Origin of the sequence: Streptomyces sp. NPDC059080 (genome assembly GCF_042739975.1) — a bacterium.
Classification (GTDB): domain Bacteria; phylum Actinomycetota; class Actinomycetes; order Streptomycetales; family Streptomycetaceae; genus Streptomyces; species Streptomyces benahoarensis.
Genome location: NZ_JBHYGX010000001.1, coordinates 180,490 through 232,089 on the forward strand (window position 1 = coordinate 180,490; position 51,600 = coordinate 232,089).

Sequence of the window (51,600 nt, forward strand, 5' to 3'; positions counted from 1 at the left end):
GTCCGGCGACGACGCGCCCCGCCACGGGGTGTCGTTGCCGGGCGGGCGCCCGCCACATAGCCTCCCGGGGACCGCCGGTCCGCCGCAGCCCCGGGAGGCGCACGCCGTGAGCATCGACGAGAGCCGCGAGAGCCGCGAGAGCCGCGAGAGCCGCGAGAGCCGCGAGAGCCGCGAGAGCCGCGAGGAGCGCGAGGCCCGCGAGGAGCGCCTCGCCCCGCCCGGTGCCGGGGGACCGCCGGAAGGGCTTGCCGGCCAGGCCGCCGCGCTGGCCCGCGGTGAGACCACCTCCGCCGCTCTCGTCCGCCGCTGCCTGGACCGCATCACCGCCTCCGCGCCCACCGTCAACGCCTTCCGCCGCCTGCGCGCCGAGGCCGCCGAGGCGGAAGCCGCGGACGCCGACCGCAGGCTCGCGGCCGGGGAACGGCTGCCGCTGCTCGGCGTACCGGTGGCGGTCAAGGACGACATGGATGTCGCGGGCGAGCCCACCGCGTTCGGCTGCGCCGGGGAGTTCCCCGTCAAGGCGCACGACGCCGAGGTGGTGCGGCGGCTGCGGGCGGCCGGTGCGATCGTCGTCGGCAAGACGAACGCCTGCGAGTTGGGCCAGTGGCCGTTCACCGAGGGCCCCGCCTTCGGGGACACCCGCAACCCCTGGCATCTCGACCACACCCCGGGCGGCTCCTCCGGCGGTTCGGCCGCCGCCGTCGCCGGGGGCCTGGTCCCCGCCGCGCTCGGCACCGACGGCGCGGGCTCGGTCCGTATCCCCGCCGCCTGGACGCATCTGGTCGGCGTCAAACCGCAGCGCGGCACCCTCTCCACCTGGCCGGACGCCGAATCGTTCCAGGGCATCACCGGTATCGGCCCGCTGGCCCGTACCGTCGAGGACGCGGCGCTGCTGCTGGACGCGGCGAGCGGCAGTCACCCCGGCGACCTGCACCGCCCGCCGCCGCTCGCCGCCCGCGAGGCCGTCCGCCGCGACCCCGGCCGCCTGCGCATCGCGCTGTCCTGGAAGCCGCCGTTCACCGCCATCGCCACCCCGCTCCACCCGGACGTACGGGGAGCGGTGACCGCGGTGGCCCGCACCCTCGCCGGGCTCGGCCACTTCGTGGAGGAGGCCGACCCGGACTACGGGCTGATCGGCCTCGCGTTCGTGCCGCGTGCCACCGCCGGGGTGCGGGAATGGGCGGCGCGGGTGCCCGACCCGGCGTTGCTGGACCGGCGCACCCGCGGCGCGGCCCGCATGGGGCGGCTGCTGGGCGGCCCGGTACTGCGCCGGGCGCGCGCCGTCGAACCCCGCCAACAGCGGCGCATCGGCGCGCTGTTCGGCCGCTACGACGTGCTGCTGACGCCGACCACCGCCACCCCGCCGCTGCGGATCGGCGCCCTCGCCGGGCTCGACGGCCGCCGTACGGATCAGGCCATGATCGCGGCCTGCCCGTACGCCTGGCCGTGGAACGTCCTGGGCTGGCCGGCGGTCAACGTCCCCGCCGGGTTCACCGACGCCGGGCTGCCGCTCGGCGCGCAACTGCTCGGGCCCGCCCGCGGGGACGCCCGGCTGCTCTCCCTGACCGCGCAGCTCCAGGACGCGCTGCGCTGGCACGAGCGCCGCCCGGCCGCGGACGCGGCGGGCGGCGCCGGAGGACGGCCGGGAGGCGTCAGCCCAGCAGGGCGATGATCTCGTCCGTGGTGCCGGTCTCCCCGAGCCGCGGGAAGATCTTCTCCACGCTGTTGCGGTGCGCCGCCTCGTCCAGGTCGGTCACCGCGTCGGTGGCGACGGTGACGTGGTAGCCGTGCTCGTGCGCGGCGCGGGCGGTGGACTCCACACCGATGCTGGTGGCGATCCCGGTGAGGACCACCTGCGTCACACCCCGGCGGCGCAGCTCCAGATCGAGGTTGGTGCCGTGGAAGGCGCCCCACTGCTGCTTGCTGACGAGGATGTCGCCGGGCTGCCGGTCCAGCTCGGGCATCAGCTCCGTCCAGCCGGCGGGCGGCGTGCCGCCCGGCCGGGAGGCCGAGGTGCGGCCCGGCGCGCCGCCGGTGACGTTCACCAGCACCACGGGCAGCTCCCGCGCGCGGAACGCCGCGGCCAGCCGCGCGGAGCGGGCGATGATCTCGTCCGACGGGTGGACGGAGGGCAGCCCGGTGATGCCCTTCTGCAGGTCGATCACGACGAGGGCGGAGGTGGGGTCGAGCGCGGTCACGGACATGGGGGGCTCCAGGGAAGGGAGGGGGATGTGGTGACGTCACCAGGTGGACGCCACGGGGAGTTGACGATGTCGCCGGAAGGGGCCGTCGGCCGGCGCCGCCTCATGGCCCGGCCAGCCGTCGCAGCAGCGCCGTCGCCTCGGCGAGAGTCCGGCGCTCCTCGGCGGTCAGCCGTTCGGTGAGCGCCTCGGTCAGCCAGTCCCGCTTGGCCTGCCGCGCCTCGCCGATCAGGCGTCGGCCCTCGTCGGTGAGGGAGAGGACGACCTGCCGCCCGTCGGTCGGGTGCGGGCTGCGCGCCACGACGCCCTGCTCCTCCAGCGCCGCGAGCGTCAGCCGCATCGACTGCGGGCGGACCAGCTCCGCGCGGGCCAGCGCCGCGGTGGTCGCCGGGCCGTCCCGGTGGAGGCGGGCGAGGACCGCCCGCTGGGTCGGGGTCACCCCGTCGAGCGGCGCCGCGGCCCGCAGATGACGCATGAGCAGACCCACCGTCGCCGCGAGATCGGAGGCGAGCGGTCCGGGCTCCGGGCTCTGCGCGTCGTCCATGCCGCCAACGTAGGAGTTCGACAGGCAAACTTGCAAGTTTCCCTGTCGATGATCTGCTGGGCCGTGCGGCGCGGTCGCGTCCGTGGCGGGCGCTCCGGGCGACGCACCGGAGAGGGGCTTGCCCCGGTGCGCGGCGGGGCCTACGGTCGCCTCCACGCGCGCAGGGCCCGCCCGAGACCGCGTGGCCCGCAGCCTGACGCGCCGACAAAGGAGCTGTTCATGGCCGATGTTGTGCGAGCCGCACTGGTCCAGGCGACCTGGACGGGCGACACCGAATCGATGATCGCGAAGCATGAGGCCCACGCCCGCGAGGCGGCCGGGCAGGGCGCGAAGATCATCGGCTTCCAGGAGGTCTTCAACGCCCCGTACTTCTGCCAGGTGCAGGAGCCCGAGCACTACCGCTGGGCCGAACCGGTCCCCGACGGCCCGACCATCACCCGGATGCGGGCGCTCGCCCGGGAGACCGGCATGGTCGTCGTCGCCCCCGTCTTCGAGGTCGAGCAGCCCGGCGTGTACTACAACACCGCGGCCGTCATCGACGCCGACGGCACCGTGCTCGGCATCTACCGCAAGCACCACATCCCGCAGGTCAAGGGGTTCTGGGAGAAGTACTACTTCAAGCCGGGCAACGCCGGGTGGCCGGTCTTCGACACCGCCGTCGGCAAGGTCGGCGTCTACATCTGCTACGACCGCCACTTCCCCGAGGGCTGGCGCCAGCTCGGCCTCGGCGGCGCGCAGCTCGTCTACAACCCGTCCGCCACCTCCCGCGGCCTCTCCGCCTACCTCTGGCAGCTGGAGCAGCCCGCCGCCGCCGTCGCCAACGAGTACTTCGTCGCCGCCATCAACCGCGTCGGCACCGAGGAGTACGGCGACAACGACTTCTACGGCACCAGCTACTTCGTCGACCCCCGCGGACAGTTCGTCGGCGAGGTCGCCGACGACGGCGAGGAGGAACTCCTCGTCCGCGACCTCGACTTCGGGCTGATCGACGAGGTCCGGCAGCAGTGGGCGTTCTACCGGGACCGCCGCCCCGACGCGTACGAGGGGCTGGTGCGCCCGTGACGGCCGACGGCGCCCCCGGGGCGCTGCTCGCCCGCCACCGCGCGGTGCTGCCCTCCTGGCTCGACCTCTACTACGAGCGGCCGCTCGAACTCACCCACGGCGTGGGCCGCCACGTCTGGGACGCCGAGGGCAACCGCTACCTCGATTTCTTCGGCGGCATCCTCACCACCATGACGGCGCACGCCCTGCCGGAGGTCACCGCCGCCGTCACCGCGCAGGCCGGGCGGATCCTGCACACCTCGACGCTCTACCTCTCCCGCCCCATGGTGGAGCTGGCGGAGCGCATCGCCGCGCTCTCCGGGATCCCCGACGCCCGGGTCTTCTTCACCACCTCGGGCACCGAGGCCAACGACACGGCGCTGCTGCTCGCCACCGCGTACCGCCGCTCCAACCAGATCCTGGCGATGCGCAACAGCTACCACGGCCGCTCCTTCTCCACCGTCGCCATCACCGGCAACCGCAGCTGGTCCCCGACGAGCCTGTCGCCGCTCCAGACGCTCTACGTCCACGGGGGCGTCCGCAGCCGCGGTCCGTACGCCGGGCTCGGCGACGCCGCATACATCGCGGCGTGCGTCGCCGATCTGGAGGACGTGCTGGCGCAGACCGCCGGGGGCGTCGCCGCGCTGATCGCCGAACCGGTCCAGGGGGTCGGCGGCTTCACCTCCCCGCCCGACGGGCTCTACGCCGCGTTCCGCGAGGTCCTGGACCGGCATGGCATCCTCTGGATCAGCGACGAGGTGCAGACCGGCTGGGGCCGCACCGGCGACCACTTCTGGGGCTGGCAGGCGCACGCCGGGAACGGCCCGCCCGACCTGCTGACCTTCGCCAAGGGCATCGGCAACGGCATGTCCCTGGGCGGTGTCGTCGCCCGCGCCGAGGTGATGGACGCGATGAGCGCCCACTCCATCTCGACGTTCGGCGGCAGCCCCGTCACCGTCGCCGCCGGTCTCGCCAACCTCACCTACCTCCTCGACCACGACCTCCAGGGCAACGCCCGGCGCGTCGGCGGGCTGCTCCTCGAACGGCTGCGGGCCGTCGCCGCCGGGAGCGACCTGGTCCGCGAGGTGCGCGGGCGGGGCCTGATGACCGGTGTGGAACTCGTCCGGCCCGGCACCGACGAGCCGTCGGCCGCGGCCGCCTCGCTGGTGGTGGAGGCGGCCCGGGAGCGCGGACTGCTCGTCGGCAAGGGCGGACAGGGCGGCGCGTGCCTGCGCATCGCCCCGCCGATGACGCTGAACGTCGCCGAGGCGGAGGAGGGGGCGGAGCTGCTGGCCGGTGCGCTGACCGACGCGCGCGAACGCCTCACCGCCGCCTGATACGACGTCAGGGCGCCACGTCGCCGTACGCGCGGCCCACCGCGGCGTCGTTGAGGTACGCGGTGGCCGCGCCGGTGACACCGTCGGACGGTAGACGCCCCACTTGTCGGTGACCCAGTCGGCCCGCAGCGTGGCCGCCCGGTACTGCGCGGCGCCGCCCGCCAGCTTCTGGGCGGCACCGTTGTGCCACAGCTTCACCCAGCCCTTCGCCGGATCGGCACCGCCCCGCGGCACCGCCCCGCGGCACCGGCCCACGGCACCGCCCCGCGGCACCGGCCCACGGCCAGGTAGACGTACGGCCCCACAGCCGGGCAGGCGCGCCCCGTGACCCGGCGCCCGGTCACCGTCCGGCCGCGCCCCGGACCGCCGCCGCCACCTCGTGGAAGAACCGCGCATGCGCCCGGCGGCTGCACGGCGCCTCCGGATTCCAGCCGACCAGCCGGGCCGACGCCGCCACCGCCCGCCAGTGCGCGCCGCCGCGCAGCGCCTCCGGCGGCGCGGCATTGGCCCGTACGTCGTTCAGCACGATGTCGGGGCGGAGCGCCGCGACATCGGCCCAGGTGGCCGTCGCCCAGTTCGCCCTGGGCCCGGCGGCCGGGTCCAGCAGCTCCACGCCGTGCTCCCGCAGCGTCCGCAGATCCGGCCAGGCCCCCGGCCGCGCCAGATACGCCTGCTCCGGGCCGGCCGCCGACAGAGCCAGCACCCGGGGCCGCGGCCCGTCGCCGGCCGCCGCCCGCAGCGCGTCCTCCGCACCGTCCAGCGCGACCGCGGCGCTCGCCGGTTCCCCCGCGCCCAGTGACCCGGCGAGCGCCGCGAACCGCTCCCGCACCACGGCCAGCCCCCGGCCGGGCCCCAGGCCCAGCGCCACCAGCGGGACGTGCGCCTCCAGCTCCCGCGCCGTCTTGGCGTCCAGGCCGTACACCGCCTCGCCGTCGTAGGTGACGGTCACCACCAGATCCGGCGCCGCCCCCAGCACGGTGTCCGGATGCAGCGCCGGCCCCGCACCGAGATACGGGATGCCCTCCCGGGGCAGCTCCCCGCTCTTCGTCCGGTCCGGCACCGTCCCGTCGTGCCGCGACCCGAAGAGCCCCACGGGACGTACGCCGTGATCCCAGAGCGTCGCCCCGGCCTGGAGGTAGGTGATGATCCGCGACGGCCGTTCGCCGGCCACCGCCAGACGTCCGCGGTCGTCGGAGAACTCCCACGGCGTGCTCCACTGCATGGCGTGCCGCCTCTCTGCCCGGTGCCGGTCCGCTCCCGCCGCCCGTGCCGTGGCGTCCGCTCCCGGCGGCCCGGCTCCCGCCCCCACGGACGGTGAGGGGCGCTCCCCGGCGGCGTCGGTTACCTGCCCACTCCGCGCCTCTCGCACCCCTCTTGGTCCATACCTCCCCGGGCGCACCGTGCGCCGCACCGTTCAACCGGCCGGATGACCGGCGGCGCCACGCGGCCGCACCGCGCGGGCGGCGGACACGGTATTGCCCCCACGGCTGCCATGCTTCTACGGTCTCCTTCCCGCCCGGGAACCGGCGCCGCACGGGCCCGCCCGCCGCGCGCGGGACACCCCGTGCGGAAGGAGCGGACGGCGGCCCGGCGGGGGTCACCGTCCGCGGCACGGGCGGCCGTCCGCGCCGGGCCGCCCGCCGCACGGCACGCACCCGTGGCGCAGTGAGGGAGACCGGACGTGACACGCACTCTCATTACCGGCGGCCTGGTGATCACCGCTTCCGACGAACTCCACGCCGATGTGCTCGTCGAGGGCGGCCGGGTGGTGGCCCTCGCCAGCCACGGCAGCCACGACTGGCAGGCCGGGCACGTCATCGACGCCGCGCAGAAATACGTCATCCCCGGTGGCGTCGACGCCCATACGCACATGGAGATGCCCTTCGGCGGCACCCAGGCGTCCGACACCTTCGAAACCGGCACCCTCGCCGCCGCCTGGGGCGGCACCACCACCCTCGTCGACTTCGCCATCCAGCCCAAGGGCGGCTCGCTCCAGGAGGGGCTCGACACCTGGCACGCCAAGGCGGACGGCGTCTGCGCGATCGACTACGCCTTCCACATGATCATGTCCGATGTGAACGCCTCCTCCCTCCGGGAGATGGACCGCCTCGTCGAATCCGGCGTCAGCTCCTTCAAACTCTTCACCGCCTACCCCGGGGTGTTCCTCTCCGACGACGGACAGATCCTCCGCGCCATGCAGCGCGCCGCCGACAACGGCGCACTGGTGATGACCCACGCGGAGAACGGACTCGCCATCGACGTCCTCGTCGAACAGGCCCTGGCCCGCGGCGAACGGGACCCGCGCCACCACGGCGAGGTCCGCAAGGCGCTCCTGGAGGCCGAGGCGACCCACCGCGTCATCCGGCTCGCCCAGGTGGCGGGCGCACCCGTCTACGTCGTGCACGTCTCGGCGCGGGAAGCCGTCGCGGAGCTGATGCGCGCCCGCGACGAGGGGCTGCCGGTCTTCGGCGAGACCTGTCCGCAGTACCTCTTCCTGTCGACCGACAACCTCGCCGAACCGGACTTCGAGGGCGCCAAGTACGTGTGCTCCACCCCGCTGCGCCCGGCCGAACACCAGGAAACCCTCTGGCGCGCCCTGCGCACCAACGACCTTCAGGTGGTCTCCACCGACCACTGCCCGTTCTGCTTCAAGGGCCAGAAGGAGCTGGGCCGCGGCGACTTCTCGAAGATCCCCAACGGCATGCCCGGCGTCGAGAACCGCATGGACCTGCTCCACCAGGCCGTCGTCGACGGACACATCGACCGCCGCCGCTGGATCGAGATCGCCTGCACCGCCCCGGCCCGGATGTTCGGCCTCCACCCCAAGAAGGGCACCATCGCCCCCGGCTCCGACGCGGACCTCGTCATCTACGACCCGCACGCCGAGCAGACCCTGTCGGCCCGCACCCACCACATGAACGTCGACTACTCCCCGTACGAGGGGCGGCGCGTGACCGGCCGGGTCGAGACGGTGCTCTCCCGCGGCGTCCCGGTGATCGAGAACCGCCGCCACACGGGCCGCGCCGGACACGGCGACTATGTGCCCCGGGGCCTCGGGCACTACGCGGGCTGACCGCCGCTTGCGGTTGCCGTTGCGTCAACTTCTACGGTCGTGACCAGGGCCGGAGAGACCGGCCCGGCGAGGAGGGATACCGCCATGACCTGGTCGATCGCCGAGGTCGCCCGGATGAGCGGGGTGACGTCCCGGACGCTGCGGCACTACGACGGAATCGGCCTGCTGCACCCGTCCGGAACCGGGAGCAACGGCCACCGCCGCTACGGCGAACCGGAACTCCTGCGGCTCCAGCAGATCCTGCTGATGCGGGAGCTGGGCCTCTCGCTGCGCGAGATCCGGGCGGTGCTGGACAGCCGGGCCGACCGGGTCGCCGTGCTCCGCGAGCACCACGCCCGGCTGCTGGCGGAGCGGGACCGGCTGACGACGCTGGCCGGGACGGTCGGCCGCACCCTCGCCGCACTGGAGGAAGGCAGGGAACACCCCGATATGAACGGGATCAACAGGCCGGAGAACCTCTTCGACGGCTTCGAGCACGACAGGGAGACGGACACCGAGGTCCGCGAGCGCTGGCCGGAGGCGTGGGAGCAGGCCCGGCACGCCACCGCGGCGATGACCGACGAGGACACCGAGCGGTGGCAGCGGGAGGCGACGGCGCAGATGATCCGCATGGCGGAGTTCATGGTGGCCGGCACCCCCGTCACCGCCCCCGAGGTCCAGGCCGAGACCGACGCCCACTACCGCGGCGTCTGCCGCTTCTGGACCCCGAACGCGGACGCGTACCGGGGGCTGGCGGCGACCTACGTCGATGACCCGCGGTTCCGGGGCAACTTCGACCGGATCGCGGAGGGGCTGGCCGGGTATCTGCGGGAGGCGATGGAGGTGTACGCCGAGGCGCGGTTGAGCTGAGGCCGGGGCGGCGCCGGCGGGGGCGATGCCGGCGGGGTGTTGCCGTCCTGGCCCGGGGCGGCGGCGGGTCCGGCGCACGGCCCGTCGGGCTCCGGGCGGCCCCGGCGGCTCGGACTCCGGCCCGGCCCACCGCCGCGCACGGGCGTCGGCGTCAGCCCCGCCGGGCCTCCGCGGGCCAGAGCACATGGACGGGCAGGCCCGAAGCGCGCGCCTCGGCGACCGTGGCGGCCGTGCCGCCGCCCTTCGCGGGCGGCTGCCCGTCCCAGACGGCGACCAGGGCATCCGCCCGCTTCAGCAGCGCGGAATACGGCGCCTTGGTAGGTCTCCTCACTGCCCGAGTAGTCCGACGGGTCGATGTCCGCGTTCCAGAGGGTTTCATCGATGCCGGTCATGGAGCCATGGTGGCCGAACTCCCGTCCTGGAGGGGAGAGTTCCGCACGGGAAGCCCGCACGTCGGGAGGGCGCTCAGGGCCCGGGCCGTATCTCCGGACCGGGCGCCGGGGCGCCCGCCGCCGCGTCCGTGGCCCCTCCCGCCCCGGGGTCCGCAGCGGGTGGCGTCGTGCGGGGTTCGGTACGCCCCGGTGTGGAAGGATTCCGGCACCGTCCGCGTCGGGCGGCTCCGGCGGATCCGTTCCGGCCGGTGCCGTCGTGGCACGGCCGCCGGGCCCCGCCCGGCCGGTGCTCCCGGGGCCGCCCGTACACCGAACAGAAGGAGCGCAGCGTGGACTTCGGAGTCGTTCTGCAGACCGATCCGCCCGCATCGTCCGTGGTGGGGCTGATGCGCCGGGCCGAGCGGAGGGGGTTCCGCTACGGCTGGACCTTCGACTCCGCCGTCCTGTGGCAGGAGCCGTTCGTCATCCACAGCCGCATCCTGGAACACACCGAACGGCTCATCGTGGGCCCCATGGTCACCAACCCCTCGACCCGCACCCCGGAGGTCACCGCCTCCACCTTCGCCACCCTCAACGACATGTACGGCAACCGCACCGTCTGCGGCATCGGCCGGGGCGACTCCGCGATGCGGGTCGCCGGGCGGCCGCCCAACACCCTGGCCCGGCTGGGCGAGGCGATCGGCGTGATCCGGGACCTCGCCGAGGGCCGCGAGGCCGACATCGGCGGTCACCGGCTGCGCATCCCCTGGGTCCGCGACGGCCGGCTGCCCGTCTGGATGGGCGCGTACGGTCCGAAGGCGCTGGCCATGGCCGGGCGGCTGGCCGACGGCTTCATCCTCCAGCTCGCCGATCCCTACCTCACCGAATGGATGGTCAAGGCGGTGCGCGACGCGGCGGCGGACGCGGGCCGCGACCCGGCCGAGGTGACGGTCTGTGTGGCCGCGCCCGCCTACGTCGGCGACGATCTCGCGCACGCCCGGGAGCAGTGCCGCTGGTTCGGCGGGATGGTCGGCAACCACGTCGCCGACCTCGTCGAACGGTACGGTGCGCACTCCGGTGCCGTCCCGGAGGAGCTGACCGCGTACATCGAGAAGCGCGCCGGATACGACTACTCCCACCACGGCCGGACCGGCAACCCCGACACCGCGTTCGTGCCGGACGCCGTCGTCGACCGGTTCTGCCTGCTCGGACCGGCCGAGGCGCACATCGAGAAGCTGCGAAGGCTGCGGGATCTGGGCGTCGACCAGTTCGCGCTGTACGCCATGCACGACGCCAAGGAAGCCGTCATCGACGCGTACGGCGAGCGGATCATTCCGGCGCTGAACGGCTGAGAGCCGAGAGGGGACGCCCGGGCCGGGAGCGCGCGCCCCGCTGAGCCGCCCCGCGCGCCCGCCGAGCCGCCCCGGGCGCCCCGCCCAAGGCGTCCGGGCGCGCGCCACCAGGGGAGCGGCCCGCCCGCCGCGCCCGGCTCACCCCGGAGCCACGCCCCACGGTGCACCCGGACACACCACGGGCCCGGCCATGACGGCCGGGCCCGTGGCACGTGGAACCTCCGCCGCGTCAGACGCCCGGCGGCACCCGGGACGGGCGGCCGCGACCGGCGGTGAGACGGTAGCCGGCGATGCCCGCCAGGGCCGCCGCGATGCCGCCCGCCGCCGTCCAGATCCAGCGGTCGGACCACCAGCCGGAGGCCCAGCCGCCGTCCGGTTCGGCCGCCGTGGCCGCAGGGGCCGCAGAGGCCGTCGACGGGCTCGCCGAGGCACCGGCCGCCTCGCCGTCGGCGTCGCCGCCGTCGCGCTCCTCGGAGCCGGTGGCGGCGGTCGCGCCGGGGACGAGCGGCGCGGCCAGCGCCCCGTCCACGGCATGGGCGCCACCCGCGTCCTTGACGTCGGCACTCACCTCGGCCTGCACCGGCAGCCCCAGGTCCTCCTGCGGCTGCTCGGTGGTGGTCAGCCGCAGGTAGTAGCGGCCCGGCAGCGGATCGTCGGCCCACGGCTCCGCCCACGCGCGGACGGTCCGCAGGGTGCAGGCGAGCTCCACCGACGTGGCGTCGGCCGCCACCGTCCGCGCCTGCATGCCGTAGCGGCACGCCTGACGGCGCCGCAGCCCGTCGTACACGTCCAGCCGCCAGGTGGCCTCACCGTGCCGCGCCGTCTCGGGCAGCTTCACCTTCGCCCGTACCGTCGCGTCCTGCCCCTGGTCGAGGGGGACGGCCCAGTACAGGTAGTCGCCCGTGGAGGCGTCGGCGGTGGCGCGCTGGCCGGGCAGCATCAGGGTGGCCGTACGGAACGACGTGCCCGCCTCGGTCGGCGCGGGCACCTCACCGTCGGACTCCGGGCTCGGGGAGCCGCTGGAGGCCGTGGGCGTCGGGTCGTCGGCGAGGGCCGGTGCCGCCGCGGTGAGCAGGCTGCCGGTGGCGAGCAGTGCCGCCGCCAGGGTGCGCAGGGTCCGCATCAGTTGGTCCTCCAGACGGAGATGCGCCAGCGGGAGATCCAGCCCCACACGAGGCCGCCCACCAGACCGGCCAGGGCGAGGGTGACCAGCAGCCACCAGCCGCGGCCCAGCCCGAAGGCGGCCGGGTCGGCGGCGTCGTGCGGCGCGTCCACCAGGTCGACGGCCAGTTCGACGGGCAGCCCCGGCTCCCGCTTCACCGACGCCGGTGCGGAGAAGGAGTTGCTGACCTGGAGGCAGACCGTCTCGGCGGGCGGCACGTCGCTGCCGTCCGGCGCGTCCTCGTCCGGCTTCGGGTAGCGCAGCCCGGTGGAGAGGACGTCGGTGCGCCCGTCACCGGCCTCGGAACCGCGGACGATCTCCCGGCCGTGGACGGTCACCGCCCGCAGCAGCACGCCGTAGTCGTTGTCGACGGCCCGGTCGGCGGCGACGCTCACCGAGGCCCGCAGCTCCTGGCCGGGCCGGACCGCGACGCGGTACCAGCGGTGCTCGGCGAAGCGCTCCCGGTCGCTGTAGAGGCCGGGCTTCAGCTCGGGCGCCTTCGCGCACTGCGCGGCGCCCTCGGTCGCCACCGGCGTCACCACCGGATCGGCCGCCCGGTCCACCAACTGGTGCACCCGCTTGCGGAGCTGATCGGTGTGGTGGACGGAGGTGTACGTGCCGCCGGTGGCCTCCGCGATGCAGCTGAGCTGCTTACGGGTCTTGGCATCCGGCAGCAGGCCGAGCGTGTCGACGGTGAGGCGGATGCCCTTGGCGGCGATGTCGCGGGCCACCTCGCAGGGGTCGAGCGGCTGGCAGGTGTCCTCGCCGTCGGTGATGAGGACGATCCGGGCCGAATCGCCGCCCTTGAGGTCGTCGGCGGCGGCGAGCAACGACGGGCCGATCGGCGTCCAGCCCGTGGGGGACAGCGTGGCGACCGCCGTCTTCGCGTCGTTCCGGTCGAGCGGGCCGACCGGGTAGAGCAGCTTGGTGTCCTTGCAGCCGACCGTGCGGTCCTCGCCCGGATAGTTCGCGCCGAGGGTGCGGATGCCCAGCTCGACATCGCCGGGCACCGCGTCCAGCACCTCGTTGAACGCGGTCTTCGCCGCCGCCATCCGGGTCTGGCCGTCGAGGTCGCGGGCGCGCATGGAGCCGCTGACGTCGAGGACCAGCTCGACTTTCGGGGTGGGCTTCGCGTCCGGCTCACCGGCCGCGGCGGGTGTGGGGAGCAGGCCGACGGCCACCGTGGCGAGCAGGCCGCACACCCCGGCCGCCAGCCGCTTTCTTATGATCATCGACGGATCGTATGGAGGATTCGCCGCCAGAACAAAACGGCCCGTCAGATACCGGACGCGGGCCGCCGGACGCGCCCACGGCCTTCCGGCCGGGCGGCCCGGGCCCGCCCCGCTCCCGTTACGGCACCCGCGCCGTCCACTCCTCGTGGGCGAACTTCGTCCGCACCAGCTCCTCGGCGCGCGCCAGCTCCGCGTCGGTGACCGCGCCGCGGGTCAGGCCGTATCGGTCGCGGAACGAGCCGATCATCCGCGCGATGACCTCCTCGCGCGGCAGACCCGTCTGCCGCCGCAGCGGATCGACCCGCTTCTTGGCGCTCTTCGTCCCCTTGTCCGACAGCTTCTCCTTGCCGATGCGCAGCACATCGAGCATCTTCGCCGCGTCGATGTCGTACGACATGGTGACGTGGTGCAGCACGGCGCCGGGCCCGCCGTCCGGGCCGACCATCCGCTTCTGCGCGGCGCCCGCGACCTTGCCGACCTCCGTGGCGATGTCGTTGAGCGGCTGGTACCACGCCCGGATGCCCATGTCGCCGAGGGCACCGAGGACCCAGTCGTCGAGATAGGCGTAGCTGTCCGCGAACGACAGCCCGGAGACCAGCGCCTCCGGGACGGCCAGCGAGTACGTGATGGTGCTCTGCGGCTCGGCGAACATGGCGCCGCCGCCGGAGATCCGGCGTACCACCGTGACGCCGTGCCGGGCGGTGCCCTCGGCGTCGACCTCGTTGCGCAGCGACTGGAAGCTGCCGATGATCACGGCGGGCGCGTCCCACTCCCAGACCCGCAGCGTCGGCGCCCGGCGGCCCGCCGCGACCTCCGCCGTGATGACCTCGTCGAGCGCCATGTGCAGGGCGGGCGGCTGCGGTTGGTCGTGGATGAGCTGCCAGTCGTAGTCGCTCCACTCGGTGGCCTGCGCCAGCGCTCGCCGCACGGCGATGGCGACGCCCTCCGCCGTCAGCCCGAACATCACCGTGTCCTTCGGCAGCGCCGCCGTGATCCGGGCGGCGAGCCCCGCCGCGTCGGTGGTGGCGGGGGCGCCCTCCAGCGCGTTGTCGATCGCGCCGATCGCCTCGTCCGGCTCCAGGAAGAAGTCCCCGGCCACCCGGACGTGCCGCAGCACGCCGCCTTCCACCTCCAGATCGACCACGACGAGCTTGCCGCCGGGAACCTTGTACTCGCCGTGCACCGTGCCGCCTCCACCCCGTCGGCCGCACCGGCCGAGATCTGTCCTGTTCGTCCCACCGTAACCGAGGCCGGTGACAGCCGGGCCCCGCCCGCGCCCGCGGCCCGGCGGCGCCGTCCGGCACCACGTCGCGGGCCCGCCGCGGCAACTCCCCGCCCCGGAGAGGATCTTGGCGGCCCTGGCCAGAGCCGTCCCGATGCTCCTACGATGCAGGCAACGGGGAGGGGGACCGACGTGGTACAGCGTGTGGGACGGGTGGAGTTCGGCGTCGCCTGGGTGATCAGAAACCTGGACGTGCTCATCGCCGTGGGGCTCGGGCTGACCATCGGCCTGATGGACGTCTTCAACGACGTCATCAGCCCCGGCGTGTCGTCCGGCGCGACGCTGCTGGTGCTCGGCACCCTCGCGGTCGGCTCGATGACGGAGCGGTCGCGCCGTAAGTCCGACATCCAGGAGGCGTCCAAGGACACCCGCCGCGCCCTGGAGGACCTCGCGATGGTCCGCTCCCTGTCGGGCGACGAGGTCGGCGACGCCCTGGAGCAGGCCCGCGGGCAGACCAACCGCTGGTACTTCAAGGGCGGCACCGGCACCTATCTGCGCGCTGTCACGCTGCCCCGCTGCGTCGAGGCCGCCACCCGTCAGCGCGCCCAGCTCAGCGTCAAGATCGACATCATCAACCCGGCGGACGAGCGGACCTGCGCCGCCTACGCCCGCTTCCGCCAGACCTTCGCCCGCCGCCGCAACGACGACGCGGCGCACGCCTGGACCGCCGACCGCACCCGCAAGGAGGCGTACGCCACGGTCCTGGCCGCCTGCTGGTTCCGCCAGCGGCTCGACACCCTGGAGATCAGCGTCCACCTCTCCTCGGGTGTCCCCACCCTCCGCTTCGACCTCTCCGAGTCCTGCCTGATCATCACCCAGGACGACCCGAACCGCGTCAACCTCCTCGTCGCCCGCGACCGGCCGCTCTACGACTACTACGTCACCGAACTGCACCAGAGCCGCGAACAGGCCGTCCGCCTCGACCTGCGCGGCATCGCCCCGCTCAGCGACGAGCCCACCGTCGACGAGGTCCGCGCGGTCTTCGACGACGTCGCGCTGCCGCTGCCCTCGGTGTTCGGCGACACCGACGTCGCGGAGATCATCGAGAAGGCCCTGCATGCCGAGGACCCCTACCGGAGGTGAGACGCCTCGGGCGCGGCTCATGGACTACGACACGCTCGACCGACTGCTCCGCCCCGGCACGGCGCGGGGCGCGCCCCGCGCCGGGATCACCGGTGCCCTGGAGGACATCGCCCGCGGCAGACGGGAGGTGCACGCGGTCCACCACCCGCTCGGCTTCCTCTGCCTGCCGCTGGTCCGCGACGGCGCCCGCGGCGTCTGCGTCCACCTCTTCGGCACCGGCACCCGCGCCGACCCCACCGCCGCACCCATGCACGCCCACAGCTGGGAGCTGCGCAGTTACGTCCTCTACGGCCGGGTCGGCAACCTCCCGGTCACGGTGACGGACGCCGCGCACGCCCCCACGCACCGCATCTTCGAGGTCATCAGCGCCCCCTCCGGCATCGACGAACTGCGCCCCACCTCCCGCCTGGTGCGCTGCGAGCCGGGCCCCGCCGCCTCCAGCGGCAGCGGTGAGACGTACAGCCTGCCGGCCGGTGAGTTCCACGCCACCGTCACGCGCGACGAGCCCGCCGCCACCCTGGTGCTCGGCCGGTCGCTGCCCGGCCACACCGACCTCTCCCTGGGCCCCCTGCACGGCCGCGGCCACCGTACGGTGCGCCGGTTGTGCGGCGCGGAACACACCGAACGGACCGTCCGCACAGCACTCAGGAGGATCCATGCCGAGCAGCGCGACTGACCGGGACGCCGCACCGTACGCGTACGAGACGCGGGTGGCCGTCGCCGCCGCCGAGGAGGCCGGTGCGCTGCTGCGCGGGCGCTTCGGCGCGGCGCGGACGGTGGGCGTGAAGGACGCCGAGGGCGATGTCGTCACCGACCTCGACCTGGCCGCCGAGAAAATCATCCTCGCCCGCCTCCAGACCCATTTCCCGCACGACCGGATCCTGTCCGAGGAGGCGGGCCTTCTCGACGCCGTCGGGCGCCGCACCTGGCTGGTGGACCCGCTCGACGGCAGCAACAACGTCGCGATCGGCCTGACCGCGTACGCCGTCGGCATCGGGCTGTGCGTGGACGGCGCGCCGGTCGTCGGGGTGGTGCACGAACCGGTCACCGGCTGCACCTGGCAGGCGGTCCGCGGCCGGGGCACGACCTGCGGGCCGGACCGGCTGCCGGGACCGTCCGGCGCGGTGCCGCGCAGCGGGCCGGTGGTGGCCTGGACCCAGGGCCATGCGGTGGGCCGGGCCGATCCGGTGGCCGCCGGGCTGCGGGGCCAACTGGAGCGCCGTGCCCGGCGGGTGCTCCAGTTGTGGGCGCCGCTGCTGGGCTGGAGCATGCTGGCGCGCGGTGCGATCGACGGGTTCGTCGGCTACCGCGCGGAGGGCATCGACTTCCCCGCGGGCGCGCTGCTGGCCGCCGAGACGGGCGTGGAGTTCCGCACCCTGAGCGGCGGCCCCTTCACGGTGGGCTCCACGGGCCCGGACACCGACCGCAGCTTCGTCGCCGCCCGCGCGGACACCCTGACGTATCTGCTCGATGTGGTCGCGGAGGCGCGGGCGGCCTGACGGGAGCGACGGGCGGGAGCCGGGCCGACGGGCGGGAGCCGGGCGGCGGGAGGCCCGGCCCCGCCGGTCCGTTCCGCGGTCACCGGCCCTGGTGACCGGCCGTTTCAGCCCACCGCCAGCGCCGCCGTGGCCGCCAGCGTCGCCGTCACGGCCAGGACGAAGCCCGTGCCCATGAAGCGCCGCAGCGGGATGACGGTGCCCCGGCCGCGGCACCGTTCGAACCACAGCAGCGTCGCCAGCGACGCCCACGGGGTGACCAGCGGACCGACGTTGGTGCCGATCAGCAGCGCCAGCAGCTGGTGGTGGTTGCCGACCGGTACCGCCGCCTCGCCCGCCATGTAGACCGGCAGGTTGTTGAGGACGTTGGACAGGCCCGCGCCGACGCCCGCCGAGCGGAGCATGCCGAGGAGGCCGCCGTCCGGCCCGATCGCGGCCGTCAGCAGCGTGTGCAGCCCGTGCGCGTTCACCGTCTCGACGACCAGGAACATGCCCGGTACCAGCACCAGCAGCCGCCACGGCACCAGCGACCAGCGCAGCTCGGCGGGGCGCCGCAGCGCGAACGCCACGACGACGATCAGCATCGTCGTCAGCGACGCCGACCACAGCGGTACGTCCGCGACGAGGATCGCCACCAGGAACCCGGCACACGCCAGCGCGCACACCCGGAACAGCACCGGATCGGCCGGGGCCTGCTTCTCGGGCGGGACGTACGCGTCCGAGCCCCGCCGCCCGCGCCGCCAGTGGAAGCCCCACAGGCACACCGTCGTCACGGCGATCGCGGCCAGTTGGGGCAGGCCCATCGTCGCGGCCATCTCGGTGGGGGAGAGCCCGACCCGGTCCGAGGCCAGCAGATTGGTCAGGTTCGACACCGGCAGCAGCAGGCTCGCGGTGTTCGCCAGCCAGACCGTCGTCATCGCCAGCGGCACCGGCGCGATGCCGACCCGTCCGGCCAGCGCCAGCATCACCGGCGTCAGCAGCACCGCCGTGGTGTCGAGGTTCAGCGCGATGGTGGTGACCGACGCGAAGAGCACACAGAGCCCGAACAGCCGCGGATAGCTCCCCTTCCCGGTCCGCGCCACCCAGGACGCCACCGCGTCGAACACCTCGGCCCGGCCCGTCAGTTCGGCCATCACGATGACCGTGGCGAGGAAGGCGAGCAGCGGCCCGATGCGCGCCATCGCCTCCCCGGCCGGTGCGGTCGGCAGCAGCCCCGTGGCCACACACACCAGGCCGCAGGCGAGCAGCGCGGCGGCGAGCCAGTCCAGGGGATGCAGACGCGTGAGGAATCGCACGCCCGCCAGCGTCGCACACACGCCCGGACGGCGCGGGGGAGAGGGGAGGATCAAGGGCCCCGGCGGAAGGCTCCGGCGCCCGCGGCCCGCCCCCGCACGCCGGAGCCCGGCGGCGCCCGGACGTCCCACCGCCCGCGCCCGGACCCGGCGACGGAGGGCGGCCCGGTCCGTCCCCCACGGCGACCCGGTCCCGTCCCGCCGCGGCGTCCCGTCCGCGCTCACGGCCCTCCGCCCGCCCGCGTGATCCTTTCAACCGCCTGCCCCGCCACCCCCCTACCTCCTACGATGGGGCCATGGTGACTGACGGGGAACTGCGGGGCCGGACGCGTGACTTGGACTTCTTCATCAGCTATTCGCCCGCCGACGAGCAATGGGCGTCCTGGATCGCGTGGACCCTGGAGGAGGCCGGGTACCGCACCGTCATCCAGGCGTGGGACTTCGTCGCCGGGACCAACTTCATCGACTTCATGGACCGCGGCGTCAGCGAATCCGTCGCCGTCATCGCCGTCCTCTCCGGCCACTACGGCCGCTCCACCTACGGCCGCATGGAATGGCAGGCCGCGCTCCGCGCCGAACCGGAGCAGCCCGAGCGCAAACTGCTGACCGTCCGCGTCGAGGACATCCCCATCGAGGGCCTGCTCGCCACCATCACCTACGTCGACCTCGTCGGCGTCACCGACCCTGCGACCGCCCGGAGCATGCTGCTCACCCGCGTCGGCCAGGCCGTCGAGGGCCACGCCCGCCCTGGCCACAGCCCCGGCTACCCCGGCTCCCTCACCGCCACCGGCTCCTTCCAGCTGCCCGCGCCCGCCACCGCCCCCGACGACCGGCAGCGCCCGCTCGGCCGCACCGGCTGGTCCGGCCGCCGCCGCCCCGCTCGCCCCCCGCAGTACCCGCAGGCCCCCGGCCCGGCCCGCGAGCAGGGCGCGCTGACGGTGCTGCACCTCGCCGGTCCGGACTTCGGCCGCGGCCGCGAACCGGACGCACTGCGCCGGGAGATCCGCAGCGACCTCGTCGAGCTGAAGGACGCCGGGGCGCCCTCGCCCGACCTCCTCGTCGTCACCGGCGACCTCACCGCCTCCGGCAGCCCCCGCGAATGCGATCAGGCCCTCAGCTTCCTCACCGGGCTGCGCTCCCAGCTCGACCTGCCGCCGCAGCGCGTCGTCGTCGTCCCCGGCAACCAGGACGTCAGCCAGGCCGCCTGCCGCGGCTACTTCCACACCTGCGAGGCCGACGAAATCCCGCCGCAGCCCCCGTACTGGCCCAAGTGGCGCCACTACACCCGCCTCTTCCGCGGCCTCTACGAGGGCCTGGACACCGTCTTCGACAGCGACCAGCCCTGGACCCTCTTCCCGGTCCCCGAACTCCACACCGTCGTCGCCGGGTTCAACTCCTCCATCGCCTCCAGCCACCGCCCCGACGACCAGTACGGTTTCCTCGGCCGCGACCAGGCCACCTGGTTCGCCGAGGCGCTGCGCGGTTACGAGGAGGAGGGCTGGCTGCGGATCGGCGCGCTCCGCCACCCGCTCACCGGCCGCCGCCGCCCCCAGGACGCCCCCGGTGGCCCCGGCACCCTCCGCGACGCCGACACCTTCACCCGGCTCGCCGCGCCCCGCCTCCACTTCGCCCTGCACGGCCCCAGCGGCGGCCCCCGCACCACCGGCGGCGAGCCGTCCCACGACCACCTTCCGCTCCACAACGGCGCCCTGCCGCTGTACGGTTCGGCCGCCCCCGCCGGGTTCGAGCTGCTGCACGTCACCGCCGACGGCGTCACCCGCTGGACCGGCGACGGCGGTACCGAACCGACCGTCTTCCCCGTCAGCTGGCAGGGCGCCGGACGGCTCTTCACCCCGCCCGGTGAGCCCGCCGGGCGGGGCATAGGGGCCGTCGCCGCGCCGCCCGCCGACCACCGCGCCGTCGACGAGCCCGCCGACTCCCTCGCCGAACGCGTCAAGGAGGTCTGCCGCGCCCGCCAGGAAGGCGTCCGCCTCCGCGACGTGCCCCGCGCCACCCCCGACGACCTCCCCCAGATCATGGTCACCTGGAGCGACGAGGGCGTCATCCGTCAGCAGCGCATCGCCGTCCACCCCGGCACCCCCACCGACGCCGAACTCGACCACTTCCTCGCCCAGGCGCTCGCCACCGACACCGGTTCCGACGCCGAACTGGTCCACGACGGGCCGCCGCCCGAGCAGGCGCTCCGCGAACGCGCCGGACGCCGCGGCGTCCGCGTCCGCAGTTTCCTCGAATTCCAGGGCCTGCTGGACCTGCGCTCCTACGTCACCGCCCAGACCGCCCGGCTGAGCAGTGACGACCGCTACGCCCCCGACCTCTACCTCCCGCAGCGCTACCGCGACGCCGAACGCCCCGACGCCGACGCCCGCGACCACCTCATCGAGGAGATGCTCCAGCTCCTGGAGACCGATCACGGCCGCTTCCTGCTGCTCCTCGGCGACTTCGGACACGGCAAGACCTTCGCCCTGCGCGAGCTGGCCCGCCGTATCCCCGAGCGCCTCCCGCACCTCACCCCGCTGCTCATCCCGCTGCACACCCTCGACCGCGCCCACAGCCTAGAAGGGCTCGTCGCCGCCCACCTCGCCGGGCACGACGTCGACACCATCGATCTGCGCGCCCTGCGCTACATGCTCGGCCAGGGCCGCGTCGTCCTCCTCTTCGACGGCTTCGACGAACTCGTCAACCGCGTCAGCTACGACCGCGCCGCCGACCACCTCCAGGTCCTCCTCAACGCCGCCGTCGACAACGCCAAGATCGTGGTCAGCAGCCGCACCCAGCACTTCAAGTCCCAGGATCAGGTCCTCACCGCGCTCGGCGAACGCGTCGGACTGCTCTCGCAGCGCCGCATCCTCGCCGTCGAGGGCTTCGTCCCCGAGCAGATCCGCGCCTACCTCGTCAACCGCTACGGCGACGAGGAGACCGCCGCCCGCCGCTTCGAACTCCTCGGCAACATCCCCGACCTGCTCGCCCTCTGCGCCAACCCGCGGCTGCTGAGCTTCGTCGCCGACCTCGACCCCGACCAGCTGCGCGCCGTCGCGGGCGCCGGACGCGCCCTGAGCCCCGCCCGGCTCTACGAGGACGTCTTCACCGCCTGGCTCGTCCACGAGGAACGCCGCGGCCAGGGCGGTCCCGGCGCCGCCCCCGGCCTCACCCTCGACCACCTCTGGGCCACGGTCACCGCCCTCGCCCGCCGCCTGTGGGAGACCGGCCGCAGCGCACTCCACCTCGACGAGCTGACCGACACCGTCGCCACCGCCCTCGCGGGGCTCGCCGGGACCACCCTCACCACTCAGGAGAGCGCCCAGGCGGTCGGCGCCGGTTCGTTGTTGATCCGCACCGACGACGGCCGGTTCCAGTTCATCCACGGCTCCGTCGTCGAATGGCTCATCGCCCGCGAAGCCGCCGACCGCCTCGCCGACGGCGACAGCGCCCTGCTCGCCGCCCGGCCGCTGAGCGCCCTGGCCGTCGAGTTCTTCTGCGACCTCGCCGACCACGACCTGTCCACCGCCTGGGTCCGTACCGTCCTCAACGCCCCCGGGCCCGGCGTCAGCGACGCGGCGCGCGCCAACGCCGTCCGCGTCATCGACCGGCTCCGCGTCCCCGCCGGCGCCGATCTGCGCGCCGCCCGCCTCTCCGGCGAGGACCTCTCCGGCCGTGACTTCTCCGGCGTCGACCTCACCGGCGCCGACCTCACCGACGCCCGCCTCATCGGCGCCAACCTCTCCGGCGCCGTGCTGCGCGACGCCCGCCTCAACGGCGCCCGCCTCGACCACGCCGACCTCTCCGGGGCCGACGTCACCGGCGCCGACCTGCGCGGCGCCCGGCTGACGCGCGCCGATCTGCGCGGCGCCGTGTTGACCCGCAGCCGCTGGCACCGCGCCGCGCTCATCGATCCGCTCATCGACCCGCAGGTCCGCGCCGCCCCCGAACTGCGCACCGCCTCCCTCGCCCCCGGTATGCCCGTCGAGGTCGGCTTCCGTCCCGCCGCCGTCGGCGTCCCGTACGGCTTCGACATGCGCACCAGCCGGCTGCCCGAACCCCTCTCGTACAGCCCCGAGGGCGAACTCCTCGCGGTGGGCAGCGAGGACGGCGGGGTGCTGGTCTGCGCCGCCGACACCGGCCGCGCGCTGCGCACCCTGCACGGCCACGAAGCCCGGGTCTACGCGGTGAAGTTCCGCTCCCGGGTGCTCGCCACCGGCGGCGCCGACGGCACCGTACGCCTGTGGGACCCGGTCTCCGGCCGCCAGCTGCACCGCCTGGACATCCACCCGGGCGGCGTCTGGCCGGTCTCCCTCGACGAGGCCGGTACCCTCCTCGCCACCGGCGACGCGGACGGTCTGGTCACCCTCTGGGACACCGCCACCGGCGAGCCGCTCCAGCAGCTGCCCGGCCACGCCGCCCCCGTCTACACCGCGGTGTTCAGTGCCGACGGCCGCACCCTCGTCACCGGCGACGCCGCCGCGGTCCTCCGCATCTGGGACACCGGTACGGGAGAGTGCACCGGCACCCTCGACGGCCATGAACACGCCGTGTTCCGGGCCCGGTTCAGCCCCGACGGCACCCTGCTGGCCACCGGCGACCACGGCGCCGACGGCCACGGCACGGTCCGCGTCTGGGATCTGGCCGGGCGCCGGCTGCTGCACACCTTCACCGGCCACACCGGCCGCGTCTACACCCTCGACTTCCACCCCGAGGGGAACCTCCTCGTCAGCGGTGACACCGACGGCCAGGTACGGCTGTGGGACCCGGTCGTCGGCGCGCCCGCGGGCGCTCTGGAGCGGTGCACCGGCGCCGTCTACCAGGTGATGTTCGGCAACGGCGGACGGCTCCTGGCGGCCTGCGACAGTGACGGCACCGTCCGGCTGTGGCGCGTCGCGCTGAGCGGCGGCCACCGCGCCATCAGCCTGCTGCGGCAGCAGCCCGTCGAGCACCGCGGCTCCGCCTGGGCCTGCCGGTTCCGCCCGCAGGGCAGCCAGCTCGTGACCGTCGGCAACGACGGCGGCGCGCAGATCTGGGATGCCGACACCGGGCAGGGCCAGCGGATCCTGCGCGGCCACGGCCGCCGGGTCAACACCGTCGCGTTCAGCGCCGACGGCGCCCGCCTCGCCTCCAGCGGCAACGACGGCATCGTCCGCCTCTGGGACGCCCGCACCGGCCGCCGCACCGCCGAACTCACCGGCCGCGGCGACCGGTTGATCTCCGGCGTCTTCAGCCCCGCCGGTCCGATACTGGGCACTGCCAGCAACGACGGCGACGTCTACCTCTGGAACGCCGTGACCGGCGAATATCTGCGCGAGATCGATGTGGAGACCGACCACACCTGGGCCGAGGCGTTCAGCGCCGACGGCACGCTGCTCGCCACCGCCAACGACGACGACTCCGTCCGCCTGTGGTGGCGCGCCACCGGCGCCCATGTCGCCACCCTCGCCGACCACCGGGGACGGGTGCGGTCCATCGCCTTCCGGGGCGACGGCACCACCCTCGCCACCGGCTGCGACGACGGACGGGTCCGCCTCTGGGAGCAGGAGAGCGGCCGGCTGACCGCCGAACTCGACGGCCACGCCGACCGCGTCTACGCCGTCACCTTCGGCGCCGACAGCGACTGGCTGGCCAGCGCCTCCTGGGACGGCACCGCCCTCATCTGGCGCGACGGCGCACCTCGCCACGTCCTCACCGGGCACCACGGCCGCCTCTGGGCAGCCGTCGCCCACCCCCGGCTGCCGCTCCTCGCCACCGCCGGTGACGACCGCGTCATCTGCCTGTGGGACGCCCGCACCGGCACCCGCGTCGCCCGCCTCACCGGCCACACCGGACGCATCTTCTCCCTCGCCTTCAGCCCCGACGGCACCCGCCTGGCCAGCGGCGGCGAGGACGGCACGGTCCGCCTGTGGAACGTCCCCGCGCCGGACGGCCCGCCCACCCCGCACGCCACGCTCATCGGCGTCCCCGGCGGCTGGGCGGCGCTGACCCCCGAGGGCGGCTACAAGTACGAGGGCGAGGTCACCGGTGAGTTCTGGCACGTCGTCGGCATGGCCCGCTTCACCCCGGGCGAGCTGGACGAGTACCTGCCGGGGGTCCACCGGCTGCCGCTCGACGGGGAGTGGTGACGGGGCGGGCCACCGGCGTTCACGGATACGGAAATTCCCTGTGTCCGTGCATCGAGCCGGGATGACGAGGGAAACGGCCGGCAGGAAAACAGGAGAAGCGCACACCGCCCCAGGCGCACGCCTGCCCCGGCGCGCCCGCCATTGCGCCCCGCACACCCCGTGCGATCTGCTGACTCCGTAGAGCGTCCCGCCGGGCCGGTGTCCGTCCGGCCCGGTGGCCGTCCGCGTCCACCGAGGAGTCCGCCCGTGTTCACCACCCGCCCCACCCTCCAAGGCACCTTCGGGATGGCCGCCACCACCCACTGGCTGGCGTCCCAGTCCGCCATGGCGGTGCTGGAGGACGGCGGCAACGCCTTCGACGCGGCCGTCGCCGCCGGATTCGTCCTGCACGTCGTCGAACCGCATCTGAACGGCCCGGCGGGCGAAGTGCCGATCCTCCTCGCCCCGGCGGGCGGCCCCGTGCGCGTCCTGTGCGGCCAGGGCCCCGCACCCGCCGGGGCGAGCATCGCCCACTACACCGGCCTCGGCCTCGATCTGGTGCCCGGCACCGGACCCCTCGCCGCCGCCGTGCCCGGCGCCTTCGACGCCTGGATGCTGCTCCTCCGCGACCACGGCACCCAACGCCTCGCCGACGTCCTGCGGTACGCCATCGGGTACGCCGAACACGGTCACCCCGCCGTCGAGCGGATCGGCGAGACCGTCGCCACTGTCGGCTCCCTCTTCACCACCGAGTGGACCACCTCCGCCGCGCTGTACCTGCCCGACGGCCGCCCGCCCGCCCCGGGCACGCTGCTCCGCAACCGCCCGCTGGCCGCGACCTGGCGGCGGCTGACGGCCGGGGCGGAGGCCGCCGGGCCCGGCCGCGAGACGCAGATCGACGCGGCCCGCCGCATCTGGCGCGAGGGCTTCATCGCCGACGCCCTCGCCGACTTCGCCGCCCGCCCCGCCATGGACACCTCCGGGGAACGCCACGCGTCCACCCTCACCGGCGACGATCTCGCCGCGTACACCGCCACCTACGAGGACCCGGTCACCCACGACTGGAACGGCTGGACCGTCGCCAAGGCCGGGCCCTGGTCACAGGGCCCCGCCTTCCTCCAGCAACTCGCCCTGCTGCCCGGCGCCCTGCCGCCCTACGGCAGCCCCGCGTACGTCCACACCCTGATCGAGGGCTGCAAACTCGCGATGGCCGACCGCGAGGCGTGGTACGGCGACGCCGCCGACGTCCCCGTCGCCGCGCTCCTCGGTGACGCCTACAACGCCGCCCGCCGCGCCCTGATCACCGACACCGCCAGCCATGAGCTGCGGCCCGGCAGCCCCGACGGCCGCACCCCGCGGCTCGCCCGCCACGCCCGCGCGGCCGCCGCGGGCGCCGCCGCAGGCGCCTGGTCCCCGGGCGCCGGTGAACCGACCGTCGGCACCGGCCTTCCCAGGGCAGCCGACCCGGTGACCGGCCCCGACGGCGCCACCCGGGGCGACACCTGCCACCTCGACATCGCCGACCGCTGGGGCAACCTCGTCTCCGCCACCCCCTCCGGCGGCTGGCTCCAGTCCAACCCCGTCGTCCCCGGCCTCGGCTTCCCGCTCGGCACCCGCCTCCAGATGACCTGGCTGGAGGCGGGACTGCCGGGCAGCCTCACCCCGGGGCGCCGCCCCCGCACCACGCTGACGCCGTCCCTGGCGCTCCGCGACGGCGTGCCCGTCATGGCGTTCGGCACCCCGGGCGGCGATCAGCAGGACCAGTGGCAGGTCCACTTCTTCCTCGCGGTGGCGCTGCGCGAGCGGGTCCGCTCCGGCCTCGACCTCCAGGGCGCCATCGACGCCCCGAACTGGCACAACGACTCCTTCCCCGGCTCCTTCCACCCCCGCACCATGCGCCCCGGCGCCGTCACCGTCGAGTCCCGCATCGGCCCGGACGTCGTCGACGGGCTGCGCCGCCGCGGCCACCACGTCACCGTCGGCGGCCCCTGGTCGGAGGGGCGGCTCTGCGCCGTGGCCCGCGATCCGGAGACCGGGGTGCTTTCGGCCGCCGCGAACCCGCGCGGTATGCAGGGCTACGCGGTCGGACGCTGAGCCGCCCGCAGGTCACGGGCGGTGCCCGGCACCCGTCCGTGGCCTGCGGGGCACCCGGAATTCACCTGTGGTCCGGCTGCCGTGTCAGTGGGGCATGGTTCGATGGAGACATGATCGAAGCAGTCGATAACCGTAATCCGGGAGAAAACGCACACCACACCGCCGCCCCGGCCGCCCGGCCGCTGGCCGCCGTCCCGACGCCCGAGGAAGCCGCCGCCGTCGAGGACGCGATCCGCCGCACCGCGGCCGAGGAGATCCTGCCGCGCTTCCGGCAGCTCGCCGCCGAGGACGTCGTGGAGAAGAACGGCCCGCACGACCTCGTCACCGTCGCCGACCGCCGCGCCGAGGAGCAGCTCACCGCCGCCCTCACCGCGCTGCTGCCGGGCTCCGTGGTCGTCGGCGAGGAAGCCGTCCACGCCGACCCGTCGATACTCGATGCGCTGCACGGCGACGCCCCCGTCTGGATCGTCGACCCGGTCGACGGCACCCGCCAGTTCGTCCACGGAGACCCCGGTTTCGCCACCCTCGTGGCCCTCGCCCACCACGGCGAGATCCTCGCCTCCTGGACGTACGCGCCCGCCCTCGGCCTGATGGCGGTCGCCCGCCGCGGCCACGGCGCCACGCTCAACGGCGCGCCGCTCGTGCCGCACCCCGCCGTGCCCGGCGCCGCTCTCGAAGTCGCCATCTCCCACTACGACTTCACCACCGACGACCAGAAGCGGGTGCTCGGCGCCCTCGATGCCGACGGCATCGCTCCGCGCCCCTGCGGCTCGGCCGGTCTGGAGTATCTGCGCATCGCCCGCGGCGAGATAGCGGCGACGGCCTTCAGCTGGGAGAACGCCTGGGATCACGCCGCCGGACTGCTCCTCGTCCAGGAGACCGGCGGCACTGACGCCACCGTCGCCGGGGTGCCGTTCGCCCTGACCGGGGGCAACGCCCTGCCCTTCACCGCGGCGCGGGATGCCGAGGTGGCCCGGCGTATCCTCGGACTGCTGGCAGCCGCCAACTGACCCCCGCGGCGGCGGGGGTCGCATACGAGGGGAGTGGCGCAGGTGCCGAGAATGCTTGATGCCGTGGTGATCGGGGCGGGGCCCAACGGCCTGACGGCCGCGGTCGAACTGGCCCGCCGCGGGCTGGCCGTGGAGGTCTTCGAGGCCCGCGACACCATCGGCGGCGGCGCCCGCACCGAGGAGCTGACCCTCCCCGGTTTCCACCACGACCCCTGCTCGGCCGCGCACCCCTTCGGCATCGGCTCCCCGGCGTTCGGCGCGTTGCCGCTCGCCCGGTACGGCCTGGAATGGCTCCACGCCGAGCTGCCGATGGCGCACCCCTTCCCGGACGGGACGGCCGCGGTGCTCGCCCGCTCCGTCAGCGCGACCGCCCGGTCCTTCGGCGCCCATGACGCCGGTGCGTACCGCAGGCTCGTCGCTCCGTTCCTCGGCAAGTGGGACACGATGGCGCAGGACTTCCTGCGCACCCAGTGGCTGGGCCTGCCCCGCGACCCGGTGACGTACGCCCGCTTCGGGCTGACCGCGATGCAGCCGATCACCCTGCTGGAGCGCCGTTTCCGGGACGAGAAGGCCCGCGGTCTGCTCGCCGGACTCGCCGCCCACGCCATGGCCCCGCTCGGCGGCTTCGGCACCAGCGGCCTGGCCCTGATGTTCGCGCTCGCCGGGCACGAGCGCGGCTGGCCGGTGGCGCGCGGCGGCTCCCAGGCGATCTCCGACGCGCTCGCCGGGCTGCTGCGCGACCACGGCGGTGTCGTCCACACCGATTTCGAGGTCAAGCGGCTCGACGATCTGCCTCCGGCCCGCGCCTATGTCTTCGACACTTCGCCCACCGCGCTCGCCCGCATCGCCGGTCTGGGCAACGCCTACCGCGACGTCCGGTACGGCCCGAGCGTCTTCAAGATCGACTACGCGCTCTCCGGCCCGGTGCCCTGGACGGCGGAGGAGGCCCGCCGGGCCGGGACCGTCCACGTCGGCCCGACCAGCGGCGAGATCGCCGCCGCCCTGGACGCCGCCTCCCGGGGCGCGGACCCCACCGTCCCGTTCCTGATCACCACCCAGCCCAGCCTCATCGACCCCACCCGCGCCCCCGAGGGCAAGCACACCTTCTGGGCGTACGGCCATGTCCCCAACGGCTGGGAGGGCGATGCGACCGAGGTCGTCGAGCGGCAGATCGAGCGGTTCGCCCCGGGCTTCCGCGATCTGGTGCTGGCCCGCGCCGTCGCCGGACCGCCCCAACTCGCCGCCCGTAATGCCAACTACGTCGGCGGCGACACCGCCACCGGCTCCGCCGCGGGCCTGCGCCTGCTGATCCGCCCCAAGCTCGCCCGCGTCCCGTACGCCACCGCGCACCCGGCTGTCTTCCTCTGCTCCCAGGCGGCCCCGCCGGGACCGGGAGTCCACGGCATGTCAGGCCACCACGCCGCCCGCGTCGTCTGGCGGCGTCTGCAGGGCGGCTCACGTTGAACGGCGCCTGAGCGCTCCGGGGCCGGACTCACCGGAGCGCCGAGCCCGCGATTCCGCGGGCGTGAGCGGGGCCCATGGGCCTGCCACGGCCCGGGACGGTCCCCCGATGCCATGGAAGCGCCACGTGCCGACCGCTACCCTCAACTGCCATGCGCATCCTTGTCCTTGGTGGTACCTCATTCGTGGGCCGGGCCCTTGTGGAAGACGCGCTCCGAGCGGGCGCGGACGTGACGCTGTTCGGCCGGGGCCGGACGGGACCCGAGCTGTTCCCGGGGGTGCCCCGGCGGATCGGCGACCGCGACACCGGCGACTACGCGGCGCTGCGGGAGGGGGAGTGGGACGCGGTCGTCGACGTCAGCGGCTATGTGCCGCGCCACGTCGGCCAGGCCATGGACGCGCTCGGCGACCGCGTCGGCAGATATCTCTTCGTCTCCAGCCAGGCCGTGTACGTCCGTACGGGCGTGGCCGCCGGGGCGGACGAGGACACCCCGCGCCGACCGCCCGTCCGGGGCACCGAGGAACTGACGGAGGAGACCTACGGGCCGCTCAAGGTGGCTTGCGAGGACGAGGTGTCCGCCCGGTACGGCGCACGGGCGACCGTGGTGCGGCCGGGGAAGGTCGTGGGGCCGCACGATGTGCAGGACGGCGTCACCTACTGGGTGCGCCGGGCCGCGCGGGGCGGACGGGTGGCCCTGCCGGGCCGTCCGGAGCAGCCGGTCCAGGTGATCGACTCCCGGGATCTGGCCCGCCTGATCATGCGGCTGCTGGCGGACGACCGGCCCGGCGCGTTCCACGCCGTCGGACCGGCTGAACCGACCACCCTGGGCGCGCTGATCCACACCTGCGCGCGGGTCGCGGGCAGCAGCGTCGACCTCGTCCAGGTGCCCGCCGGCGCGGTATCGCCGCGGCTGCCGCTGGTCCGGCCCGAACCGATGTGGCCGACCCAGCAACGCAGCCCGGCACGTGCGCGGGCCGCCGGGATGCCCGCGACCCCGCTGGAGACGACCCTCGCCGATGTCCTCGCCTGGGACCGCGAGCGCGGCGAACCGCCCCTGGACCACGGCCTGACCCCGGAGGAGGAGGCGCGTCTGCTGGCCGGGGTGTGATCCGGGGCGGCCCGGGGCGCGCCGCCGGTCAGCCCTCTGCGACGGCGCGTTCGTAGGCCCGGGTGAGTTCGGCGAGGACGCCGTCGGCGGGCAGGGGGCGGCCTTCCAGGTGGGTGGCGCGGAGTTCGGCCATGAAGCGCTCGCCCATCTCGGGGCCGCCGCGCGCCAGAAGCTGGGCGCGGATGGCGAGTTCGGGCGTGGTGGGCAGCCAGCGGGCGCCCCAGGCGCCCAGCTGCGTCAGGAGCGGGACGAGTTGGATGGCCGCCTCGGTGAGCCGGTACTCGATCTTCTGCCGGTGGCTCGGATCGTCGTGCCGGGTCAGCAGGCCGGCGCCCGCGAGCTTGGTGAGGCGGGCGGCGAGGATGTTCGACGCGATGCCCTCGACGGAGTGGCCGAGCAGTTCGCGGAAGTGCCGGTGGCCACCGAACATGACGTCCCGCAGCACGACCAGGCTCCAACGGTCGCCCAGCAGCTCGACGGTGAGATTGATGGGGCAGCCCGACTTCCCCGGCGGCACGGGCAGTCGATCGACCGATTCCGGTTGCGGGGTGTCCATGGTGGAGTACGGTACCACCGGTTGTTGAATGCAATCGGATGCCGGGGGCGGCTCCGGCTCCTTGAGGAGGCTTCATGTCACAGCTGTTGCGGGTGCAGTGCTTCAACGTGTCACGGGACGGGTTCGGGTCCGGTGAGGGGCAGAGCCTGGAGCGCCCCTTCGGGCACGCGGACCCCACCGCCCTCTTCTCCTGGGCGGGTGCCACCGCCAGCTGGGTGAACCGCACGGACCCCGGCGGCACCCGCGGTCTGGACGACTACTTCACCCGCGATCACACCCGGGGCATCGGGGCGGAGATCATGGGCCGCAACAAGTTCGGCCCCCAGCGCGGCCCTTGGGAGAACCACGAGTGGCAGGGCTGGTGGGGCGACACCCCGCCGTTCCGCACGCCGGTGTTCGTCCTCACCCATCACCCGCGCCCGTCGTTCACCCTGGCCGACACCACCTTCCACTTCCTCGACGCGACACCGGCCGAGGCGCTGGCCCGCGCGAAGGAGGCCGCCGCCGGGCGCGATGTCCGCCTCGGCGGCGGCGTCGCCACCCTCCGGGAATTCCTCGCCGCCGACCTGGTCGACACGCTGCACGTCGCCGTCGCCCCCGTCGCCCTCGGCCGCGGCGAACGGCTCTGGGAGAGCCCCGACGAACTCCTCGACCGCTTCCACCTGGAGAAGGTGCCCAGCCCCAGCGGCGTCACCCACCTGCTGTTCTGGAGGCGGTGACCGGACGGCCCCGCCCGCCTGACGCCCGCCCCGCCCGCGCGCCCTCTAGGCTCCCGCCCATGAACGCCGCATCCGACGCCTCGCAGGTCCCGCCCACCCCCGGCCCCCGGCTCGTCCTCGTACGGGGTGACATCACCGAGCAGCACGTGGACGCGGTGGTGAACGCCGCCAACTCCTCGTTGCTGGGCGGCGGGGGAGTGGACGGCGCGATCCACCGGCGGGGCGGTCCGGAGGTGCTGGCCGCCTGCCGCGAGCTGCGGGCGTCGCGGTACGGGCGGGGGCTGCCGACGGGCCGGGCGGTCGCGACCACGGCGGGCCGGCTCCCGGCGCGGTGGGTCATCCACACGGTCGGCCCCCGCTACGCGGCGGACGAGGACCGGTCCGCGCTGCTCGCCTCCTGCTACCGGGAGTCGCTGCGCGTCGCCGATGAACTGGGTGCGCGGACGGTCGCGTTCCCCGCGGTGTCCGCCGGAATCTACGGCTGGCCGATGGCGGACGCCGCACGGATCGCCGTGGAGACGGTCCGGGCCACGCCGACCGCGGTGGAGGAGGCCCGGTTCGTCCTCTTCGACGACCGGGCGTACGAGGCGTTCGCCGCGCAGGTGGCCTGACGCCGGTGGCGGGCGGGCCAGGTGCCGGAACCGCCCGGAAACGCGCCCGGGGGACCGGCCCGCCCCCAGGTCCGGTCAGGCGTTCCGCCTCGCCGGAAGCCCGGCCTCATGCCGAACCCCGGCCTCATGCCGAAGCCCGGCCTCATGCCGAAGCCTGGCCCCATGCCGAAGCCCGGCCCCACGCCTGGGCCCGGCACCTCACCCCTCATTCGCCCCGCGGCCAAGGCCGCCCCCCGAAGCGTTCGATGTCGGCGTTGAAGCGGCGCAGGTAGGCGGCGAAGGCGGTGAGGTCCTCGTCGGACCAGTCGGCCATCACGCGGTCCAGGGAGCGGACCGTGCCCTCGCGTTCCTCGTCGAGGGCGTGGGCGCCCCGGTCGGTGAGGCGGAACTTGCGGGCCATGCCGCCGTCGGGGTCGGGGATGCGCTCCACGTAACCGGCGCGGAGGGCCGCGGCGGTCTGGCGGTTGAGGGTGGAGGCGTCGAGGGCGAAGGCGTCGGCCAATTCACCGATCGACATGGGGCCCTGCACCCGGATGCGGCTGAGCAGGAGGTAGACGCTGTGGTCCAGTTCGCCGCCCCGGCGGCGTCCGCCCCGCCGGTTCAGCGTGTGGCGGCTGAGCAGCATCTGCTCGTACTCGATCGCGTCTGTCGGTCTGTCCATGCCTGCCGTCGCTTCCTGGTGCCTGCTGCTTGACGCCGTTCCTGCTGCTTGGCGCCACGTCGCCACCCGCCCCCACTGCGGGGAAGCGGTCGCCCTCCATCCTCTCACGCACTATGCATCGTGCATATCGCGTGTGTGATGCATAGTGTGTGCACGATGCATATCGTCGGGCGCCCCCGGCGGCGTCCCGTATGCCCCGCCGCCCGGCCCGTGTCGCCCGTACCGCCCCCACTCCCTGCCGCCGCCCGGCCCGTACCGCGCCCGCGTCGCGGCATGGACCACGGAGAGGAAGAGGAACACCATGTCCCACCCCCACGGCACGCCCGTCCCGCCCGCCGGCCCGCAGGCCGACGCCGGCCTGGAAGCCCTCCGCGCCCGCTACCGCGCCGAGCGGGACCGCCGCGTCCGGCCGGAGGGCCGCGGGCAGTATCAGCAGGTCACCGGCGAGTTCGGCTACTACGACGAAGACCCGTACACCGACGGGGAGTTCACCCGTGAACCGCTGCACGACCGCGTCGAGGTGGTGATCCTCGGCGGTGGGTTCGGCGGACTGCTCGCCGGGGCGCGGCTGCGGCAGGCGGGCGTGGCGTCGATCCGGGTGATCGAGAAGGGCGGCGACTTCGGCGGCACCTGGTACTGGAACCGCTACCCGGGCATCCACTGCGACATCGAGTCGTACCTCTACCTGCCGCTGCTGGAAGAGCTGGACTACGTCCCGAAATGGCGGTATGCGCCGGGCGAGGAGATCCGGCAGCACGCGCGGGCGATCGGCCGCGCCTTCGACCTCTACCGTGATGCCTGCTTCCGGACGCAGGTCACCGAGTTGCGCTGGGACGAGGACGCGGCCGAATGGCTCGTCGCCACCGACCGCGGCGACCGGATACGCGCGCGGTACGTGGTGACCGCCAGCGGCACCCTCAGCGAGGCGAAACTCCCCGGGATACCGGGCATCGAGACGTTCCGCGGGCACACCTTCCACACCAGCCGCTGGGACTACGCGTACACCGGCGGCGACGCCGACGGGAACCTCCACCGCCTCGCCGGCAAACGCGTCGCCCTGATCGGCACGGGCGCCACCGCCATCCAGTGCGTCCCCCATCTCGGCGCCGACGCCCAGGAGCTGTACGTCTTCCAGCGCACGCCCTCCTCGGTCGACGTCCGCGGCAACCGCCCCACCGACCCGGAATGGGCCGCGGCTCTGACCCCCGGCTGGCAGCGGCGCCGCCGCGACAACTTCCTCACCCTCGTCACCGGCGGCCACGTGGACGAGGACCTGGTCGACGACGGCTGGACCAGCACCGCCCGCCTCCAGCAGAAACTCATCCCCAGCGACAGCTACGCCGCGGTTCCGCCCGAGGAGCGCGAACGCGCCTACGAGCTGGCCGACTTCCGGAAGATGGACGAGATCCGGGCGCGGGTCGATGCCGTCGTCACCGACCCGGCGACCGCGGAACTCCTCAAGCCCTGGTACCGCTACATGTGCAAGCGGCCCACGTTCAGCGACAGCTACCTCCAGACGTTCAACCGCCCGAACGTCACGCTCGTCGACACCGCCGACAGCCACGGCGTGGAGCGGATCACCGAGCAGGCGGTCGTCGCCGGCGGCCGCGCGTACGAGGTCGACTGCGTCATCTTCGGCACCGGCTTCGAGGTCGGCGTCTCGGGCCTGACCTCCGGACGGCTTCCGGTGTACGGCAGGGACGGCGTCGCCCTGACCGACACATGGCGGCAGCGTGGCCCGCGGACGCTCCACGGCTTCTACAGCCATGGGTTCCCCAACCTCTTCCAGCTCGGGCCGCTGCAGAACGCCAGCTCCGTCAATTACGCCCACATCCTCGACGAGCAGGCCGCCCATGTCGCCGAGGTCGTCGCCGCGGCCCGCCGCAGCGGCGCCCGCCGTGTCGAGCCGACCGCCGAGGCGGAGGACGCGTGGGTCGCCACGATCCGCGAGAAGGCCGCCGACCTGCACGCCTTCCAGGCCGAATGCACCCCCGGCTACTACAACAACGAGGGCAGGCCCCGCGAGCGCAGCGAGTCGTACGGCGACGGGCCGGTCGCCTTCCACGCCCTGCTCCGCGCCTGGCGTGCGGGCGACGGGATGCGCGAGGTGCTGGTCGACGCGGAGCCGCACGGGGAGGGCCGGTGAGCCCCAGCCGCTACGGGCCCTCCCCGGAGCCGTCGTCCCCCACCCGCCGGGAGGTGCGGCGGCTCAACCTCCCCAATCCGCTGTGGGGTTCGAACGGCGTCGCGTTCGGCCCCGACGGGCGGCTGTACGTCGCGCAGTTCCTGGCCGGGCAGATCAGCGCCGTCGATCCGGCCACCGGGGACGTCGAGGTCGTCGTACCGATGGACGGCCCGGTGCAGTCGCCCGACGACCTCGCCTTCGGGGCCGACGGGTCGATGTACATCGCCGATCTGGTCCCCGGCCGGGTGTGGCGCCGCACCCCGCAGGGCGTGTTCAGCCTCGTCTCCGACCAGGTGGCCGTGGTCAACGGCATCACCTGCGTCGGCGACCGGCTCTTCGTCAACGAGATGCGGATGAACGGCCGCCTCCTTGAGCTGTTCCCCGACGGCGGCGCGCCCCGGGTGCTCACCGAGGGTCTGGCCCTGGGCAACGCCATGCAGCTCGGGCCGGACGGGCACCTCTACTACCCGCACATGGTCACCGGCCAGGTGTGGCGGATCGCCCCGGACGGCGGGGCGCCGGAAAGGGTCGCCGAGGACGTGCACGAACCGGTCGCGGTCCGCTTCGACCGGGGCGGCGTCCTCTCCGTCCTCTCCCGGGGCGTCGCCGGTCTCGTCACCCGCATCGACCTGCACGGCACGGGCACCAGAACCGTCGTCACCAGCGGCCTCGCGGGCCTGGACAACGCCGCGTTCGACGCGGAGAACCGCATGTTCGTCTCCAGCTACGCCAGCGGCGGCATCACCGAACTCCACCCCGACGGCCGGACCCGGGAGATCGTCCCGCGCGGACTCGACGGCCCCTACGGGGTGACCGTCGCCCCGACCGGCACGGTGTACGCCGCCGACCACTACCGGGTGGCCGGACCCGTGGGCGGCGCCGGTTTCGACGGTGTGCCCACCGAGGTCCTGCGGCCGTTCGCCCACGGCATCGCCGCCGACGGCGACCTCCTCCACCTCACCTCGCAGTACGGCGAGGTCACCACGTACGACCCGGCCGACGGCAGCACCCGGGTCCGGGCGCGCGGACTGCGGCAGCCGACCGGTCTGTGCGTACGGCCCGACGGCGGGCTGATCGTCGCCGAGACGGGCGCGGGCCGGGTGCTCGCCGTCGCCGCTGACGACGCCGTCACGGTGCTGGCGGAGGGGCTGGAGCGGCCCGTGGACGTCGCGCTCGACGCCGACGGTGTCTGCTACGTGAGCGATGAGCGGCGCGGGGCGGTGCTGCGGATCGACGACGGCCGGGTCACCGCCGTCGCGGACGGTCTGGACGCGCCGCAGGGGCTGGCCGTGACCGGTGACGAGCTGTTCACCGTGGAGAGCGGTGCGCGCAGGCTGACCGCGATCGCGCTCACCACCGGTGAACGGCGCGTCGAGGCCGAGGAGTTGGCGGTCGGCCCGCCGCCGGACACCGCGCCCCGCGAACGCCCCGCGCTGTTCACGCACGGCATGCCCGGGGTGGCCCCGCCGTTCGCGGGCCTCGCCGCCGCCCCCGACGGCTCGCTGCTCCTCGCCGCCAACGGCGAGGGCACGGTGTTGCGGCTGTCGCCCCGCAGACCACCGGAGCGCGATGCGTCGCCCGACGGCGGCGCCCCCGACGAGATCACCGCCCCTGACGAGATCACCGCCCCTGACGAGATCACCGCCCCTGACGAGGAGACCCCATGAGCACCACCACGACCCCTCCGGCCGGACGCAGCGTCGTCATCACCGGCGCCGCGTCCGGCATCGGCCGCGCCACGGCCCTGAAGTTCGCCGCGGACGGGGACCGGGTCCTGGCCGTGGACGTGCACCGCGACGGCGTCGAGGCCACCGTCCGCGCGATCGAAGAGGCCGGTGGCACCGCCCTATCCGTCGCCGGTGACCTCGGCGAACAGCGGGTCGTCGACGCGGTCGTCGAGCGGGCCGTCGCGGCCTTCGGCGGGCTGGACGTCCTGGTCAACAACGCCGGGATCATGGACCGGATGTCCGCCCTCGGCGAGACCGACGACGCGGAGTGGGACCGGGTCCTGCGGATCAACCTCACCGCGCCCTTCCTGCTGACCCGCGCCGCGCTGCCCCACCTGCTGGCCGCCGGTGGCGGCGCGATCGTCTTCACCGCCTCCGAGGCGGGACTGCGCGGCGGCGCCGCCGGAGCCGCCTACACCGCCGCCAAACACGGCGTGATCGGCCTGGTGAAGAACCTCGCCGTGACCTACCGCGACCAGGGCATACGGGCCAACGCCATCGCCCCCGGACCCACCGCCACCGGCATCCGCGTCGACGCGGCACCGGAGGCGCACGGTCCCGCCGTGATCGGCCGGCTGATCGGCGCGGTCACCGGCCGCATCAGCAGCCCCGAGGAACAGGCCGCCGCCCTCGCCTTCCTCGCCTCCGACGCCGCCTCGTTCATCAACGGCGCCGTGCTGCCGGTGGACGGAGGCTGGTCGGCGGTCTGAGGAGAGCCACCGGGCGTACCCGGGCCGCCGGGCGCCTGCTCGTACGGGGGAGCGCGGGCGCCCGGGCCGGGGAATCGGGTGCCCCGCCACCGCGTACCCGCCTCCCCCTGTGCGGTACCACCCCGCCACCCCCCTGTGGCACTGTCTACGTGGCCCGCACCGCGATCAGGAGTTTCCCCATGCCGCAGATCCTCGTCTCCTACGACGCGTCCCTGGACGACGTCCTCGACCGCCGGGCCTTCGCCCGGGAGCTGCACGCGGTGGCGGCGGAGACCGACGACGGCATCACCGTGGGCGGCTGCCGGACCCGCTTCCAGCGCGTCGAAGAGACCGTCATCGGGGACGACCAGCCCGGACAGGCGCTGATCCACCTGGAGTTCGCGATCCTGCCGGGCCGCACGGAGGTCGCCAAGCGGGCGCTGGGCGCCGCCGCGCTGGACGTGCTGCGCCGCCACACCGCCACGGTGCCGTCCGGCACGGTTGTGCACGCCTCGGTGGACGTGACCGAACTGGGTACGGCCTACACCGCGTACAAGGGCCCCGGCGGCACGGGCGCCTGACCCGCCCGTCCCCGGCCACCGACCGGACCACGAGAGGGACACCATGACCGAGCTGTACCCGCCGATCGAACCGTACGACCGGGGCATGCTGGACGTCGGCGACGGCAACCTCGTGTACTGGGAGGTCTGCGGCAACCCGCACGGCAAGCCCGCCCTCGTCGTGCACGGCGGACCGGGCTCGGGCTGCACGGAGCGCGCCCGCCGGAGCTTCGACCCGGCGCGCTACCGCACCGTCCTCTTCGACCAGCGCGGCTGCGGCCGCTCCACCCCGCACGCCGCCGACCCGGCGACCGATCTGCGTCACCACACCACCGCGCACCTCGTCGCCGACATGGAACGCCTCCGCACCCACCTCGGCATCGACCGCTGGCTGCTGTGCGGCGGTTCCTGGGGCTCGACGCTGATCCTCGCCTACGCCGAGCACCACCCGTCCCGCGTCTCGGAGATCGTCATCCCGAGCGTCACCACCAGCCGTCGACGCGAGATCGACTGGCTCTACCGGGGCGTCGGCCGCTTCTTCCCCGAGCAGTGGCAGCGGTTCCGCGACGGCGCCCCGGAGGCCGACCGCGACGGGGACCTGCTCACCGCGTACGCCGCGCTGATGGCCGACCCCGACCCGGCGGTACGGGAGCGGGCCGCGACCCGCTGGTGCGCCTGGGAGGACACGGTGCTCTCCCTGGAGCCGCACGGCGCGCCCGATGTGTACGGCGGCCGCCCCTCCACGGCGCGGCATGCGCTGGTACGGCTCTGCGCGCACTACTTCGCGCACGGCGCCTGGCTGGAGGAGGGCGCCCTGCTGCGCGACGCGGGCCGCCTCGCGGGTATCCCCGGCGTCCTCGTCCACGGACGGCTCGACCTCAGCACACCGCTGGAGACCGCCTGGGAACTGGCCCGCGCCTGGCCCGGCGCGGAGCTGACGGTCATCGACGACGCCGGGCACAAGGGCAGTGCGGCGACCCGGGACGCGGTGATCGGGGCGCTGGACCGGTTCGCGGGGGCCGACGGGGCGTGACCGGGCGCGGCGCCCGCCGGTGGCCGGGGGAGGGCCGGGCCGTCAGCCGCTCGGCCACGGCCGTCCCCGGACCCGGCCGGCATCGGTCCCGGCAGGCGCACGCTGATGTCGGATTTCCGCCAGCGCCGTGCCGGTCGGCGGGCAATCCTGGAGTCATGCACACCGACACCGAGAGCTGTCTGCGCGCCGTGCGGTCCAAGGACGCCCGCTTCGACGGCCGGTTCTGCACCGCCGTGGTCACCACCCGGATCTACTGCCGCCCCAGCTGCCCCGTGGTGCCGCCCAAACCGCAGAACATGCGCTTCTACCCGAGCGCCGCCGCGGCCCAGCAGGCCGGATTCCGCGCCTGCAAACGGTGCCGCCCCGACGCCGCGCCGGGCTCCCCGCAGTGGGACGAACGCGCCGACCTCACCGCCCGCGCGATGCGGCTGATCGCGGACGGCGTCGTCGACCGCGAGGGCGTCCCCGGACTCGCGTCGCACCTCGGATACAGCACCCGCCAGATCGAGCGGCAGCTCCTCGCCGAACTGGGCGCCGGACCGCTCGCCCTGGCCCGCGCCCAGCGCGCGCAGACCGCCCGGCTGCTGATCGAGACGACGACGCTGCCGATGGCCGAGGTGGCGTTCGCCGCCGGGTTCGCCAGCATCCGTACGTTCAACGAGACGGTGCGGGAGGTTTTCGCGCTCGCCCCGGGCGAACTGCGGCAACGCGCCGCCCCCGGCCCGCGCCCCGCGCTGCCCGGCACCCTCACCCTCCGGCTGCCGTTCCGCCGCCCGCTCTGCCCCGACAACCTCTTCGGCCACCTCGCGGCCACCGCCGTCCCCGGCGTCGAGGAGTGGCGCCACGGCGCCTACCGCCGCACCCTCCGCCTCCCGTACGGCCACGGCATCGTCGCGCTCACCCCGCGCCCCGACCACATCGACTGCCGCCTCTCCCTCACCGACCTGCGGGACCTGACCGGCGCCATCGCCCGCTGCCGCCGGATGCTCGACCTGGACGCCGACCCGGAGGCGGTCGACGGCCAGCTGCGCCGCGACCCGGTGCTGGCGCCGCTGGTCGACGCGGCCCCCGGACGGCGGGTGCCGCGTACCGCGGACGCCGACGAGTTCGCCGTCCGCGCCGTCCTCGGCCAGCAGGTCTCCACCGCCGCGGCCCGTACGCACGCGAGGCGGCTGGTCCTCGCCCACGGCGAACCGGTCGACGATCCCGAGGGCGGCCTCACCCACCTCTTCCCGACCCCGCAGGCGCTCGCCGGACTCGACCCGGAGAAGCTGGCGATGCCCCGCACCCGCCGCACCACCCTCACCGGGCTGATCGCCGCGCTCGCCGACGGCGCGCTCCACCTCGGCGTCGGCGGCGACCGCGCCGAGGCCCGCGCCCGCCTCGCCGCACTGCCCGGCGTGGGCCCCTGGACCGTCGAATGCATCGCCATGCGCGCCCTGGGCGACCCGGACGCCTTCACCCCCACCGACCTCGGCCTGCGCCGCGCCGCCATGGCCCTCGGCCTGCCCGGCACGCCCGCGGCCCTCATCCGCCACTCCACCGCCTGGAGCCCCTGGCGCGCCTACGCCGTCCAGTACCTCTGGGCAACGGAGGACCATCCGATCAACGTCCTCCCGGCCGACTGACCGGCGGCCCGCACCCTTCGCCACGAACCGGACCGCCCCGACCCCGACCGGTCCGACCGGCCGCCCACCACTCCGCACCACCACTCCGCACCACCACTCCGACCGACTGAGACGGCAGGCCATGACCACACCCACGCCCCCGGGAACCACCCCCGCGCCGCCCGCCGACCGCGCCCACACCGTCCTCGACGGCACGCCCGTCGGCCCGCTCACCCTCGTCGCCACCGGGCCCGCGCTCTGCGGCGTCTACATGACCGACCACCGCCACCGCCCGCCGCTGGAGACCTTCGGCCGCCGCGCCGACCCCGCCGAGGCGCCCTTCGCCGAGACCATCGCGCAGCTGGATGCCTATTTCCGCGGCGAGTTGACCGTCTTCGACCTGCCGCTGGACCTCGGCGGCACACCGTTCCAGCGCCGCGTCTGGGCCGAGCTGGGCACCCTCCCGTACGGCACGACCGTCACCTACGGGCAGCTCGCCGACCGCCTCGGCGTCCCCTCCGCGGCCCGCGCCGTCGGCCTCGCCAACGGCCGCAACCCGGTCAGCATCATCGTCCCCTGCCACCGCGTCATCGGCGCCAACGGCAGCCTCACCGGCTACGGCGGCGGCCTCGACCGCAAGCGCCGGCTGCTGGCGTTCGAGAGCGCGGAGCAGGACGGCGACGGGGCGCTGTTCCCGGTGGCCGAAGTGGGGTGAGCGGGGCGCACCGTAAGAGGCCGGGCGCTGCCCGGCCCGGCGGGGCGCCGATGTCCCGCCGGGCGCCGCCCGCTATCCGCCCACGGCCTCCCGCACCCGCGCCACCAACCGCCGTGCCCGCTCCAGCGACCGGCGCAGCGGCTCCTCCTCGGTGCCGAGGCCGCCGAGCAGCGCGGCGGCGTCGCGGGCGAACCCGGGCGGCGTTCCGGGCAGCGCCGCGGCCGCCGCGAGGGCGCCCTTCTCGTTGACGCACCAGACGCGGTGGTGCGCGTGCAGCGCCTGGACGAGGGCGCCGACCGCCCGCGACAGACAGAGCGCCGCGTGCAGCACGTCCCCCCGCCCGGGCGCCTTCGCGGCCATCGTCACCGAGAACTCCGCGTCCCACACCGCCCGCCCGCACAGCGCCGTCCGCAGCGCCTCCGGATACACCCGTGTCGCGCCCCGCAGCTCCGTCAACTCGCCGCCGGGATCGGCCAGTACGCGTCCCAGCGCGACCTCACCCGGATACGCGGGGGACCAGAACCCGAGCGGATGCCCGAGCTGTTCCCCGATCTCGTACCGCCCCTCGCGGCACTCCTCCCACACCCGCCGCACCCGGTCCACGTCCCGCAGAATCCAGTCCACGGGCGCCCCGCCACCGACCGGCGTCAGCCACGCCCCGCCGTTGACCCACGGCCCCCACGCACCCGGCGGAAACACCTCGACGGGCCCACCGGCGACCTCCGCCGCCAGCGCCCCCAGCGCCCGCAGATCCACCTCGCCCCGGTAGTAGACGCCGAAATCCCAGTCGGAGTCGGCCCGCTGCGTCCCCCGCGCCCGGCTCCCCCCGAGCATCACCCCCACCACCCCCGGCACCTCGGACAGGCGTACGGCGATCTCTTCCACGGCAACTCCTCGACGGACGGCGGTACGTACGGGGCGGGTGAGCGGCGAGGCGTCAGCCGTCGGCGCGCAGATCACGCGCGGCGACGATCTGGTCGCCGCTCAGCTCCCCGGTGGGCCGGTCCCGAGCCGCAGAGGGAACGGTTCGGGACCGTGTTCCCCGACCCGCTCCAGACGGGATGATCGCAGCATGCGGGCACCGTACGGTCGGCCACGGGAGCGTTCAACGGCTTTTCCCGGCCGGTGGCCGGTCCCGCTCCCGTGGAGACCCCGGCCTTCTACCCCACCGGCACCCGCCCATCCTCCAACTCCACCGTCCCCGTCCCCCGCTCCAGGGCATCAAGAGCAGCCCGCACCCGGAGCGCCAGCTGAGGATCGAGCAGACGGGCGGCCTCCTCCCACGGGGACATGCGCCAGGACACGAGCTCGTCCTCCTGGAGGCGGATCGAGGCGAGCGCGGCGTCGTCCAGGGTGCCGCCGTCGAAGAGGTAGGACACCACGGGCGGCCAGCCCGGACTTCGGACCCAGTCGACGGCGAGCAGGGCGCCGACCCGGACGTCCAGGCCGATCTCCTCCGCCGTCTCGCGGCGCGCGGCCTGGCGCGGGGATTCCCCGGCGTCCGACTCGACGGTGCCGCCGGGCAGCAGCCAGCAGTCCCGGTAGTCCGGCTCCACCAGCAGGATCCGGCCCGCCGTGTCCCGCAGGACGGTTCCGGCGCCGGACAGCACCCGCGGCAGGCTCGCGATATAGGTCGCCTCATCCATCGTCGTCATGGCCGTGAGCATAGGAGAGACGCCCCCTCGCGCGGGTCCGCGGACGCCGGGGGAAACCCTGTTCGCGGTGGCTTTCGCCGGATAGGGTCGCAGCGGCGCGACCGCCAGTTCGAAAGCAAGGGGAAACGCGATGGCGGACGCAGCAAGGACAGCGGCACATGTGCTGATCGCCGCGGACAAGTTCAAGGGCTCCCTCACGGCCGCCGAGGTCGCCGCGCACGTCACGGCGGGCCTGCGCCGCGCCGTCCCGGGCCTCGACGTGACGGCCGTCCCGGTCGCGGACGGCGGCGACGGCACAGTCGCCGCCGCGCTGGCGGCCGGTTTCACCCGGCACGAGGCGCGGGTCACCGGCCCCACCGGCACCCCGGTCACCGCGGCCTTCGCGCTGCGCGGTGACGGCACCGCGGTCGTCGAGATGGCCGAGGCGTCCGGCCTCCAGCATCTGCCGCCCGGCGTCTTCGCCCCGCTGACGGCGACGACGTACGGCACCGGCGAACTGCTGCGGGCCGCGCTCGACGCCGGGGCCACCTCGATCGTCTTCGGCGTCGGCGGCAGCGCCACGACCGACGGCGGCGCGGGCATGCTGGCGGCGCTCGGCGCCCGCTTCCTCGACGCGGACGGCGCCCCGGTCGGCCCCGGCGGCGGCGCCCTGCGCTCCCTCGCCACGGCCGACCTCTCCGGCCTCGACCCGCGGCTGGCCACCACGGGCCTCGTCCTCGCCGGCGACGTCGACAACCCGCTCATCGGCCCCAAGGGCGCGCCCGCGGTCTACGGTCCGCAGAAGGGCGCGAGCGAGGCCGACGTCGCGGAGCTGGACGCGGCGCTCACGCACTACGCCGCCGTCCTGGAGCGGACGCTCGGCGCCCGGGCCGCGGACTGCGCCCTCGCGCCCGGCGCGGGCGCGGCCGGCGGGATCGGCTACGGCGCGCTGGTCGGTCTCGGCGCCACGTTCCGGCCCGGTATCGACGTGATGCTGGACGTGCTGGGCTTCGCGCCCGCGCTGGCCGGGGCGACCTTCGTCATCACCGGCGAGGGCTCGCTCGACGAGCAGACGCTGCACGGCAAGGCGCCCGCCGGCGTCGCCGCGGTGGCCCGCGCGGCCGGTCTGGACGTCGCCGCGGTCTGCGGTCGGCTGCGGCTGCCCCCCGAGGCGCTGGCCGCCGCCGGGATCCGGCGCGCGTACCCGCTGACGGACCTGGAGAGCGACCCGGAGCGCTGCATGGCCCAGGCGGGCCCGCTGCTGGAACGCGCCGCGGAGCAGCTCGCCCGCGACCTGCTGAGCTGAGCCCGTACGGGCCACCCGTAAGGGCCGGTCGGCGGCGCACCCGTACGGGCCGGTCGGCCACCGCACACGCCGGTCGGCCACCGCACACGAAAGAGCCCCGAGCGGAGATTCGCTCGGGGCTCTCGGTGCAGCGCATACGCGCCGTTACGGCAGCTGTGCGGCGCGGGCCTCGCGGCGGTTGTCGCGGAAGGTGTTCACCCGCCGGGCCGTCGCGAAGAGCGGGATCATCGCACCGAGGACGATCTGCAGGGCACAGCCGGTCTGCAGCAGCCGCTGGCCGGCGGGCGCGTCCAGCGCCCAGGCGGCGAGCATGCCCATGCTGAGCACGATCCAGCCGAGCATCGCCACGGCGAGGCGGCCACGCGGCTTCGGGTACTCGACCCGGCTCACCATCAGCCAGGCCACCCCGATGATCGCCAGCAGTGTCGGCAGGAACGGCAGCTCCAGCAGGACGATGGCGACGACGGTCAGCGCGCCGAACGGGCCGGGCATGCCCTGGAACATGCCGTCGCGCATCGGTACGCACGAGAAGCGTGCGAGCCGCAGCACCACGGCGAGCAGGACCACGACCGCGGCCACCACCGACACCTGCTGGTTCGCGTCCTGGGCGACCATGCCCCAGGTGACGACGAAGTAGGCGGGGGCCAGGCCGAAGCTGATCAGGTCGGAGAGGTTGTCGAGCTCGGCGCCCATCGCGGAGGCCCGCAGCTTGCGCGCCACGAGTCCGTCGAAGAGGTCGAAGACCGACGCGAGCAGCATCAGGATCACGGCCATCGCCGCGCTGTGCCGCGCCATACCGCCGTCGTCCATGCCCGTCAGATGCGGGATGAGGACGCCGGTGGTCGTGAAGTAGACGGCCATGAAGCCGCAGATGGCATTGCCGAGGGTGAGGGTGTCCGCTATCGACAGCCGCGTGGACAGCGGAATGTCGACGTCACCCTCCTCCTCGTTCTCGGGAGCCCAGGCGGCCTGGGTTTCGGAATCAGTCACGGTCAAGACGAGTCACCCCCGCGGTGGTGGCCTGTCCGACCTCGACCGCCGCCTCGACGCCTTCCGGAAGGTAGACGTCGACGCGGGAGCCGAAGCGGATCAGGCCGATGCGTTCGCCCTGCTCCACCTTGGTGCCCTCGGGCACGTAAGGCACGATGCGGCGGGCCACCGCACCGGCGATCTGGACCATCTCGACGTCACCGATCTCGGTGTCGAAATGCCAGACGACGCGTTCGTTGTTCTCGCTCTCCTTGTTGAACGCCGGGACGAACCCGCCGGGGATGTGCTCCACGGACGTCACCGTGCCGGCCAGCGGCGCGCGGTTGACGTGGACGTTCAGCGGGCTCATGAAGATCGCGACGCGGGTGCGTCCGTCCTTCCACGGCATGATGCTCTGCACCACACCGTCGGCCGGGGAAATCACGCGGCCCGAGGCGATCTCGCGCTCGGGGTCGCGGAAGAACCACAGCATGCCCGCCGCGAGAGCGGTGGTGGGCACGGCGACGGCGGCCCAGCGTCCCGAGCGACGGGAACGGGCCAGGCTGACCGCTGCCGTTGCCACGGTCGGGAGGAGCCACGGCGACGCTCCGCGCGCGAGGCGGACGCGACCGCGTGGTGCAGAGGATTGGCTGTGGGGCATGGATGACCTTCGTAGCGGAGGATGCCGCGTAGCGGTTACGGGGGACGGCGGCTTTCCGGGGATGCTATCGGTTACGAGCGGCAACTGGCCAAGAGCCAGAGCCGATCCGTGGCCGAACAAGGATGACGCGGTGTGATCTTCGTCTAGAAGAAATCCTGACAAAAGGGATGTTCACCCCTGGATTCGGTACTCCTCCAGTAGGCGCCGTCCGATGATCATTTTCTGGATCTCGGCGGTACCTTCACCGATCAGCAGCATCGGGGCCTCGCGGTAGAGGCGCTCGATCTCGTACTCCTTCGAGAAGCCGTAGCCACCGTGGATGCGGAATGCGTCCTCCACCACCTCCTTGCAGTACTCGGAGGCCAGATACTTCGCCATACCCGCCTCAAGGTCGTTTCGTTGTCCCGAGTCCTTTTTGCGTGCAGCATTCACCATCATCGCATGGGCCGCTTCGACCTTTGTTGCCATTTCCGCCAATTTGAACTGGATGGCCTGGTGCTGCGCGATCGGCTTGCCGAAGGTGTGACGCTGCTGTGCGTAGTCGACGCCCAGCTCGAAGGCGCGCTGGGCGACGCCACAGCCGCGCGCCGCGACGTTGACCCGGCCCACCTCGACGCCGTCCATCATGTGATAGAAGCCACGTCCGGTCTCGCCGCCGAGCACCCGGTCGGCCGGGACGCGCAGGCCGTCCATGATCAGTTCGGTGGTGTCCACCCCCTTGTAGCCCATTTTCTCGATCTTGCCGGGAATGGTCAGACCGGGGCGGACCTCGCCGAATCCGGCCTCCTTCTCCACCAGGAAGGTCGTCATCGACTTGTGCGGGGCGGTGCCCTCGGGGTGGCCCTCGTCGGTCCGGCAGAGCACCGCCACCAGCGTCGACGAGCCGCCGTTGGTCAGCCACATCTTCTGGCCGGTGAGGAGGTAGTCGCCGCCGTCGCGCACGCCCTTGGACGAGATCGCCGAGACGTCCGAGCCCAGTGCCGGTTCCGACATCGAGAAGGCGCCGCGGATCTCACCCGCCGCCATCCGGGGCAGGAAGTGGTCCTTCTGCTCCTGCGTGCCGTGCTGCTTGAGCATGTACGCCACGATGAAGTGGGTGTTGATGATGCCCGACACGCTCATCCAGCCGCGGGCGATCTCCTCCACCGTCAGCGCGTAGGTGAGCAGGGACTCGCCGAGGCCGCCGTACTCCTCGGGGATCATCAGCCCGAAGACGCCCAGCTCCTTGAGGCCCTCGACGATCTGCGTCGGGTACGCGTCGCGGTGCTCCAGCTCCGTGGCGACGGGGATGATCTCCTTGTCCACGAAGTCGCGGACGGTGGCGAGGATCTCCCGCTGGATGTCGGTCAGGCCCTCGGTCTGCGCGAGACGGGACATGTCTACTTCTCCTTCCGGGCCGCCGGGGCCTTCAGCTCGGGACGGCCGGGCTGCTCTCCGCCGCGCGCCGCGATGTACTCCGCGGTCGGCACCATGACCTTGCGCCGGAAGACGCAGACCAGCGTGCCGTCCTGGTTGTAGCCCACCGTCTCGACCTGCACGATCCCGCGGTCCGGCTTGGAGCGGGACGGCGTCTTGTCGAGCACCGTCGTCTCGCCGTACAGCGTGTCGCCGTGGAACGTCGGCGCCACGTGCTTGAGCGATTCGACCTCCAGGTTGGCGAGGGCCTTCCCGGAGACGTCCGGCACCGACATGCCCAGCAGCAGCGAGTAGACGTAGTTGCCGACGACGACGTTCCTGCCGAAGTCGGTGGTCTCCTCCGCGTAGTGGGCGTCCATGTGCAGCGGATGGTGGTTCATCGTCAGCAGGCAGAAGAGGTGGTCGTCGTACTCGGTGACCGTCTTGCCCGGCCAGTGCTTGTAGACGTCGCCGACGGTGAACTCTTCGTAGGTACGGCCGAACTGCATGGTGCTCACTCCTCGGGAGCTTCGGGCGGGGAGGTACGGGTGGCGCGGGCCGGTGCCGGGGTCATGCGGGGACCTCCAGAGGGGCGAGCCCGTTCGCCGTGCGGATCTCGTCGACGATACGGCCGATGATCTCGGTGATGCCGAAGTCCTTCGGCGTGAACACCGCGGCGACCCCGGCCTCGCGGAGCGCGGCCGCGTCCGCGGCCGGGATGATCCCGCCGACGATGACGGGCACCTCATCGGCCCCGGCGCACTCCAGCCGCGCCAGGACGTCCGGTACCAGTTCGGCGTGCGAACCGGACAGGATCGACAGGCCCACACAGTGCACGTCCTCGGCGACGGCCGCCGTGACGATCTGCTCGGGCGTGAGCCGGATGCCCTGGTAGACCACCTCGAAACCGGCGTCGCGGGCGCGGACCGCGATCTGCTCGGCGCCGTTGCTGTGGCCGTCCAGACCGGGCTTGCCGACCAGCAGCCGCAGCTTGCCGGTGCCCAGCTCGGTGGCGGTCCTCGCCACCTTCCCGCGCACCGCGGCGAGCGGCGTACCGGCCTCGGCGGTGACCGCGAGGGGCGCGCCGGAGACCCCGGTCGGCGCCCGGAACTCGCCGAAGACGTCGCGCAGCGCCCAGGCCCACTCGCCGGTCGTCACCCCGGCGCGGGCGCACTCCAGGGTGGCGGGGAAGAGGTTGGTGTCGCCCGCCGCGGTCTTCTTCAGGGCGGCCAGCGCGTCCTGGGCCCGCGCCTCGTCGCGCGCGTCCCGCCAGGCGTGCAGGGCCCCGACCACCTGCGCCTCGTTGGCCGGGTCGACGGTCATGATCGCGGTGTCCAGGTCGGCGGTGAGCGGGTTCGGCTCGGTGGACTCGTGGCAGTTGACGCCGATGATCTTCTCCTCGCCGGACTCGATCCGCGCCCGCCGCTCGGCGTGCGAGGAGACCAGCTGCGCCTTGAGGTAGCCGGACTCCACGGCGGCCATCGCGCCGCCCATCTCCTGGATCCGGTCGATCTCCGCCCGGCACTCCTCGACGAGGGCGTCCACCTTGGCCTCGACGACGTGCGACCCGGCGAACAGGTCCTCGTACTCCAGCAGATCGCTCTCGTGGGCGAGGACCTGCTGGATGCGGAGCGACCACTGCTGGTCCCAGGGGCGGGGCAGGCCCAGCGCCTCGTTCCATGCCGGGAGCTGGACGGCCCGCGCGCGGGCGTCCTTCGACAGCGTGACCGCCAGCATCTCCAGGACGATCCGCTGGACGTTGTTCTCCGGCTGCGCCTCGGTCAGGCCCAGCGAGTTGACCTGCACGCCGTAGCGGAAGCGGCGCTGCTTGGGGTTCTCGATCCCGTACCGCTCGCGGGTGATCGTGTCCCACAGGCGGCCGAACGCCCGCATCTTGCACATCTCCTCGACGAAGCGGACGCCCGCGTTCACGAAGAAGGAGATCCGCGCGACGACATCGCCCCTGCGCTCCTCGGGGACCTGCCCGGAGGCGAACACCGCGTCCAGGACGGCGATGGCGGTGGACAGCGCGTACGCGATCTCCTGGACCGGCGTGGCCCCCGCCTCCTGCAGGTGGTAGCTGCAGATGTTGATCGGGTTCCACTTCGGGAGGTGGTGGACCGTGTACGTGATCATGTCGGTGGTCAGCCGGAGGGAGGGCCCGGGCGGGAAGACGTGCGTGCCCCGCGACAGGTACTCCTTGACGATGTCGTTCTGCGTCGTCCCCTGGAGCGTGGAGATGTCCGCACCCTGCTCCTCCGCGACCACCTGGTAGAGCGCCAGCAGCCACATGGCGGTGGCGTTGATGGTCATCGAGGTGTTCATCTGCTCCAGCGGGATGTCCTGGAACAGCCGCCGCATGTCGGCGAGATGGGAGACCGGGACGCCGACCCGGCCGACCTCACCCCTGGCGAGGACGTGGTCGGGGTCGTATCCGGTCTGCGTCGGGAGGTCGAACGCGACCGACAGCCCGGTCTGCCCCTTGGCGAGGTTGCGCCGGTACAGCTCGTTGGACGCCTCGGCCGTGGAGTGCCCGGCGTAGGTCCGCATCAGCCACGGACGATCCTTCTGACGCTCAGTCATGGTGCAGCAACCGCCTATCGGTTCGGACAGTGCGACGTCGTGTTCCGGGCCCGCCGGAAGCGCGCACTCATGCGTCGCGGAAGAGGTTGATCGCGTCGAGGTGCTTGGCGCGCATCTCCGCATCGCGGACGCCCAGACCCTCCTCGGGGGCGAGCGCGAGGACGCCGACCTTGCCCTGGTGGAGGTTGCGGTGGACGTCGTACGCGGCCTGGCCGGTGTCGTCGAGGGAGTACACCCTGGAGAGCGTCGGGTGGATCCTGCCCTTGGCGACGAGGCGGTTGGCCTCCCACGCCTCGCGGTAGTTGGCGAAGTGCGAGCCGACGATCCGCTTCAGCGACATCCACAGGTAGCGGTTGTCGTACTCGTGCTGATAGCCCGAGGTGGAGGCGCAGGTGACGATGGTGCCGCCCTTGCGGGTGACGTAGACGGAGGCGCCGAACGTCTCGCGTCCCGGGTGCTCGAAGACGATGTCGACGTCCTCGCCGCCGGTCAGCTCGCGGATCCGCTTGCCGAACCGCTTCCACTCGCGGGGGTCCTGGTGGTGCTCGTCCTGCCAGAATTTGTAGCCCTCGGCCTTGCGGTCGATGATCGCCTCGGCGCCCATCTTCCGGCAGATCTCCGCCTTGTCCTCGCTGCTCACCACGCAGACCGGGTGGGCGCCACCGGCCAGCGCGAACTGGGTGGCGTACGAGCCGAGTCCGCCGCTGGCGCCCCAGATGAGGACGTTGTCGCCCTGCTTCATACCGGCGCCGTTACGGGAGACCAGCTGGCGGTACGCGGTGGAGTTGACCAGGCCCGGGGCGGCGGCCTCCTCCCAGCTGAGGTGGCCCGGCTTCGGCATCAGCTGGTTGGACTTGACCAGCGCGATCTCGGCGAGCCCGCCGAAATTGGTCTCGAAGCCCCAGATCCGCTGCTCGGGGTCGAGCATCGTGTCGTTGTGCCCGTCCGAGGACTCCAGCTCCACGGAGAGGCAGTGCGCGACGACCTCGTCGCCGGGGTGCCAGGAGTTGACGCCGGGGCCGGTGCGCAGCACCACGCCCGCCAGGTCGGAGCCGATGACGTGGTACGGCAGGTCGTGGCGCTTGGCGAGCGGGGAGAGCCTGCCGTAGCGCTCCAGGAAGCCGAAGGTCGGCAGCGGCTCGAAGATCGAGGTCCAGACGCTGTTGTAGTTCACGGAGGACGCCATGACGGCGACCAGCGCCTCGCCGGGGCCCAGTTCGGGCAGCGGCACGTCCTCGACGTGCAGGGACTTGCGCGGGTCCTTCTCGTGGGTCGCGAGTCCGGCGAACATCTCGGCCTCGTCCTTGTGGACGGTGACCGCGCGGTAGGACTCGGGGAGCGGCAGGGCGGCGAAGTCGTCGCGGGTGGTGTCGGGCGCGAGGATCGCGTCCAGGATTTCGTTCACGGTGTGCCTCCGGCGAAGCTCGTTCGGGAACGGCTTGAGGGAACGTCGGGGGTGGTGCGGTGTGCGGATGAGGGGCCGCTGGGTGTCGGCGCCGGTGAGCGCGGTTGCCTGTGACGCAGGCGCCCGAACGGACGGCCGTGGCACGGTCGTTGGGACATCCGGCACGCAGGGATGGGTGCGTGCCGGTCGCTCGGACCCCCTCAACGTATGACACCACGTGCCAGTGAACAAGGCACTGAGTGCCAAGACTTTCTCTCAGATGAAAGAAAGCCCTCACATCTGAGCGATGATCGTTCAAAGGGGTTCCGCGAGCGATGGATGATCGTTCAAAGGGGCCCGCGGATGAGGGATGATCGCGCAGCAGGGCCCGGGTTCCGGACATGCCGCGGGGCCCCCGGAGCCCGGCCCCGCCACGGTGGGGGGGGGAAGGGGGAGGGTGGGGGGGGGGGGGGGGGTGGGGGGGGGGTGGGGGGGGGGCGCGAGGGGCGTGG

The 51,600-nt window shown here is 73.9% G+C and carries 42 protein-coding genes; 24 read left to right on the top strand and 18 right to left on the bottom strand.

All coding sequences use genetic code 11. From position 1 onward, the window contains the following. Window positions 1-106: 106 nt before the first annotated feature. Entirely contained in the window at window positions 107-1,672 is a 1,566-nt protein-coding gene (locus ACFWWQ_RS00350) for an amidase (RefSeq protein WP_384587632.1), read from the top strand. Here the strand turns inward: ACFWWQ_RS00350 and ACFWWQ_RS00355 are convergent. Both ACFWWQ_RS00355 and ACFWWQ_RS00360 read right to left on the bottom strand, forming a co-directional pair. Continuing rightward, window positions 1,653-2,204, bottom strand: a complete 552-nt coding sequence (locus ACFWWQ_RS00355; protein WP_384587635.1) for an isochorismatase family protein — start codon at window positions 2,202-2,204, stop codon at window positions 1,653-1,655. The genes ACFWWQ_RS00350 and ACFWWQ_RS00355 overlap by 20 nt on opposite strands. Before the next feature lie 100 nt (window positions 2,205-2,304). Next, window positions 2,305-2,745, bottom strand: a complete 441-nt coding sequence (locus ACFWWQ_RS00360) for a MarR family winged helix-turn-helix transcriptional regulator (protein ID WP_384587638.1) — start codon at window positions 2,743-2,745, stop codon at window positions 2,305-2,307. A gap of 219 nt (window positions 2,746-2,964) precedes the next feature. Here ACFWWQ_RS00360 and ACFWWQ_RS00365 point away from each other — a divergent pair, with 219 nt between their 5' ends. Both ACFWWQ_RS00365 and ACFWWQ_RS00370 read left to right on the top strand, forming a co-directional pair. Then, window positions 2,965-3,807 carry a nitrilase-related carbon-nitrogen hydrolase gene (locus ACFWWQ_RS00365; RefSeq protein ID WP_384587641.1) on the top strand — a complete coding sequence of 281 codons (843 nt, stop codon included), beginning with the start codon at window positions 2,965-2,967 and terminating at the stop codon, window positions 3,805-3,807. Next, window positions 3,804-5,123 carry an aspartate aminotransferase family protein gene (locus tag ACFWWQ_RS00370; protein WP_384587644.1) on the top strand — a complete coding sequence of 440 codons (1,320 nt, stop codon included), beginning with the start codon at window positions 3,804-3,806 and terminating at the stop codon, window positions 5,121-5,123. The genes ACFWWQ_RS00365 and ACFWWQ_RS00370 overlap by 4 nt, the downstream gene beginning before the upstream one ends. A gap of 340 nt (window positions 5,124-5,463) precedes the next feature. On the opposite strand, the gene ACFWWQ_RS00375 is transcribed toward ACFWWQ_RS00370, so the two are convergent. Continuing rightward, window positions 5,464-6,345, bottom strand: coding sequence for an ABC transporter substrate-binding protein (locus ACFWWQ_RS00375; protein WP_384587647.1), 882 nt, complete (start codon window positions 6,343-6,345; stop codon window positions 5,464-5,466). A gap of 459 nt (window positions 6,346-6,804) precedes the next feature. Here ACFWWQ_RS00375 and hydA point away from each other — a divergent pair, with 459 nt between their 5' ends. After that, on the top strand, window positions 6,805-8,196 hold the full coding sequence (gene hydA / locus ACFWWQ_RS00380; protein ID WP_384587650.1) for a dihydropyrimidinase: 1,392 nt from the start codon (window positions 6,805-6,807) through the stop codon (window positions 8,194-8,196). An 84-nt stretch (window positions 8,197-8,280) separates the two neighbouring features. Beyond that, window positions 8,281-9,045, top strand: a complete 765-nt coding sequence (locus ACFWWQ_RS00385; protein ID WP_384587653.1) for a MerR family transcriptional regulator — start codon at window positions 8,281-8,283, stop codon at window positions 9,043-9,045. A 151-nt stretch (window positions 9,046-9,196) separates the two neighbouring features. Here ACFWWQ_RS00385 and ACFWWQ_RS00390 read toward each other — a convergent pair whose 3' ends face one another. Further along, window positions 9,197-9,376, bottom strand: a complete 180-nt coding sequence (locus ACFWWQ_RS00390; protein ID WP_384588168.1) for a hypothetical protein — start codon at window positions 9,374-9,376, stop codon at window positions 9,197-9,199. A gap of 390 nt (window positions 9,377-9,766) precedes the next feature. Here ACFWWQ_RS00390 and ACFWWQ_RS00395 point away from each other — a divergent pair, with 390 nt between their 5' ends. Further along, a complete protein-coding gene (locus ACFWWQ_RS00395) occupies window positions 9,767-10,768 on the top strand; it encodes a TIGR03842 family LLM class F420-dependent oxidoreductase (protein WP_384587656.1) in 1,002 nt (333 codons plus the stop codon). Window positions 10,769-10,997: 229 nt separating this feature from the next. Here the strand turns inward: ACFWWQ_RS00395 and ACFWWQ_RS00400 are convergent, their stop codons facing one another. The 3 genes from ACFWWQ_RS00400 to ACFWWQ_RS00410 all read right to left on the bottom strand — a co-directional run bounded on the left by ACFWWQ_RS00400 (window position 10,998) and on the right by ACFWWQ_RS00410 (window position 14,345). Next, window positions 10,998-11,891, bottom strand: coding sequence for a hypothetical protein (locus tag ACFWWQ_RS00400; RefSeq protein WP_384587659.1), 894 nt, complete (start codon window positions 11,889-11,891; stop codon window positions 10,998-11,000). Then, a complete protein-coding gene (locus tag ACFWWQ_RS00405; protein ID WP_384587661.1) occupies window positions 11,891-13,162 on the bottom strand; it encodes a VWA domain-containing protein in 1,272 nt (423 codons plus the stop codon). The genes ACFWWQ_RS00400 and ACFWWQ_RS00405 overlap by 1 nt, the downstream gene beginning before the upstream one ends. 118 nt (window positions 13,163-13,280) lie before the next feature. Beyond that, window positions 13,281-14,345 carry a biotin/lipoate A/B protein ligase family protein gene (locus ACFWWQ_RS00410; RefSeq protein ID WP_384587664.1) on the bottom strand — a complete coding sequence of 355 codons (1,065 nt, stop codon included), beginning with the start codon at window positions 14,343-14,345 and terminating at the stop codon, window positions 13,281-13,283. 231 nt (window positions 14,346-14,576) lie between these two features. Between ACFWWQ_RS00410 and ACFWWQ_RS00415 the strand changes: the two genes are divergently transcribed. Genes ACFWWQ_RS00415 through ACFWWQ_RS00425 form a run of 3 tightly spaced genes read left to right on the top strand, consistent with a single transcriptional unit; the run spans window position 14,577 to window position 17,026 of the window. Further along, entirely contained in the window at window positions 14,577-15,527 is a 951-nt protein-coding gene (locus tag ACFWWQ_RS00415) for a hypothetical protein (protein ID WP_384587667.1), read from the top strand. Further along, entirely contained in the window at window positions 15,502-16,203 is a 702-nt protein-coding gene (locus ACFWWQ_RS00420; protein WP_384587670.1) for a hypothetical protein, read from the top strand. The genes ACFWWQ_RS00415 and ACFWWQ_RS00420 overlap by 26 nt, the downstream gene beginning before the upstream one ends. Next, window positions 16,184-17,026, top strand: coding sequence for an inositol monophosphatase family protein (locus tag ACFWWQ_RS00425; protein WP_384587673.1), 843 nt, complete (start codon window positions 16,184-16,186; stop codon window positions 17,024-17,026). The genes ACFWWQ_RS00420 and ACFWWQ_RS00425 overlap by 20 nt, the downstream gene beginning before the upstream one ends. 104 nt (window positions 17,027-17,130) lie before the next feature. Here ACFWWQ_RS00425 and ACFWWQ_RS00430 read toward each other — a convergent pair whose 3' ends face one another. Further along, window positions 17,131-18,318 carry an SLC13 family permease gene (locus tag ACFWWQ_RS00430; RefSeq protein ID WP_384587675.1) on the bottom strand — a complete coding sequence of 396 codons (1,188 nt, stop codon included), beginning with the start codon at window positions 18,316-18,318 and terminating at the stop codon, window positions 17,131-17,133. A 293-nt stretch (window positions 18,319-18,611) separates the two neighbouring features. Between ACFWWQ_RS00430 and ACFWWQ_RS00435 the strand changes: the two genes are divergently transcribed. The 5 genes from ACFWWQ_RS00435 to ACFWWQ_RS00455 all read left to right on the top strand — a co-directional run bounded on the left by ACFWWQ_RS00435 (window position 18,612) and on the right by ACFWWQ_RS00455 (window position 30,093). Next, window positions 18,612-24,440, top strand: coding sequence for a TIR domain-containing protein (locus ACFWWQ_RS00435; protein WP_384587678.1), 5,829 nt, complete (start codon window positions 18,612-18,614; stop codon window positions 24,438-24,440). A 246-nt stretch (window positions 24,441-24,686) separates the two neighbouring features. Then, entirely contained in the window at window positions 24,687-26,513 is a 1,827-nt protein-coding gene (locus ACFWWQ_RS00440) for a gamma-glutamyltransferase family protein (RefSeq protein ID WP_384587681.1), read from the top strand. 110 nt (window positions 26,514-26,623) lie between these two features. After that, window positions 26,624-27,523: an inositol monophosphatase family protein gene (locus ACFWWQ_RS00445; protein ID WP_384587684.1), complete on the top strand. Its 900-nt coding sequence runs from the start codon at window positions 26,624-26,626 to the stop codon at window positions 27,521-27,523. 51 nt (window positions 27,524-27,574) lie between these two features. Continuing rightward, window positions 27,575-28,987 (top strand): phytoene desaturase family protein, encoded by a 1,413-nt coding sequence (locus ACFWWQ_RS00450; RefSeq protein WP_384587687.1) that lies wholly within the window; start codon window positions 27,575-27,577, stop codon window positions 28,985-28,987. 149 nt (window positions 28,988-29,136) lie between these two features. Continuing rightward, a complete protein-coding gene (locus ACFWWQ_RS00455; RefSeq protein WP_384587689.1) occupies window positions 29,137-30,093 on the top strand; it encodes an NAD-dependent epimerase/dehydratase family protein in 957 nt (318 codons plus the stop codon). A gap of 28 nt (window positions 30,094-30,121) precedes the next feature. On the opposite strand, the gene ACFWWQ_RS00460 is transcribed toward ACFWWQ_RS00455, so the two are convergent. Further along, on the bottom strand, window positions 30,122-30,649 hold the full coding sequence (locus ACFWWQ_RS00460; protein ID WP_384587692.1) for a winged helix-turn-helix transcriptional regulator: 528 nt from the start codon (window positions 30,647-30,649) through the stop codon (window positions 30,122-30,124). Between the two features lie 74 nt (window positions 30,650-30,723). On the opposite strand from ACFWWQ_RS00460, the gene ACFWWQ_RS00465 reads away from it, so the two are divergent. Both ACFWWQ_RS00465 and ACFWWQ_RS00470 read left to right on the top strand, forming a co-directional pair. Continuing rightward, complete coding sequence (locus tag ACFWWQ_RS00465; RefSeq protein WP_384587695.1) at window positions 30,724-31,368, top strand: dihydrofolate reductase family protein; 645 nt, start codon at window positions 30,724-30,726, stop codon at window positions 31,366-31,368. A 59-nt stretch (window positions 31,369-31,427) separates the two neighbouring features. Continuing rightward, complete coding sequence (locus ACFWWQ_RS00470) at window positions 31,428-31,979, top strand: O-acetyl-ADP-ribose deacetylase (RefSeq protein WP_384587698.1); 552 nt, start codon at window positions 31,428-31,430, stop codon at window positions 31,977-31,979. A gap of 205 nt (window positions 31,980-32,184) precedes the next feature. Here ACFWWQ_RS00470 and ACFWWQ_RS00475 read toward each other — a convergent pair whose 3' ends face one another. Further along, window positions 32,185-32,640 (bottom strand): MarR family winged helix-turn-helix transcriptional regulator, encoded by a 456-nt coding sequence (locus tag ACFWWQ_RS00475; protein ID WP_384587701.1) that lies wholly within the window; start codon window positions 32,638-32,640, stop codon window positions 32,185-32,187. Between the two features lie 301 nt (window positions 32,641-32,941). Here ACFWWQ_RS00475 and ACFWWQ_RS00480 point away from each other — a divergent pair, with 301 nt between their 5' ends. From ACFWWQ_RS00480 to ACFWWQ_RS00510, 7 genes are all read left to right on the top strand, one after another. Further along, complete coding sequence (locus tag ACFWWQ_RS00480; RefSeq protein ID WP_384587704.1) at window positions 32,942-34,786, top strand: flavin-containing monooxygenase; 1,845 nt, start codon at window positions 32,942-32,944, stop codon at window positions 34,784-34,786. Next, a complete protein-coding gene (locus tag ACFWWQ_RS00485; RefSeq protein WP_384587707.1) occupies window positions 34,783-36,492 on the top strand; it encodes an SMP-30/gluconolactonase/LRE family protein in 1,710 nt (569 codons plus the stop codon). The genes ACFWWQ_RS00480 and ACFWWQ_RS00485 overlap by 4 nt, the downstream gene beginning before the upstream one ends. Beyond that, window positions 36,489-37,262, top strand: coding sequence for an SDR family NAD(P)-dependent oxidoreductase (locus tag ACFWWQ_RS00490; protein ID WP_384587710.1), 774 nt, complete (start codon window positions 36,489-36,491; stop codon window positions 37,260-37,262). Before ACFWWQ_RS00485 ends, ACFWWQ_RS00490 begins: the two co-directional genes overlap by 4 nt. Window positions 37,263-37,441: 179 nt before the next feature. After that, complete coding sequence (locus ACFWWQ_RS00495) at window positions 37,442-37,822, top strand: 5-carboxymethyl-2-hydroxymuconate Delta-isomerase (protein WP_384587713.1); 381 nt, start codon at window positions 37,442-37,444, stop codon at window positions 37,820-37,822. A gap of 43 nt (window positions 37,823-37,865) precedes the next feature. Continuing rightward, complete coding sequence (pip, locus tag ACFWWQ_RS00500; RefSeq protein WP_384587716.1) at window positions 37,866-38,834, top strand: prolyl aminopeptidase; 969 nt, start codon at window positions 37,866-37,868, stop codon at window positions 38,832-38,834. 155 nt (window positions 38,835-38,989) lie between these two features. Next, entirely contained in the window at window positions 38,990-40,462 is a 1,473-nt protein-coding gene (locus ACFWWQ_RS00505) for an AlkA N-terminal domain-containing protein (protein WP_384587719.1), read from the top strand. 121 nt (window positions 40,463-40,583) lie between these two features. Further along, the gene (locus ACFWWQ_RS00510; RefSeq protein ID WP_384587722.1) at window positions 40,584-41,156 is read left to right on the top strand and encodes a methylated-DNA--[protein]-cysteine S-methyltransferase; all 573 of its coding nucleotides are present in this window, start codon (window positions 40,584-40,586) and stop codon (window positions 41,154-41,156) included. 72 nt (window positions 41,157-41,228) lie between these two features. Here ACFWWQ_RS00510 and ACFWWQ_RS00515 read toward each other — a convergent pair whose 3' ends face one another. Beyond that, on the bottom strand, window positions 41,229-41,990 hold the full coding sequence (locus ACFWWQ_RS00515; protein WP_384588140.1) for a DUF4037 domain-containing protein: 762 nt from the start codon (window positions 41,988-41,990) through the stop codon (window positions 41,229-41,231). 326 nt (window positions 41,991-42,316) lie between these two features. Next, a complete protein-coding gene (locus ACFWWQ_RS00520; RefSeq protein ID WP_384587725.1) occupies window positions 42,317-42,811 on the bottom strand; it encodes an NUDIX domain-containing protein in 495 nt (164 codons plus the stop codon). 130 nt (window positions 42,812-42,941) lie between these two features. Between ACFWWQ_RS00520 and ACFWWQ_RS00525 the strand changes: the two genes are divergently transcribed. Next, window positions 42,942-44,096: a glycerate kinase gene (locus tag ACFWWQ_RS00525; protein WP_384587727.1), complete on the top strand. Its 1,155-nt coding sequence runs from the start codon at window positions 42,942-42,944 to the stop codon at window positions 44,094-44,096. A gap of 144 nt (window positions 44,097-44,240) precedes the next feature. On the opposite strand, the gene pssA is transcribed toward ACFWWQ_RS00525, so the two are convergent. The 6 genes from pssA to ccrA all read right to left on the bottom strand — a co-directional run bounded on the left by pssA (window position 44,241) and on the right by ccrA (window position 51,109). Next, a complete protein-coding gene (pssA, locus tag ACFWWQ_RS00530; RefSeq protein WP_384587729.1) occupies window positions 44,241-45,092 on the bottom strand; it encodes a CDP-diacylglycerol--serine O-phosphatidyltransferase in 852 nt (283 codons plus the stop codon). Then, window positions 45,079-45,726, bottom strand: coding sequence for a phosphatidylserine decarboxylase (locus ACFWWQ_RS00535; protein WP_143940061.1), 648 nt, complete (start codon window positions 45,724-45,726; stop codon window positions 45,079-45,081). Before ACFWWQ_RS00535 ends, pssA begins: the two co-directional genes overlap by 14 nt. 171 nt (window positions 45,727-45,897) lie before the next feature. Beyond that, window positions 45,898-47,103 carry an acyl-CoA dehydrogenase family protein gene (locus ACFWWQ_RS00540; protein ID WP_384587732.1) on the bottom strand — a complete coding sequence of 402 codons (1,206 nt, stop codon included), beginning with the start codon at window positions 47,101-47,103 and terminating at the stop codon, window positions 45,898-45,900. A 2-nt stretch (window positions 47,104-47,105) separates the two neighbouring features. Further along, a complete protein-coding gene (locus ACFWWQ_RS00545) occupies window positions 47,106-47,630 on the bottom strand; it encodes a MaoC family dehydratase (RefSeq protein WP_384587735.1) in 525 nt (174 codons plus the stop codon). A 61-nt stretch (window positions 47,631-47,691) separates the two neighbouring features. Further along, window positions 47,692-49,704, bottom strand: a complete 2,013-nt coding sequence (locus tag ACFWWQ_RS00550; protein WP_384587738.1) for a protein meaA — start codon at window positions 49,702-49,704, stop codon at window positions 47,692-47,694. A gap of 67 nt (window positions 49,705-49,771) precedes the next feature. Then, entirely contained in the window at window positions 49,772-51,109 is a 1,338-nt protein-coding gene (ccrA, locus tag ACFWWQ_RS00555; protein ID WP_384587741.1) for a crotonyl-CoA carboxylase/reductase, read from the bottom strand. Window positions 51,110-51,600 lie beyond the last annotated feature (491 nt).

Bases quoted from the DNA above. Each gene is read 5' to 3' on its own strand.
- ACFWWQ_RS00450 (WP_384587687.1), top strand. From the start codon at position 27,575: ATGCTTGATGCCGTGGTGATCGGGGCGGGGCCCAACGGCCTGACGGCC.
- ACFWWQ_RS00520 (WP_384587725.1), bottom strand. From the start codon at position 42,811: ATGACGACGATGGATGAGGCGACCTATATCGCGAGCCTGCCGCGGGTG.
- ACFWWQ_RS00535 (WP_143940061.1), bottom strand. From the start codon at position 45,726: ATGCCCCACAGCCAATCCTCTGCACCACGCGGTCGCGTCCGCCTCGCG.
- ACFWWQ_RS00455 (WP_384587689.1), top strand. From the start codon at position 29,137: ATGCGCATCCTTGTCCTTGGTGGTACCTCATTCGTGGGCCGGGCCCTT.
- ACFWWQ_RS00470 (WP_384587698.1), top strand. From the start codon at position 31,428: ATGAACGCCGCATCCGACGCCTCGCAGGTCCCGCCCACCCCCGGCCCC.
- ACFWWQ_RS00365 (WP_384587641.1), top strand. From the start codon at position 2,965: ATGGCCGATGTTGTGCGAGCCGCACTGGTCCAGGCGACCTGGACGGGC.
- ACFWWQ_RS00480 (WP_384587704.1), top strand. From the start codon at position 32,942: ATGTCCCACCCCCACGGCACGCCCGTCCCGCCCGCCGGCCCGCAGGCC.
- ACFWWQ_RS00445 (WP_384587684.1), top strand. From the start codon at position 26,624: ATGATCGAAGCAGTCGATAACCGTAATCCGGGAGAAAACGCACACCAC.
- ACFWWQ_RS00385 (WP_384587653.1), top strand. From the start codon at position 8,281: ATGACCTGGTCGATCGCCGAGGTCGCCCGGATGAGCGGGGTGACGTCC.
- ACFWWQ_RS00375 (WP_384587647.1), bottom strand. From the start codon at position 6,345: ATGCAGTGGAGCACGCCGTGGGAGTTCTCCGACGACCGCGGACGTCTG.
- ACFWWQ_RS00495 (WP_384587713.1), top strand. From the start codon at position 37,442: ATGCCGCAGATCCTCGTCTCCTACGACGCGTCCCTGGACGACGTCCTC.
- ACFWWQ_RS00465 (WP_384587695.1), top strand. From the start codon at position 30,724: ATGTCACAGCTGTTGCGGGTGCAGTGCTTCAACGTGTCACGGGACGGG.
- ACFWWQ_RS00525 (WP_384587727.1), top strand. From the start codon at position 42,942: ATGGCGGACGCAGCAAGGACAGCGGCACATGTGCTGATCGCCGCGGAC.
- pip (WP_384587716.1), top strand. From the start codon at position 37,866: ATGACCGAGCTGTACCCGCCGATCGAACCGTACGACCGGGGCATGCTG.
- ACFWWQ_RS00360 (WP_384587638.1), bottom strand. From the start codon at position 2,745: ATGGACGACGCGCAGAGCCCGGAGCCCGGACCGCTCGCCTCCGATCTC.
- ACFWWQ_RS00475 (WP_384587701.1), bottom strand. From the start codon at position 32,640: ATGGACAGACCGACAGACGCGATCGAGTACGAGCAGATGCTGCTCAGC.
- ACFWWQ_RS00420 (WP_384587670.1), top strand. From the start codon at position 15,502: ATGCCGAGGACCCCTACCGGAGGTGAGACGCCTCGGGCGCGGCTCATG.
- ACFWWQ_RS00460 (WP_384587692.1), bottom strand. From the start codon at position 30,649: ATGGACACCCCGCAACCGGAATCGGTCGATCGACTGCCCGTGCCGCCG.
- ACFWWQ_RS00505 (WP_384587719.1), top strand. From the start codon at position 38,990: ATGCACACCGACACCGAGAGCTGTCTGCGCGCCGTGCGGTCCAAGGAC.
- ACFWWQ_RS00490 (WP_384587710.1), top strand. From the start codon at position 36,489: ATGAGCACCACCACGACCCCTCCGGCCGGACGCAGCGTCGTCATCACC.
- ACFWWQ_RS00425 (WP_384587673.1), top strand. From the start codon at position 16,184: ATGCCGAGCAGCGCGACTGACCGGGACGCCGCACCGTACGCGTACGAG.
- ACFWWQ_RS00545 (WP_384587735.1), bottom strand. From the start codon at position 47,630: ATGCAGTTCGGCCGTACCTACGAAGAGTTCACCGTCGGCGACGTCTAC.
- ACFWWQ_RS00515 (WP_384588140.1), bottom strand. From the start codon at position 41,990: ATGCTCGGGGGGAGCCGGGCGCGGGGGACGCAGCGGGCCGACTCCGAC.
- ACFWWQ_RS00540 (WP_384587732.1), bottom strand. From the start codon at position 47,103: ATGTCCCGTCTCGCGCAGACCGAGGGCCTGACCGACATCCAGCGGGAG.
- ACFWWQ_RS00550 (WP_384587738.1), bottom strand. From the start codon at position 49,704: ATGACTGAGCGTCAGAAGGATCGTCCGTGGCTGATGCGGACCTACGCC.
- ACFWWQ_RS00405 (WP_384587661.1), bottom strand. From the start codon at position 13,162: ATGATCATAAGAAAGCGGCTGGCGGCCGGGGTGTGCGGCCTGCTCGCC.
- ACFWWQ_RS00355 (WP_384587635.1), bottom strand. From the start codon at position 2,204: ATGTCCGTGACCGCGCTCGACCCCACCTCCGCCCTCGTCGTGATCGAC.
- ACFWWQ_RS00400 (WP_384587659.1), bottom strand. From the start codon at position 11,891: ATGCGGACCCTGCGCACCCTGGCGGCGGCACTGCTCGCCACCGGCAGC.
- ACFWWQ_RS00435 (WP_384587678.1), top strand. From the start codon at position 18,612: ATGGTGACTGACGGGGAACTGCGGGGCCGGACGCGTGACTTGGACTTC.
- ACFWWQ_RS00510 (WP_384587722.1), top strand. From the start codon at position 40,584: ATGACCACACCCACGCCCCCGGGAACCACCCCCGCGCCGCCCGCCGAC.